This is a genomic window from Cupriavidus sp. 01T418, from assembly GCF_056398885.1.
In genome coordinates this window covers 280,354-335,594 of sequence record NZ_JBFTQG010000001.1, presented here as the reverse complement: position 1 = coordinate 335,594, position 55,241 = coordinate 280,354, and the positions used below count along the sequence as shown (strand labels likewise).

Sequence of the window (55,241 nt, the reverse complement as noted above, 5' to 3'; positions counted from 1 at the left end):
GCGACGCCACCGGTGAAATCCTGCGCTACCGGGTCGAAGGTAACGGCATTGACGTGACCACGCTGAAGACCTACCAGGACTACGACATCTACAAGGAGATCAAGCACGTTTCCGGAGTGGCCGACATCACGGCCTTCGGCGGCAAGGTCAAGCAGTACCAGATCGTGCCGACGCCGGAGAAACTGCAGGCTTACGGGCTCTCGCTCAAGCAGGTGGTCGACGCGGTGTCGAACGCCAACGCCAATGCCGGCGGCGGCCTGATGAAGTCCGGCGAGCAGCAGTTCGTGGTGCGCGGCGTGGGCCTGTTGCAGACGCTCGACGATATCCGCAACGTGACCGTCTCCGTGTCCAACGGCGTGCCGGTCCGGGTGCGCGATATTGCGGAAGTCCGGGTGGGCAACACGCCACGCCTGGGCATGGTGCAGTTCGACCACCATGACGATATCGTCGAGGGCATCGTGCTGATGAAGCGCGACGAGAACGCCACCGAGGTACTGGCGCGGGTGCGCGACAAGATCGCGGACATCAACCAGAACGTGCTGCCGAAGAGCATCCAGGTCAAGACCTTCTACGACCGGCAGAACCTGCTCGACCTCACCATGGGTACCGTCGAGCACGCGCTGTTCGTCGGCATCTCGCTGGTGCTGATCGTGCTGTTCATCTTCCTCGGCAGCTTCCGTGCCGCGGCGGTGGTGGCGGCGGTGATCCCGCTGGCCTTATGCGTGTCCTTCATCAACATGGACCATTTCAAGGTGCCGGCCAACCTGATCTCGCTCGGGGCGATCGACTTCGGGCTGATCGTGGATGCCGCGGTGATCGTGATGGAGAACATCATGCGCCACCTGGAGGAAGGCGAGTCCAATGTCGAGGATGGCATCGTCAAGGCCACCAGCGAAGTGCAGCGCGCGATGATCTTTTCCACCGGCATCATCATCGTGGCCTACTCGCCGCTGTTCTTCATGGGCGGGGTGGAAGGCATCATTTTCCAGCCGATGGCCTTCACCATGGGCTTCGCGTTGCTGGCGTCGATCGTGCTGGCGCTGACCTTCGTGCCGGCGGTGACATCCTTTGTGTTCCGCGGTTCGCTGCGGCCGCACTCGCCGAAGTTCATCGCCGTCATTCTGAGCGCCTACAAGCCGTTGCTGCGCAAGCTGCTGAAGAAGCCCGGCCTGGTGTTCCTGGCTGCCTTTATCGGCCTGGCCGGCACGCTGTACAGTTCGCGCTACCTCGGCACCGAATTCCTGCCCACGCTGGAAGAGAACAACCTGTGGCTGCGCATCACGCTGCCCAACACCGTTGATCTCGACTATTCGGCCTCCATCGCGCGCGACCTGCGCGGCTTCTTCCGCGAGCAGCCCGAGGTAAGGACCGTGTCGGTACAGATCGGGCGCCCCGACGACGGCACCGACTCCACCGGCGTGTTCAACCAGGAATACGCCCTCTACTTCAAGCCCCCGGCCGACTGGCCCAAGGGCACCACCAAGCAGCAGGTGGTGGATCGGCTGTCCAGGCACCTGGATCGCATCCCGGGTATCGAGTACAACTTCTCGCAGTACATCCAGGACAACGTGAACGAGGCGCTGTCCGGGGTCAAGGGTGAGAATTCGGTGAAGATCTACGGCTCCGACCTGGTGACGCTGCAAGACAAGGCCAAGGAAGTCGAGTCCATCCTCAAGAAGGTACCGGGCCTGGCCGACGTGGGCATCTTCAAGGAACTGGGGCAGCCCACGCTGAACATCACCGTGGACCGCGAGAAAAGCGCGCGCTTCGGCATGAACGTCAGCGACATCCAGACCGCGGTGCAGTATGCCGTCGGCGGCGACAACGTCACCAATATCCTGGAGGGCGAGAAGACTTTCGGACTGTCGGTGCGGCTGCACGACCAGGCACGCAACAACCCGGACGTGATCGGCCGCCTGCTGGTAGATACGCCTGACGGCCAGCGCATCCCGCTGTCGATGGTGGCCAAGGTGGAAGCGACGGATGGTCCATTCTTCGTCTACCGCGAAACCGGCAAGCGCTACATCGCCATCAAGTTCGGCGTGCGCGGGCGGGACCTGGGCAGCGCGGTGGCCGAGGCACAGGACAAGGTGAACATGGCCGTGACGCTGCCGGCGGGCTACAGCATCTTCTGGGACGGCCAGTTCAACCAGATGAAGATCGCGCAGAAGAAGCTCGCCGTGATCGTGCCGCTGACCATCCTGGTCATCTTCCTGCTGCTGTATAGCACCTTCGGCAACTTCAAGGATGCGCTGATGGTGGTTCTGAACGTCCCGTTCGCGGCCATCGGTGGCTTGCTGTCACTGCATATCGCGGGCGAGACCTTGTCGATCTCGGCGGGTATCGGCTTCCTGTCGCTGTTCGGCATCGCGATCCAGGACGGGGTGATCCTGATCTCCTACGTCAACCGGCTGGCGCAGTCCGAAGACCTGCATGAAGCCGTGGTCGAGGGCGCCGCGCTGCGGCTACGCCCGGTGGTGATGACGGCCATGCTGGCGGGCCTGGGCCTGCTGCCGGCGGCGCTGTCGCACGGCATCGGCTCGGAAGCGCAACGGCCGCTGGCGCTGGTGATCGTGGGCGGCATGGTGACCACCACGCTGCTGACCTTGCTGGTGCTGCCGGTGGTGTTCTCCTGGGTCAACCGCAATCGCAGGCGCAAGGGCGGCCCCGATGCAGCCTCGCTGACGCCGGCCGAAGGCATCTGAAGCTGAACCAACCAGTGGCCGGTACGCGCGGGTGCGCCGGCCACGCAACAGGAGTCCATCATGAACTTGCGAAAGAAGGCACCGGCGGCGCTGCTGGCCGTCCTGCTTGGCGCCGCTGCCGGGGTCGCCGGCGCCGCGCCGCAAAAGACGTCGGCAGGCAGCAAGCAACAGTCGGCACAGTCCGGCAAGCCGTCAAACCGGAACTCGGTGCTGCCGTCCAGCGTTCGGAAATAGCCGGCTGCCGCGCTTGAGCGCCGATCGTGTAGTTCGCATCGAGCGGCGCTCCGACGGGAATCAGGCCCTGCTTCCCGTCTCTTCCCCCGTCCCTGTTCCCTCGCCCTTCCCGTTCCCCGCCGACTCAAACACTTCGCGCAGCCATTGCACGAAGACGCGCACGCGCGACGACAACTGGCGGTTCTGCGAATACAGCACCGAGACCGGCATCGGCGGCGGCGGCATAGCCGCCAGCACGACCCGCAGGCGACCCTCCTTCAGTTCCGCGGCCACGCGATAACGCGGCACCTGGACCAGCCCCAGCCCGGCCACCGCGGCACCGGCATAGAGGTCGGCGCCGGTGACCGAGACGGTGGCCGCCAGCTGCACCGCCGTCACGCGTGCGTCCACGGTGAACGCCATCGGCACGGCCTTGCCTGTCGCACTGGAGATGTAGTTGACCGCGCGATGTGCCGACAAAGTCTCCAGGTCCTCCGGCTCGCCGTGCTTCGCCAGATAGGCCGGACTCGCCACGGTCACCTGTTCCAGCAGCGCGACGCGCCGGCCCACCATCGAAGAATCCTGCAGGTTCCCCGCACGCAGTACGCAGTCGATCCCTTCCCGCACCAGGTCCACCAGGCGGTCGTCCTCGCCAATGTGGACTTCCAGGCCGGGATACTGCGCCAGGAATCCCGGCAGCGCGGGCACGACGAAATGGCGCGCCAGCGTGCCTTGCAGGTTCACGCGCAAGAGACCCTTGGGCGCGGCATCCCTGAACGAGCCCTCCGCCTCTTCCAGGTCGGCTATCAGGCGCACGCAGCGGCGGTAATGCGCCTCGCCGTCGTGGGTCAGCCGCACCGTGCGTGTGGTGCGCTCCAGCAGCCGCGCGCCAAGCCGCAGCTCCATGCGCTTGATCAGGTTGGTGATGGTGGCGCGCGGGATCCGCAGGTCCTCGGAGGCCTGGGTAAAGCTCTGGCGCTCGGCGATGCGCACGAAGGCCTGCATTTCCTGGAATCGGTCCATGGTAACGCCCGGCGGATTGTTAAAGTGAATGGAGCAATGATAGCAAGTATGGACAAATTATCTTCCCATCGGAATGGTCCACTATTCGTTTCACCAACCCGCCACCTGAAGGAAACGGATCATGAGCAACACCAGCCACCACGCCAACCACGCCAGCCACAACGCCAACCACGGCAAAGTCGCCATCGTGACCGGCGCATCCCGCGGCATTGGCGCCGCCATCGCCCAGCGGCTTGCCCGTGACGGCTTCGCGGTCGCGCTTAACTACGCTGCCGGCGCGGCGCAGGCCGAGGCCCTCGTGGCCGGGCTGAAGGCGGCCGGCGCGTCGGCCATCGCGGTGCAGGCAGATGTGTCCAGGGCCGGCGATGTGCGTCGCCTGTTCGAGATCACCGAGCAGCAGCTGGGCAAGGCCGACGTGCTGGTCAACAACGCCGGCGTGCTCAAGACCGTGCCGCTGGCCGACACCAGCGACGCACTCTACGACCAGACTTTCGACATCAATGTGCGCGGCACCTTCAACAGCCTGCGCGAAGCCGCCGCGCGCCTCAACGACGGCGGGCGCGTCGTCAACTTCTCCAGCACCACGCTGGCGCTGAACATGCCGGGCTACGCCGTCTACAACGCCACCAAGGCCGCCGTCGAAGCATTCACGCATGTGTTCGCCAAGGAATTGCGCGGCCGCAACATCACGGTGAACGCCGTCGCCCCCGGCCCGATTGCCACCTCGCTGTTTCTCGACGGCAAGACCGAAGAGCAGATCCAGACGTTTGCCAGGATGCCCCCGCTGCAACGCCTGGGCCAGACGGAAGACATCGCCTCCGTGGTCGCCTTCCTCGCCGGTCCCGATGCCGGCTGGGTCAACGGCCAGATCCTGCGCGCCAACGGCGGCGTGGCCTGATCGCTTTGCCCGACACAGAGCTACCGATAGCCACCGATCACAACGCAGCAGGGGAAGCATCATGCCAAGCACCAACCGGCAAGTCATTCCCGTCACCGGCGCAGGCATGGGCAAACGCCCTGCCCTCTGCCTACAATGGGAACAACAAGAACAATGACGGCGCCCATCGGGCAATTCATCATGACCTTCCAACTGGCTTCGAAGCATTTGCCCGCGACGGCGACGGGCCAGGCATTGCCCGGCGCGCATGCGTGCGTGCGGGCCGGACTGCTGGCGTGCGGCTTGTTGCTGGTGCCGGTGCCGCCGGCCCGGGCGCAGGCGTCGGTGGCATCGGCGCCGGCCGCATCGACACCGGTTGCAGCCCCGGCCGCCCCCGGCGCCGCCTTCTCCGCCGGTACGCCAGGCGGCCCGCTACCGGCCGGCTGGAAGAACCTGCCGGTCGCGCATGGCAAGGCGCTGACCCGTTACAGCCTGGTGATGGACGACCACGCCACGGTGCTGGAAGCCGATGCCGCAGCCTCGGCCTCGGCGCTGATGCACAAGGGCAATGTCGATCTGGAGGAAACGCCGCAGCTGACCTGGCGCTGGAAGGTCGAGCGGCCTATCGACGACGCCGACAACAGCGTCGCGTCGAAGGAAGATGCGCCGGCGCGCGTGGTATTCCTGTTCGACGGAGATACGAGCAAGCTGTCGCTGGGCGACCGTACCGCCATCAAGCTTGCCAGGACGCTGGCGGGAGAGGATTTGCCCTACGCCACGCTGATGTACATCTGGTCCAATACCGCGCCGGTCGGCACGGTCATCGACAATCCCCACACCTCGCGAATCAGGATGATCGTGGTTTCGGGCGGCGCCGATGGCATAGGCAAGTGGCTGACGCTAAGCCGTAACGTGGAGCAGGACTACGAGCACGCCTTCAACGAGAAGCCGGGCAGGGTTACCGCCTATGGATTGCTCACCGATACGGACAATACCGGCGCAACGGCGCGCGCCTGGTATGGGGATCTTCGGTTCAGGCCGGCGAAGTAGCCGCACGAGGCGCGGTGCGGCAAAGGCGCAGGATCTGCCACGGTCACGCCCTGAAGCCAGGTCAGAACCATGGCATGGATTGCTCGCCTTCCGGGTGCCCCGCCTTATTCCCCCAGGAACCTGCACGCCGCTTCGGCAAACTCCCGAGGCTGCTCCCAGTTGGACAAGTGTGCCCCGTCCAGCTCCACATAGCGCGCTCCGGCGATCCCATCTGCGACCTCTCGGCCTTGTGCCGGCGTGGTGGCCAGGTCGTGCGTGCCTGCGATCACCAGCACCGGGCTGGCGATACGCGATAGCAGCGGACGCAGGTCCGCATCGCGCACGGCGGCGCAATTGGCCGTGTAGCCTTCAGGCGATGCGTCCAGCAGCGTCTGCCGCACCGGGGCGATGCGCTGCGCATCGCCGGCCAGCCAGCCGGCGCTGAACCAGCGCGCCAGCACGGCGTCGACGATGGCCGCCATACCCTGGGCGCGGACCGTCTGGATGCGGGTATCCCAGCCGCTGGCCGGCCCGATCAGGGCCGCGGTGTTGGCCAGCACGAAGCGCTCGAAGCGTTCCGGGTGGCTGGCGGCCAGCCACATGCCGGTCATGCCGCCCATCGACAGCCCGCAAAAGTGCGCGCGCTTGACGCCGGCGTGATCCATGATGGCCAGCACGTCCTGCCCCAGTTCGGCAAACCCGAACGGCTCGGAGGGTGGCGGCAGGCCGGAGCCGCCGTGGCCACGCGTGTCATAGCGCAGCACACGGAAACGGGACAGCAGGCTGTCCATCTGCGGCGCCCACATCCGCAGGTCGGTGCCGAGCGAATTGGACATGACCAGCACGGGCGCGTCCGGCGCTCCCTCGATCTGGTAGTGCAGCGCGATGCCTTGGTTGAATGCGGTAGTCATGACGATCTCAGTCTGCGCGGATGCCGCGTTCGCGGATCAGCTTGCCCCACTTGTCGGTTTCAGCGGCGAGGTGCTTGCCCAGTTGCGCGGGCGTGCTGCCGATCGGCTCGGCGCCGATGCCGGCCAGGCGGGTACGCACCGACGGCTTGGCCAGCGCGTCCACCATGGCCTGGTTCAGGCGCGCGACCACGGCGGGCGGCGTCCTGGCCGGCACGAACGCGGCAAACCACGGCGACAGGTCATAGCCCTTCACGCCGGCTTCGGCCATGGTCGGCACGTTGGGCAGCGCCGACGAGCGCCTGGTGGTGGTCACAGCGATCGGCGTGAGTTTGCCGGCGTCGATATGCGGCTTGGCCGAGGTGATGCTGTCGAACATATAGTCGACCTGGCCGCCCAGCAGGTCCGTCATGGCCGGGCCGCTGCCCTTGTAAGGCACATGCAGCATCTTGACCCCGGTCAGCGAGGTGAACAGCTCACCGGCCAGGTGGATGGAGGTGCCGTTGCCGGCCGAAGCATAGGTGTACTTGTCCGGCGTGGCGCGCGCGGCGGCGATCAGGTCGGGCACCGTGGCGGGCAGCTTCCTGACCTTGTTCGTGACCAGCACATTGGGCACCACCGCGAGCAGCGAGACCGGCGCGAAGTCCTTCACCGGGTCATAGTTCAGCCGGCCGTACAGGGCGGGGTTCACCGCCATGCCGTTGGCCACGATGATCAGCGTGTAGCCATCCGCGGGAGAGCGCGCCACCAGCTCGGCGCCGATATTGCCGCCTGCGCCGGGGCGGTTTTCCACCACGATCGCCTGACCCATCGACTTCGACATTTCCTCGCCCAGCGTGCGGGCGATATTGTCCATCGCGCCACCGGCGGGGAATGGCACGACCCAGCGGATCGGGTGATCGGGGTAGGCGCCGGCATGGGCGGACGGCAGCACGGCCAGGGTGGCCAGCGCGCAGGCGCAGGCGGCCCAGGCGCGCAGGAAAGGCAAGCGCATCAAAATCTCCTCCAGTTGGATTTGGAGTGAAAGCTGGTTTTCGGGTCGCGGCCATCGAAGGCCGCGGCGGTGCTCATGGTTACGGCAGACTGCGGGCTTACTTGATCGACGACGGATGCCTGGCCAGCGGCGTGACATGGATCTCCATGTACGGGAACAGCGGCAGGCCGGAGAGCATCGCGTGCAGATCGTCGTTGGACTCGGCGTCGAAGACGCTGTAGTTGGCGTACTCGCCGACCACACGCCAGAGATGCGGCCATTTGCCCTGGCGCTGCAGATCCTGCGAATACGCCTTCTCGCGCGCCTTGATCTCGTCCGCCTGCGCGGCCGGCATGTCGGCCGGTATCTTTACATCCATTCTCACCAGAAACAGCATCGTTGATTCCTCGGGTCTGCGTTCGTCTGCGTTCGTCTGCGTTTGTTTGTATCGGGCCGGGCGCGCCTCAGGCGGCACGGCGGTAATGCGACAGCTTATCCTCGTCCAGCGTCAGGCCAAGCCCCGGGCCAACCGGCAGGTGCAAGGCAAAGTCGCGGTACTCGGGGCGTGCCGTCACCACATCGTCCTTGAGCAGCAGCGGGCCGAACAGCTCGGTGCCCCAGGCCAGCCGGGGCAACGTGGAAAAGCCGTGGGCAGCGGCGATCGTGCCTACGCTGCCTTCCAGCATGGTGCCGCCATAGAGCGCAATGCCGGCGGCATCGCCCACCGCCGCGGTACGCAGCATCTCGAAGATGCCGCCCGACTTCGAAATCTTCAGCGCGAACACGTCCGCCCCGGCGATACGCGCCAGTTCCATGGCGTCCTCCGGGCCGCACACGGATTCGTCGGCCATCACCGGCACCACGAAGCGTGCCGCCAGCCGTGCCAGCGCGCTGCGCTGCTCGCGCGGCACCGGCTGCTCGACCAGGTCGATGCCGGCGGCTTCCAGCATGGCGATGCCAGTGGCGGCGTCGGCCTCGTTCCAGGCCTGGTTGACGTCCACCGTGACGCAGGCGCGGTCGCCCAGCGCGCGCTTGATGGCGGATACGTGCGCTACGTCGTCACGTACCGAGCGCCGGCCGATCTTGAGCTTGAAGGTGTTGTGGCGGCGCGCCTCGAGCAGCGACTCGGCCTCTTCGATGTCGCGGCCGGTATCGCCGCTGGCCAGCGTCCACAGGCAGGCCAGGTTCGGCCGCACCGCGCCGCCCAGCAGCTCGGACAGCGGCAGGCCCAGGCGCTTGCCCTGCGCGTCGAGCAGCGCGGACTCCAGCGCCGACTTGGCAAAGCGGTTGCCACGGGCCACCGAGGCCAGGCGCTGCATGGCGGCGTGGATATTGCACGCATCCATGCCGGCCAGCGCGGGCGCCAGGTAGGTATCGATGGTCAGCTTGATGCCCTCGGGGCTTTCATCGCCGTAGCTCAGGCCGCCGATGGTGGTGGCTTCGCCGATCCCTTCGATGCCGTCGCTGCAACGCAGCCGCACGATCACCAGGGTCTGGCGCTGCATGGTGGTCATGGCAAGCTGGTGCGCCCGGATGGTGGGCAGGTCGACCAGGATGGCTTCGACGGAGGTGACGGTTGCTTTCATGCTGTTTGCCTACCAAGTATGGAATTCGCTGGGATCCAGTATGTGGCTTGACATTCAGGGTGTCCAAGACCGAGTATGTCCCGATCGATACCTTTAAAGTATGGAGGGGCAGGCCCATGGAGCTTCGCCACCTGCGCTATTTCCAGGCTGTCGCGGCCGAACTCAACTTCACGCGTGCCGCGCAACGCCTGCATATCGCCCAGCCGCCGCTGTCGCGCCAGATCCGCCAGCTGGAGGACGAAATCGGCACGGTGCTGCTGGACCGCTCCGCGCGCACGGTGCGCCTTACCGAGGCGGGCCGCTTCCTGCTGGAGCAGTCGCTGCAGCTGAACCAGCGCATCGATGAGATCGTGGAAGGCACGCGGCGCATCGGCCGCAATGAGAAGCGCTGGTTCGGCATCGGCTTCGTGCCGTCGGTGCTGTACGGCTTCCTGCCGGAGTTGATCCGCCTGGTGCGCGGCTCCGACGCGGCACTGGAGGTCGGCCTGTCCGAGCTGACCACCGTGCAGCAACTGGAAGCGCTCAAGGCCGGCCGCATCGATATCGGCTTTGGCCGCATCGTGCTGGACGACCCGGCCATTACCCGCGCGGTGGTGATGGCCGAAACGCTGGTGGCCGCCGTGCCCTGCGGCCATGCTGCGCTGAAGGCCCCCCCGATGACGCCGGCGCAGCTTGCGGCCCACCCCTTCGTGCTTTATCCGGCGCGGCCCCGCCCGAGCTACGCCGACCACGTGCTGGCGCTGTTCCGCACCCAGGGCCTGCAACTGCGCGTGGCCCAGGAAGCCAACGAGCTGCAGACCGCCATCGGCCTGGTGGCCGCCGGACTGGGGATCTGCCTGGTGCCGGCATCGGTGCAGCGCCTGCACCGCGACGACGTGGCCTACGTGCCGATTGACGCACCCGGCTTTACCTCCCCGGTGATCATGAGCTATCGCAGCGACGATCAATCGGCGCTGCTGGCCGAAGTGGTCAACCGCGTGGACGAGCTGGCGCGCAGGCCGCCACACGACTGATCCGCCCCCCGCGGGGAGCACAATGGTGCAGCGTTTCCAGCCGCGGCCGGCAGGATCCGACGAGAGCGCCGGATCCTGCTAACCTGCGGTCAACGGCGTTGCGCCGAATCCCCCCAACATCGCTACGGAACCGGAGCCAGACCATGTTGCAACTCCAAGACCCCACGCTGCTGCGCCAGCAGTGCTTTGTCGACGGCCGCTGGATCGATGCGCAGCGTCATATCGATGTGACCAATCCCGCCACCGGCGAGCGCGTGGGCCAGGTGCCCCTGCTCGGTGCGGAAGAAACCCGCCAGGCCATCGAGGCCGCCAACCGCGCCCTGCCCGCCTGGCGCGCGCGTACCGCCAGGGAGCGCTCCGCGCTGCTGCGCAAATGGTTCGAGCTGCTGCTGGCCAACCAGGACGACCTGGCCCGCATCATGACCGCGGAGCAAGGCAAGCCCTTTGCCGAAGCGCGCGGCGAGATCGGCTATGCGGCCTCTTTCATCGAGTGGTTCGCCGAGGAAGGCAAGCGCGTGTATGGCCAGACCATTCCGGCGCCGGTGAGCAGCCAGCGCATCGTCGTCACCAAGGAACCGGTGGGCGTGTGCGCGGCGATTACGCCGTGGAATTTCCCGGCGGCCATGATCACCCGCAAGGCCGGCCCGGCACTGGCGGCCGGCTGCACCATGGTGGTCAAGCCCGCTTCGCAAACCCCGCTGACCGCGCTGGCAATGGTGGTGTTGGCGGAGCGCGCCGGCATCCCCGCAGGCGTGCTGTCGGTGGTCACCGGCTCGGCCTCCGCCATCGGCGGTGAACTCAGCAGCAATCCGCTGGTGCGCAAGCTCACCTTCACCGGCTCCACCGAAGTCGGCCGCACGCTGATGGCGCAGACAGCATCCACGATCAAGAAGGTGTCGATGGAACTGGGCGGCAACGCGCCCTTTATCGTGTTCGAGGATGCCGACCTGGATGCCGCGGTGGAAGGCGCCATCGTGTCGAAGTACCGCAACGCGGGCCAGACCTGCGTTTGCGCCAACCGCCTGTATGTGCACAGCAAGGTCTATGACGCCTTCGCCGGGAAGCTGGTCGAGGCAGTGCGCGCGCTGAAGGTGGGCGACGGCATGGACGACGGCGTGCGCATCGGACCGCTGATCGACGACAAGGCCGTGATCAAGGTCGAGGAACATATCACCGACGCGATCTCCAAGGGCGCCCGCGTGCTGCAGGGCGGCAAGCGCCATGCGCTCGGCCAGTCGTTCTTCGAGCCGACCGTGCTGGCCGATGTGAAGCCCAACATGCTGGTGGCGCGTGAAGAGACCTTCGGCCCGCTGGCGCCACTGTTCCGCTTCGAGACCGAGGACGAAGTGGTGGCCATGGCCAACGACACGGAGTTCGGCCTGGCGAGCTATTTCTACGCACGCGACCTCGGCCGTGTGTGGCGCGTTTCCGAGCGGCTGGAGTACGGCATGGTGGGCGTCAACACCGGCCTGATCTCCAATGAGGTCGCGCCATTCGGCGGCGTCAAGCAGTCGGGCGTGGGCCGCGAAGGATCGCACTACGGGATCGAGGACTACCTGGTCATCAAGTACACCTGCATGGCTGGCATCTGAGCCATTGCCGTGAAGGAACGGAGCGCATCCGTGCCGCCGCTTTCCTTTGGTTCATCGTCGATCTGCAAAGAGGACGACGGTCGGCGATCGTCTCTTCATCGGCGAGAGGGCGTGTAGCCATAGCGGACGTATTACACCGCCCGTGGCTGCCCCATGCGATATGATCATTGCGGAATCCGCCAGGACAGCGGCAGAGTCTGTGGGAAACGGTGCGCTCCTTGCGCGCCTTGGCTTGCCTCGGGCGTATGCCGCTCACCTGGCCTGCCGAGGTCAGTTGCGACGGGGAGGATCCCCTTGGATTACCTAATCGTCTTGCCGCCGTCACTAGAGAACCGGGTATGCGCATTCCTCCGCTGAAATCGATCATCGCGTTCGAGAGCATTGCGAGAACGAAGAGCGTAAGCCGTGCATCCGAGGAACTGGGCCTGACCGCCTCGGCGGTGAGCCATCAGATTGCCAACCTCGAGTCCATCATTGGGCAGCCACTCTTTTTCCGGCAGGGGCGGGGGCTGGCCCTCACGCCAGTCGGGGAGCAATACTTGCGCGACGTAACAGGATCGCTTGCGGAGCTGAATCGCGCGACCGAACGTGCATCGAGCCAGGCTGAAGTCGACATCCTCAGGGTGCATTCGAGCCCAAGCTTCGGCCTGATGTGGCTGTTGCCGAGGCTGAAATCGTTCCAGGCCGACAATGGCGACATTCAGTTGAACGTAGCCTGCTCCTATGAGGACATCTCTTTCACCAGCGGCTATTACGACATCGATATCCGGTACGGCTACGCGCACTGGCGCGATCTGCAGGTCAAGACAGTGCGCAATGAGTTCATTGCTCCGCTGGCATCGCCTGAGTATCTTGCCAGACACCCTATCCGCACTCCGGCAGACCTGCTAGGCCAGCGCCTGGTCTTCTCCGAGACACCTCTCGTCCAGTGGCAACAGTGGTTTGCCAGGTTTGGCGTCTCAGGCGAGCACCAGGCGTTCGACTTCTCCTTTGACCGCTCATACATGTCGCTGGAGACCGCGGCCCTTGGCATCGGCGTGGCTCTGGAAAGCATGCTGCTGGCGTCGATCCATATCAGCAAGGGGACGCTGGTACCAGTCTTTGACCCGACATTTGCAGTGGAGGTGGGCGCGCACCACATCGTCTGCCCATCGCAGAACGCGGACTTGCCCCGGGTACAGCGGTTTCTCGACTGGATGGATCGGGAACTGAAGTAGGTCCGAGCATCATGCCGCACACGGCTTGTGCGCCGCAGCATTCCCTTGCCGCCCCCCGTCCGCACTGTCATCTGAAAATATCTCAGCAATAGCTGAGACGGACTGCGTTGATCGGATCCAGGCCAGGCACCACACTCGAACCATCATCTCAACAGTCAGGAGACAGACATGATGCTCGAGAACAAGGTAGTCATCGTAACCGGTGCGGCATCCCCCCGCGGCATCGGCAAGGCAACTGCAATCGCGCTGGCCGCGCAGGGCGCCAAAGTCGTGATTCTGGATCTGCGCCTGGAAGACGCGGAGCGGGCAGCGCGGGATCTTGGCGAAGGCCACCTCGGCGTCGCCTGCGATGTCACCGACCTGGCGGCCTGCCAGTCGGCCGCGCGCGCCGCCCTGGAGCAATATGGCCGGATCGATGGCCTGATCAACAACGCCGGCATCACGCAGCCCCTGCGCACCCTGGACATCCTGCCCGGCAACTTCGATGCCGTCATTGACGTGAACCTGCGCGGCACCCTCTACATGTCGCAGGCCGTCCTCCCGCCCATGAAGGAGCAGAAGCACGGCAGCATCGTCTGCATGTCGTCGGTGTCCGCGCAACGCGGCGGCGGCATCTTCGGCGGTCCGCACTACAGCGCGGCGAAAGCAGGCGTACTCGGCCTTGCGCGCGCCATGGCCCGGGAATTCGGCGGCGACAACATCCGCGTCAACTCCATCACGCCGGGCCTGATCCAGACCGACATCACCGGCGACAAGCTGACGCCGGACATGCGGGCCGACATCATCAAGGGGATTCCGCTCGGCCGCCTGGGCAATGCCGCCGACGTGGCCAATGCCTGCCTGTTCCTGGTCAGCGACTTGTCCGCCTACCTGACCGGCATCACTCTCGACGTCAATGGCGGGATGCTGATTCACTGATCGTCCCTCGACTGCCGCCTTCACCTGGCGGAACAATCAGCGCACTCGGGCTAACCCGGGGCGCTTGGCAGGAGACAACATGAAGACCAAATACGCTTCGCCCGTCGCGGGCGATGTGATGGCGCACACGGATGCCGCCACCTTCGAATCAAAAACCTATGCAAAAGTGGTGCGGCGCCTGATCCCGTTTCTGATGCTCTGCTACCTTGGCGCTTATCTGGACCGGGTCAATGTGGGGTTCGCCAAGTTGCAGATGCTCAATGATCTGCGCTTCAGCGAAACCATCTATGGCCTCGGCGCCGGCATCTTCTTTCTTGGATATTTCCTCTTCGAAGTCCCGAGCAACATGATTCTGCACAAGGTGGGTGCGCGCAACTGGCTCGCGCGCATCATGCTGACGTGGGCCGTCATCTCGGCGAGCTTCGTGTTTGTCAGCTCTCCCACCACCTTTTACGTGTTGCGCTTCCTGTTGGGCGTCGCGGAGGCCGGATTTGCGCCTGGGGTCATTCTGTACATGACCTATTGGTTTCCGTCGGAACGACGAGCCAAGGCGCTATCCCTGTTTTTCATGGCGATACCGCTGGCGGGCATCGTGGGCGGGCCGCTGTCCGGCTACATCATGCACGCGTTCCACGGTGTGATGGATCTGGCCGGGTGGAAGTGGCTGTTCGTGCTGGAAGCGCTGCCCTCGCTCGTTCTCGGCATCGCCATCCTGCTCTACCTGGACAACGGCATCCAGAGCGCGAAGTGGCTCACCGAAGCGGAGAAAGCGCTGCTTTCACGCAACGTCGCCGGCGACAACGCCCAGAAGGTCTCGCACGTGTCGATTCGGGGGTTCATCGCCGATCGCCGGCTCTGGCTGATGGCATCCATCTACTTCTGCGTCGTGCTCGGACAGTATGGCTTGACGTTCTGGTTGCCGACCATCGTCAGGAAGGCCGGCGTCGCGGATCCCTTGTGGGTGGGCATCCTTACCGCCTTGCCATACCTGTGCGCGATTATTGCGCTGCCGTTGGTCGGCATGAGCGCGGACCGGCGTCGCGAGCGGCGCCTGCACCTGGCGATCCCGATGCTGGTGGCGGCGGCCGGCTTTGCGACCCTTCCTCTGCTTGGCAGCGTCGCTGCTTCGATCGTCTGCCTGAGCGTCGCGGCAGCGGGCATCCTGACGTCCTCGTCGCAGTTCTGGGCATTGCCCACCGCTTTGCTGGGTGGCATGTCGGCAGCGGCCGGGATCGCCGCCGTCAACTGCTTCGCCAACCTTGCCGGCTTCTTTTCCCCGGCCATCGTCGGCTGGCTCAACGATCTGACCGGAAAATCGACGGCCGGCCTGATCTTTATCTCTGGCGCCATCGTGCTGGGCGCACTGCTGGTCTTCCTTGTGCCAGCGAAGACTGTCAACCGTTGAGCTTCTCCATCCCCTTGACCATCAGATATACGCAGGAGACGAATATGAATTCATCCTCATCCGAAGCGCCCGTGGCACTGCCAGAGCGCGCCTATCGAATCCGCAGGAATGCCCTGTTGATGGGTGAAGTGCAGGGCCAGGGCTATATCGGCCAAGCACTCGACATCGCAGACGTCCTTGCCGTCGCCTACTTCGGTGCCATGCGCTACCGCCCGGAAGACCCCGAATGGGAGCGCCGTGACCGCTTCCTCCTGTCCAACGGGCACTATGCGATCGCGCTGTATGCCGCCTTGTTCGAAGCAGGCATTCTCCCGCCAGAAGAGCTGGAGACGTATGGCAGCGACGATAGCCGCCTGCCGATGTCAGGCATGGCAAGCTACACGCCAGGCATGGAGATGTCTGGTGGGTCTCTGGGGCAGGGCCTGACGATAGCCGTTGGCCGTTGCCTTGGCCTCAAGCGCAAGGGCTCCGATGCCTTTGTCTATACGCTGTTCTCCGATGGCGAACTGGATGAAGGCGCGATCTGGGAAGGCATCATGTCGGCGAGCCACTGGAAGCTGGACAACCTGATCGCAATTGTCGATGTCAACAACCAGCAGGCCGACGGGCCCTCGACGCAGATCATGGCATTCGAGCCGCTGGTGGAGAAGTTGGAGGCGTTTGGCTGGTTTACGCAGCGCGTCGATGGCAACGATATCGAGGCGGTAGCAGCGGCGTTCGATGCGGCGCGATCGCATCCGGGCGCCCAGCCTCGCATGATCGTTTGCGATACGCGCATGGGCTGCGGTGTTCCTTTCCTGGAGCAACGCGAGAAGAATCACTTTATCCGCGTCGACGCCCACGAGTGGCAGCTCGCGCTGGAAGCACTGGAAGCTGGGAGACAAGCATGAGCAACGCAACCTTGAACAAGCCGCGCCTGAAGACATCCGCAATGATCGCGTCGATTGCCGGAGAGGGGCAGGCGACCCGCCCTGCCCCGTTCGGACATGCGCTGGTGGAACTCGCCCGCAACAAGCCCGATGTGATCGCTATGACGGCCGACCTCGGCAAATACACCGACCTGCATCTCTTCGCCAAGGCGTTCCCGGAACGCTACTACCAGATGGGCATGGCCGAGCAGTTGCTGATGGGCGCCGCCGCGGGCCTTGCGCACGAAGGCGCACAGCCCTTCGTCACCACGTACGCGGTTTTTGCCACGCGCCGCGCCTATGACTTCATGCACCAGGCAATCGCCGAAGACAATCTGGATGTGAAGATCGTCTGTGCGCTTCCCGGCCTCACGACAGGCTATGGACCAAGCCATCAGGCCGCCGAGGATCTGGCCTTGATGCGCGCGATGCCGAACATGACCGTCATCGATCCATGCGATGCGCTGGACACCGAGCAAATGGTGCCCGCCATCGCGGCACATCGCGGTCCTGTCTATGCGCGGCTACTGCGTGGCAACGTCCCGGTCGTGCTCGATGAATATGACTATCGCTTTGAACTTGGCAAGGCAAAATTGCTGCGCGACGGCGCAGAGGTGCTCGTGATTTCCTCGGGCATCATGACAATGCGCGCGCTCGAAGTGGCCAAGGCCCTGCAGGCGGATCGCATCGGCACGGCTGTGCTGCACGTGCCGACGATCAAGCCGCTTGACACCGAAACTATCGTGCGCGAGGCAAGACGCTCCGGCCGGCTCATCGTCGTCGCCGAGAACCATACGGTAATCGGGGGGCTTGGCGAAGGCGTGGCGACTGCGCTGATGCGCGCGGGCGTGAGCGCGCCGTTCCAGCAGGTTGGCCTTCCGGACGCGTTCCTCGACGCTGGCGCACTGCCTACGTTGCACGATCGCTACGGCATCTCGGCCAACGTCATGGCGGCAACCATCAAGGGCTGGCTGGGCTGACGAGAGACGAAAGGCCGCAGGCATGCAGGCGCTGTTCGGCGGCGGTGGGGAGGCGGGTGACCCAATGCGCGCCAGGATCGCCGGACTTGGCGAACAACTGCAAAATGTCACAAACGCAGGCCGCTAGGGCTAACCGTTACCGAGCTGCCGAGCCGGCGGATCAGGAGTCCGCCGCCAATGACGGCGAGAATGACCGGTCATCGGCGATCAACGAGCGGCCGGAACTGGCAGCGGATTCAACCGGTAAAGGATTTCGACCCGCCGCTACCCGTTCGTCTCTTGTCGACCCCTATGCTCAGGTCACAACTATGCGCAGATGCTCGGTTACTTACAGCGCTGTTCCGAGCATGGCAAGGCTCTGGCAAGGTGAGCGAGCGAGGATCTGGACATAGTTCTAATCTGCGGATGCAGTGGTGGTCCCACTTTGGGAGATCACCATGGACATCGTTCGTCGCTCCAACCACACCGACATGCACCGTTTCGCCGATGGGCCGATCGGAGCATACGTTGATGCTTTCAAGCAGTACCTGAGCCAACGCCGGTACGCTGCAAAGACGGTCGCTACCTACCTGCGCTGCATCACGCACTTCGCGCAATGGGCGGACTCCGGGCGCTATCGGCGGCGCCGAATCGATGAAGGGTTGATTGCAGAGTTCCTCCACGAGCATTTCCAATGCAAGTGCCCTGGCGCGTTACACGATCGGCGTGACCATAGAGCGGCTCTGGGACACTTGCTCGTGGTCCTGCGCGCTCAGGGCGTCATTGCGGTGCCAGCGGTCGGCGCAACACCAGTAGACGAGGAACTGCGCCGCTACGGCGAGTATATGGAGCATGTGCGGGGTCTGGCGCCGAAGACACGGAGCATCGCACTGCGCATCGTCGGGCGGTTGCTGACGGCCCGCTTCGGCGTGGACGCAGTCGACCTCGCCGCGATCAAGCCCGAGCATGTTCGGCGTTTCTTCGCCGGCCAAGCGAAGCTCTACACCAAGCCGGTGAACGCCGGGGTGGTCGTAGCATCATTGCGCGGCTACTTCCGCTACCGTGCCTCGCTCGGCGATCTCGTCCACGGACTCATTGGCGCGGTGTCCTATCCTGCCAACTGGTCCCTGTCCTCGCTACCCAAGACGCTGACGGCGGAAGAAGTCGACAGGCTGATCGGATCGCTCGGCCAACGGGGCCGCTCAATGCGGCGAGCCGACGCCATCGTGCGCTGTGCGCTCGACCTCGGGTTGCGCAGCGGCGAGATTGCTCGTCTCGGCCTGGATGACATCGACTGGCAAGCCGGCACGCTCGTCCTGCGCCACACCAAGGGCCGTCGCGAGGACGTGCTACCGCTACCCGCCACTACCGGCGAAGCTATCGCGGCCTACCTCGCGCAGGAGCGTCCCAAGACTTCCAATCGAGCCGTTTTTGTCCGTCATGTCGCGCCCCGCGACCAGCCCGCCGGTGCCGATCTCGTCCGTAAGACGATCCGCCAAGCCTTCGCGCGCGCCGGCCTTCCCTACACGCGCTCGCACCTGCTGCGCCACACGATGGCCAACAGGTTGCTGGCCGGCGGTTCCTCGCTGAAGGAAGTAGCCGACGTCCTGCGTCACCGCTCGCTGAACACGACCCTGATCTACGCCAAGCTCGACGGCCGCAAGTTGGTCGAGGTCGCGTTACCGTGGCCGGGGAGTGCATCATGAGCGCGTCAACTTCCATACAAGCACGCGTTGAACAGTTTCTGATCGAGCGTCGCCGACTGGGGTTCTCCACCCGCAATGATGGCTATGTCCTGCGCAGCTTCGCGCGTCATGTCCACGCTACCGGTCATCGCGGCGCCTTGACTGTGGAACTCATGGCCGCCTGGGCCCGAAGCGACCGCCACGACAGCAATGACTCGCGGACCTGGGCGCGGCGGCTGAAGAAGCTGCGCACGTTCCTTCGCTGGCTGCAGCAGTTCGAGCCTCGCACCGAGGTGCCCGACGATACGATCTTCGGGCGATTGCCCGAGCGGCAGGCGCCACACATCTTCAGCGAGGAGGAGATCGTCGACTTACTCGCTTGTGCACGCCGTCTCGGGCCCGCGCCGGGGCTACGAGGCGCCGTCTACGAGACGCTATTCGGACTGATCGCCGCCACGGGGCTGCGGATCGGCGAGGCGCTGTCGCTGCGCAACGGCGACATTAATCTCAAGAATGGGATGCTGACCATCCGCCGGACCAAGTTCGGCAAGTCGCGCCAGGTCCCCATGCACCCGAGCACCGTCGATGCCTTGCGCCGGTATCGACGGCTGCGCGACTTGGTCGAGGGTTCGCCAGCGGAGGATGGCCCGTTCTTCGTTGGCACCCGCGGTCGACGACGAGGGCTGCCACTCAGCGACCGTCAGGTGCATCGCGTCTTCCGCGACCTGCAACAGCGGTTGGGCTGCGGCAACCGCGGAGCACACCACGCCCCACGCATCCATGACCTGCGGCACACCTTTGTCGTGCGCCGCATCGTGCAGTGGCAGGCCCAGGGCGTGGACATCGATCAGGCCATGCTGTCACTGTCGACCTACGTCGGGCATACGATGGTGACCAACACCTACTGGTACCTGTCTGCGGTGCCCGAGTTGATGGCGCTGGCTGCCGGACGTTTCGAGTCGTTCGCGACCAAGAGTGAGGTGCAAGATGCGTGAGACCCTTGCCTCGAAGTCGCCTTCGTTCGCTGCGCTTGTCCAGCAGTTCTTCACCGAATACCTGGTCGCGCAGCGGGCGGTCAGTCCGCGTACGGTGGCTTGTTACCGGGATGCCTTGCTGCTGTTTCTGGACTTCGCCTGTCGCCAGCTCGGCAAGGCGCCGACCACGATGCGGCTGGCCGACCTCCAACCCGATCTGATTCTGGCCTTCCTTGATCATCTGGAACAGGATCGGAAGAACTCAGTTCGCAGCCGCAACTTGCGGCTCACCGCGCTGCGCGCGTTCCTGAAGTTCGCCGGCCGCCGTGACGTAGCTTCGTTGCACGATGTCGAACGCGCACTGGCGGTACCGATGAAGCGCTTCGAGCGGCCGATGCTGAACTACCTTACGCGGGCAGAGATGGTGGCCGTCCTCGGCCAGCCGGGAGAGAGCTGGTCCTCGCAGCGCGATTACCTGCTGCTGACGATGCTCTACAACACGGGGGCGCGTGTCTCCGAGATCATCGGCGTGCGCGTCGTCGATGTGGTCCTCGACGGCGCAGCTTGCGTGCACCTGCATGGAAAAGGGCGCAAGCTGCGATCGATCCCCCTGTGGGACGCCACCGTCGCCGGGATCCGCAGTTGGTTGCGATTGAATCCAACGCTGCGCGGCGAAGCCGCCTTGCTTCCCAACCGAGATGGGAAAGCGATGTCGCGATCCAACGTCGCGCAACGTCTGGATCTTGCCGTGAGCCGCGCAGGCGTGGAGCAACCCGGCCTCCTCAAGAAGCGCGTATCACCACACATCCTGAGGCATACGACCGCAATGCACCTGTTGCAGGCGGGTGTTCCGTTCAACGTGATCGCCTTGTGGCTCGGTCACGAGAGTCCGATCACGACACACCGCTACGTCGAAGCTGACCTCGCGATGAAGGAGAAAGCCCTCGGTCGACTGGAAGCGCCTGACGCCAGGATTCGCCGGTATCAGGCACCGGACTCGTTGATTCGATTCTTGCGGACGCTGTAACTATGCGTAGGCTTCGCCAGCCCCGATCGCACCACTCAAGGGGCTGGCTGCGACCACGATGACCATCTGCGCATAGTTGTGACCTGAGCATAGAGCAGAGGGTTTTTTGGTTAGCGGTCGCGGCCGCGTGCATATGAACAGCACCTGGGAGAGCAGCCCGCGACCGGTAACCAAAAAACCGTTTGTGCTAAACCGCTCCACGGGCGGTAGCGTCTATGGGCATTGAATGGTCGCCGCGATGATCGGGCGCACTCCACACGCGTAAGCCGACCACGGGACGACGGTGAAGTGACGATGGCGATCGTGCGATGGCGGTGCGAGCGTCGACATGGCGCGATGCATTGGGCAGCCTCCGGATCATTTGCCCGAGGAAAGGACTGGATGGCGCAGGCCCGGACGCGTTGCCAGCAGGAATGAATGGCAACGTGGTCGAGGGTAACACCAACGGATCAGTGAGCATGGTGGCTGCGGGGCGGTGCACGCGGAAGTGCACCCGGCAGGAACGTTTCGATGCATACCATGTGGCCCTTGGCGCAGACGGGGCAATCGCGCAACGACCTGCCAGTGAGTCGCTGGTAACGGTCACGGTAGTCGTCCATGAGGCTGGAAGTTTCCTGCACAGGGGCAACGACGCCGAGCAGCCGGCGGCAGGTGGCAAGCTTGGCTGCGCGGTGGCGATTGGCCAGCCACCCGTAACTGCGAATGTGCTTGAAGCCGTTGGGCAGCACGTGCAGCAGGAAGCGACGGATGAATTCGTCGGCGGCAAGCGTCATCGTGCTGCTCCTGGCGCGATGCCGGTAGTCCTTCCACTGGAACATCACCGAGTCGCCATCAAAGCTGACCAGCCGGTGGTTTGAGATCGCGACGCGATGGGTGTAGCGGCCCAGATAGTCGAGCACGTGTTGGGCACCACCGAAGGGCGGCTTCGCATAGACGACCCATTCGGCCTGTGCCGTCGGTGCAAGCCACGCGGCAAAGGCCTGAGCGTCAGCGAGGGGTTCGAGCTGGCTGTAGAAGTGCAGCGCCCCCTTGGCAAAGGCGCGGCGCAGCTCGTCGAGAAACAGCCGCCGGAACAGGCGTGAGAGCACCCGCACGGGCAGGAAGAAGCCGGGACGGCAGGCAATCCAGCGCTCGCCATCGGGCGCGAGGCCGCCGCCCGGCACGACGCAGTGCACGTGCGGATGATGCTGCAGGTTCTGCCCCCAGGTATGTAGGACCGAGATGAAGCCGATTTCGGCGCCCAGATGTTTGGGATCGGCGGCGATCGTGCGCAGCGTCTCAGCGCTGGTGCGGAACAGGATGTCATAGAGAAGCTTCCTGTTCTGATGCGCGAGCGCGGCGATGGGCTCGGGGATTGTGAACACGACGTGGAAGTACTCGACCTCGGAAAGCAGTTCGGCCTGCCGGCGTTCGAGCCATTGCGCGCGGGCGAGCGACTGACACTTGGGACAATGGCGATTGCGACACGAGTCGTAGGCGATGCGCTGATGGCCACAGGTATCGCACTGCTCGACATGGCCGCCCAGCACGGCGGTGCGGCACAGTTCGATGGCGCTCATGGCGCGCCGCTGCGCACGACTGAGTGCGTCGACATGAGTCTGCCGATATTGCGGGCCGTAGCGGCGGAAGATGTCCGCCACTTCGAGCGTCGGTCTCATCGCCGCGTTCAGAAGTATACGGGCGGTGTGGGCTCAGGCGGGATCGGTTCGGGGTGCGGTAGCAGGTCGAAGGGACTGGTGGTGGCGCACACGGAGCTGGTCGCCAGCTTCAGGTAGCGTGCCGTGGTCGACAAGCTACGATGGCCCATCAGCAACTGGATCCTGCGGACGTCGGTACCGCTTTCCAGCAGGTGGGTCGCGAAGGCGTGCCGCAGCGAATGCGGTGTAACGGGTTTCGTGATCCCGCTGCGCTGGTGCGCGAGCTGGCATGCGAGCCCTACTGCGGACCGGGTGATGGGGCGCCCGGGCATCTCACCAGGAAACAGCCACTCGCGGGGGTGAGCCTCGTGCCAGTACAGTCGCAGGACCTCGAGCAGCCGCGGGGAAAGCATCACGTAGCGGTCCTTCCTGGATTTACCCTGGTGCACGCGGATCACCATGCGCTGGCTGTCGATATCGGTGACCTTCAGATGGACGACTTCTGACACGCGCAGGCCAGCCGCATACGCGGTCATCAGCATGGTGCGCTGCTTGAGACTGGGGACTGACTCGAAGAAACGGGTGATTTCCTCGGCGCTCAGGATGACCGGCAGCTTCACGGGTCGCTTTGGCAGTGGGAAGTCCTCGTCGCTCCATTCCCGCCTGAGCGTGATGCGGTACAGGAAGCGCAGTGCGCCGACAGCCAGTTGCACGCTGCTCGGGGCGAGCCTGCGTTCGTTGGTCAGGTAGATTTGCCAGGCCCGGATCTCTTCGGGTCCGAGCACTTCGGGTGAGCGCCGGAAGTGCCGGGCGAAACTGGAAACCTGCCGCAGATAGGCCTTCTGCGTGTTGTCTGCGAGGTTGCGGATCTGCATGTCATTTAGCATGCGTTGGCGGAGCGGGGTCATGACGGACCTCCTGGGAACAGTGAATGGAATGCCCGGTCGGGCAACTTCCATCCTGCTCCTGGCCGCGTGGTCACCACCTCGCGGTGACGCGGTACCAGGCAACTGTTCTCACAGAACGCTAGGCACAAACGCTCGCTTCCCTCCCACTACCGCGTCAGCGGTTTAGTACAGGGGTCGCTATGTAAACCTCTGCATAGCGACCCACTCCAGTCGTTCGCCCAAGTGTGAACGCCACGGCAGCTTCCAGGCTATAACAGACATTCACACGATCATCTCTGCCTGCGCGTGCTCGACACAGAGCAGACCGTCGCACCGCAGCCGGAATATCCATCGAACCATTATGTCCGTAAGCAGATGTTCGACGCTGTCAGGCCGTACCCGGCTCAATGTGCACGTTCACGTGCTCGCGCCGGCCAGCGGCATAACCGAGCCAGGCTGACATCGCGCAGATGGCTATGCACAGAAAGGCCAGACTGTGAAGGGAACCGGTTGTGTGCATCAAGGATCCGGCGATGAATGGGCCGCTGGCCGCAATCAGATAGCCGACCCCTTGAACCATGCTGGAGAGCTGCGCGGCCACATGCGAATCATACGAGCGTAACCCTATGACGGTGAGGGCGAGCGTAAAGGCGCTACCCTGCGCGAGGCCGAGCAGCAGTGTCCAGCCCCACATCGTCGATAGAGGCGCGAAGAAACAACCCATGAGGCTCACGGCGACTAGCACCAATGCGATGACGTTCACCGCGCGTTGATCCGGAAGGCGCGCAATCAGGAAGGGCAGCAGTAAAGACGCTGCGGCCTGAGCAACCACACTAAGCGACAGCATCATTCCTGCATCGACTGCGCTCATTCCACGCATGCGCAAAACAGTTGCCAGCCAGCCGAACACGATATACGCAAGCGACGATTGCGAGCCCATGAACAGTGTGACCTGCCATGCGAGCGGGTCTCGCCATAAACCGCGAACGACCCGCGTGCCCCTTCCTGCCTGAGTTTCCATCGCAGGCAATTGCCCAAACCACATGAGCATGGCCAGTGCGGCGGGCAGTGCCCAGAGCGCCAATGCCCACGCCCATGCATTGCCACCGGCGTCACCGACGAGGCGTCCTAGAGCATTGGCGACTGGCGCAGTCGCTCCGGCAGCCGCGGCCGCGCCCACGGCCATAGAGGCGCTGTACAGTCCCGTCATGAGAGCAACGTGATGCGGGAAATCACGCTTCACAACGCCGGGCAGTAGTACATTCATCAAGCCAATCGAAAAGCAGGCGACGACTTGTCCGACATACAACATCTGCCACGAAGGTACAGCACGCAAGGCGATGCCGGCGGTGACCAGCACCAGCAGCGCGAGCAATGCACGTTCACTGCCCATGCGTCGGGCGAGCATCGGTGCAAGCGGCCCGAACAAGCCAAAGCATAGCGACGGAAGCGTAGTCAGCATGCTCGCGCCGGCGGGTGTCAGGTGCGTCGCTCGAACCGCTTCGAGGAGGATTGGGCCGACGCTCGTAATGGGCGTTCGCAGCGAAAATGCAACTAGTACGAGGCTCACAGCCAATGCGAGGTTGTGAGTGCGGGAATGACGTGGTTCTGTCACTGCGGGACCTTCAGATGGAAAAGGTCAGCAACTGCTTATGGCCGGACGCACGGGTGGAGTGCACGTACATTTACCGAAGCCTCTGACTTGATCGTGATGTCGAAATCGTCATGTATAGGCTCTCCTGCCCTGACTCTGCGCGCTGCGGGCAAATGCGTGCCCACCTCGTTACACGACGATTGTCGACGCCTACGCGGAACCACTGTTGGTCCTTTGATCACGGAAGCCTTCTCGGCCAAGAACATTCTTCCCGTGACCGCATGCGGCATTCAAGCTCCGCGAGGTCTCGCGAACCCGCAAGGTACTCATCATCGCGGCGCTGTGCTGCCCGATCAAGCCAACGGCCGATCTCTACAAAAAGAAAGGAAAACATAATAGTCTCCAAAAAGTTGCTCGCAAGTGACTCAGTTGTACAGACGCGATATCTAGTGTAGAAAACCCGACGCGCCATCCCACAGCAGCTTGATGGCTGTGACAACCAGCAAACCGTAACAGGCTCTGTACATCTGACGTTGGTCCAGCTTGTCATGCAGGCGCCAACCAAGCCAGACACCGGCAGGAATTGCTGGAAGGCAGATTGCCATCAACGTCCAGACGGCACCCGTCGGCCTTGCCAGAGCCAGCCATGGCAACGCCTTACAGATATTGCCTACCGTGAAAAACATGCTGGTCGTCCCGGCATACATCTGCTTGCCGAGGCCGAGTGGCAGCAAGTACATCGCCAGCGGCGGCCCCCCGGAGTGCGCGACCATGGTGGTAATGCCCGAAGTCATGCCGGCTGTGACGGCTTTGCGCGAGGAGCGCGGACGCACCACGACTTCTCCACCGCGCTTGATCCACAGACCGACGAAAGCCAGTGTCACGATGGCCATCACGACGGCTATTGCGCGATGGTCCAACTCCCGGAACAGCAGATAGCCAAGCCCAATGCCAACCACCAGTCCGGGCACCAGCAACACGAGGTCAGGCTTAGACCAGGTCGATGGCTTCCAGTAGCGCAGGCTAAACAGATCCATTGCAATGAACAGGGGCGCAAGCAAGCCGCCCGCCGTCACGGGATCCATGACGAGCGACAGCAGCGGAATGCCGACGATGGCGAAGCCGCCACCGAAGGCTCCCTTCATGAAGCAGATCAGGAAAACACCAGCGAATGTGATGAGGATAACAGCGGCATTCAGTTCCATGTCGCCCCCCAACCTTCACCCCAATAACGGGAAAACTGTTCATTGAGATTGGCCTCACAAACAGGGGCAAGTGCGGTGGCTTGAGTCAGATACATACGCATTTCCAGTTTTCGGTGAACTTGGCGTCCCGCCCCGCGCACGAACAGCATGCCGAGGGCTTGATCCGGCCACACAAGTGCGGCCTTCTGCCCAAGATCGATGGTCTAAGGCTGAATGGATAATGCATCGTAATCTTGGGTTTCAGTACAATCAAATTATTGTCATAGATACATCTAGCGGCACCTTGAGCGTGACGTCGCCAACTGGGCTTGCGCCCTTTCGGGTACCCGCCGGACCGGGCAAGAGCCACTCGGACTGCTGGCCGCAACGTGTGCACGACGGCTAAATTTCACTGAGATCGTGGAGCTTCGAGAGTCCGGGTGCGAAGGGAAATCTCTTCGTCCAACGAGTATTGGCAAGTGTTGGGCGACGTGACCTGACGGGAAGCGTTTGTGTCATGAACGATGTTTGGAAGATAATCTATACATTCGAACGATTGTCATGGAATCGCCATGCCTCGACTCCGTTACAAGGAAGTCGTTGACCAGTTCGCAGCCGACATCCAAGAAGGTCGACTGCGTCCTGGAACGCGACTGCCTACCCACCGCGATCTCGCCGCAAGTCAAGGGTTGTCGCTCGCCACTGCCACGCGCGTCTATGCCGAGCTTCATGCAATGGGATTGGTAAGCGGTGAAACCGGCCGGGGCACGTTTGTAAAGGAAGTGCTTCCGCGTGGCCATGGCGTCGATCTCCAGACCTGGAACGACGCCGCGATCGACCTGAACTTCAACAATCCTTCCATGCCGGGTCAGGGCGAGCTCCTGAGAACGGCACTTCGAGAGTTGGCGGGGTCGGGCAACCTGGAAGCATTGCTTCGGTACCATCCCCATGGCGGGCGGCCGCACGAGCGGGAGACAATGGCCCGCCATCTGGCCAGTCGCGGTTTGTCAGCCTCGCCCGAGAACACTGTGCTGGTGAGCGGTGGGCAGCATGGGCTGACTGCGACAGCCATAGCATTGCTTGAACCCGGCGATGTCGTCGCCGTGGACGCGCTGACGTACCCCGGTTTCAAGCTGACCGCCGAGGCTTTCCGGCTCGAACTCGTTACGATTCCGTGTGCTGCAGACGGACCCGATCTGGATGCTTTGGCGGAATTGTGTCGGCGAAGACGGGTCCGCGCGATGTACACGATGCCGACACTGCATAATCCGTTGGGCTGGGTAGTCAGCGCCCGTCGGAGGCGTGATCTGGTGTCTATTGCTCGACAACATGGACTGATTCTGATCGAGGATGCAGCTTATGCCTTTCTGGAGAAGCGTCCGCCACCGCCACTAGCGATGCTTGCACCTGAACTGACGGTGTACGTGTCCAGCTTGTCGAAGAGCATCGCAACAGGGCTTCGCGTCGGCATGGTCAGCGCACCGCGCGATTGGGTCGGCAAACTGGAGCGCACGATCCGGGCGACCGTTTGGAACACGCCCACAACCATGACGGCGATTGCCTGCAGCTGGATTGAGGATGGCACGGTTGCGAGGCTGGAAGCGGAGAAACGGCGTGACGCTGCCCTGCGCCAGGCCGTTGTGAGCGAAGTCCTTGGTCATCTGGAGTTGGTCCGCCACCCCTCTTCGTACTTCGTCTGGCTCCCACTGCCACAAGAAGTCCGCGCGGATGCTGTTACGAAGGCGCTGCTGCGCGAGCGAATCTCTGTGTCGACAGCCCATCCCTTCGCTACGTCTAAGCACGTTCCACACGCCGTTCGACTGGCACTTGGCTCTGTTGATCTCGAAACGCTACGACAGTCTCTCCAGAAAGTAGCCAAAGTGGTGGAAGACCACGTTGATCTTTAGTATGTTTTTGTCCTGGCATCCGTCAATCAGTTGCGCCTCAACGTCCGTCGCGGACAGACGCGTTCGCGCGATCGATGCGGGGAAGCCGTGGTGGCGACCGCCCCATGCGCGACATCAGAGGTGCTTCCTGAACCAGTCGACGGCCTCGCGAGAAGCGCTCGGAAGTTCGGCCAGATACGGGTCGAAGTGCCCTCCCTTGAGCATGACCAGCCGCTTCGGCTCCAGTGCCTGCTCGTATGCCTTGAGCGCCAGGTCGGTAACGGCGATGTGGTCATGCTGCGCCACCAGCATCAGCAGCGGAGTCGGCGATACACGCGGGATGTACTCGCCTGGTGAATACATGCGCGCCCAGCGCGTCGAGCGCAGCGTGAGCCTGTTTTCCCAGACTCCCTCCGGCACGGGCTGAAAGTAAAAGCTCACCGCATCCGCAGCCTTGTAAGCGGCCGGCACGGCAGGATCGCCGCTGACGATCTGCTGCATCGCTGGCGGTTCGCCATTGAGTTGCGCGCGCTCATCAGCCGCGAACCTCGCCTCGAGGTCAGCAACGCCCTCCGGTGGAATCCGTCGCAGACCGCCAGCGTAACCGTCGACGGTGGGCGCTTGCGCGACAACCGCCTTCAGACGCCGGTCAGTCGCACCAAGCACGAAGGCATGCCCACCCGCGAAGCTCGTGCCCCAAATGCCGACACGGTTCTCGTCCACTTCCGGCCGCGCCTGCAGGTACGAGATGGCGCGGCGCCAGTCAGTGATCTGTTGCCACGGATTGATGTCTTGCCGTGGCTCACCGCCGCTTTCGCCAAAGTTGCGGTGGTCGTGCAGCAGCACGGCAAAGCCGGCTTCAGCGAATGCTTCGGCAAACGGCTCGATGCCATGGTATTTCGTTCCCGCGAAGCCGTGCGCCATGGTGATGGCGGGCAGCAGCGCGTCGTGATGTTCTGGCAAGAACAGCCATGCCGACAGGTCGATTCCACCATCGACGGGGATACTTACGTGTTGCTTCTGGTACATCAATGCACTCCTTTCTGGTTATCAATCGTCGAGGTCGCCAAGTAGCTGGCTCAGGTCCAGTTCCGCTTCGCGCGTCTGGAAGCCGCGCGCCATGGCAGATGCCATCCGGCGTTGCGCGGGTTGCGACCGCACGTTTTCTCCGAACAGATTTGAATCGCGCCGAAACTCGTCGATGGGCGCCAATGCGATGGCATTGACGCGCTCCTTAACGATCGCGTGTCCGGCCGCTGGGAAACGGGAGATTCGCTGCGCGAGCGTTGCAACGAAGTCGCCGAGCGACCCGGCGGGCAATGCCCGGTTGATCCATCCGTACCGCTCCGCGATGTCCGCATCATAGTCATGTGCACTCAGCATCACTTCGAGCGCACGGCCGCGGCCCATCAGGCGAGTAAGGAACTGGGCCGCGCCACCGCCGGGTATGAGTCCGAAGGCGGGTTCCATCTGGCTGAACACCGCTGATTCCAGCGCGGCAAAGCGCATATCGCAGGCGAGCACGAATTCGCTGCCGGCACCGCGCACACGCCCTTCGATCTGCGCGATCGAGACAAGCCGGCTTGCGCTCAAATGACGGAACAGCAGCGCGATCGAGGGTTCGCCGGTCAGCTTTGCAGCTTCGTCGCGATACTCCTTTACCTTTGTCACATCCACGTGCGAGATGAAATAGTCGGGATCGGCACTGCTGAAGACGAGCACCTTGATGTCATCGTCGGCTTCAGCGTCCTTGATCAGCGTGACGAGGTCGCGCACGAGTTCGGGGCCGAGCAGATTCATGGGTGGCGCGAATATGTTCACGAACAGAATTGCTCCGTCGCGGTTCACTTTGAGCGTTTCAAATGTCATGGCTGGTTCCCGATGGGAAAATCGGTATTGGTTGGTGGTACACGAGGCCGAGCGCCTGGGACAGTGGCGCACAGGATGCGCAAGCGCGGCCGGATCGATACAGAATCTAGGCCGTTCCCGGTCCTTCGAGTAGCCGGTAGAATTGGGAACTGACCTCTCATTGGTGGAAGGCAATGGATCGGTTTGAGGCAATGGGCATCTTGCTGGCGGCGATAGACACGGGAAGCCTGTCCGCCGCCAGTCGAAAACTTCGTATTCCTCTGGCAACCGTGAGCCGACGCGTTTCCGAGCTGGAGGCACACCTGAATGTGCAATTGGTCGTGCGCGGCACCCGCGCGCTGACCCTGACGGAAGCTGGGCGCGGCTACGTGGCGTCATGCCGGCGTGTTCTGGAGGAGGTCGCGGAAATCGAACGCACGACTTCCGGCGAATATCAGGCGCCGCAGGGAGAACTGGTGATCAGCGTGCCGCCCGTGATGGGGCGCATCCACGTCATGCCGGTGATAGTCGAATTTCTAGCCGCGTTTCCGCAAATCCGCATGCGCGTGCAACTGACGGACCGGCTCGTCAATCTGCTGGATGAGCGTGTGGATCTCGTGCTGCGGCTTGGGGAACAACCGAGCAGCAGCCTGATTTCAACGCGTGTCGGCCTGCATCGGCAAGTGCTGTGCGCAAGCCCTGCTTACCTGAAAAAGCATGGGACACCGCGCAAGCCCGAGGATCTTCTCTCGCACGACTGCGTGTCATTCGAAGGGTATGCGGTGGGCAGCAACTGGGAATTTCACTCCAGAGGCCGGACATTGAAGATCGAGGTGCCGTCCCGGCTGGTGGTGAGTTCAGTGGAGGCTGCCGTCGTTGCCGCGGCGGAGGGTGCGGGCATTGCGCGGGTCGTGTCGTACCAGATTGAAGAGCCCGTGCAATCCGGTCGTCTTGTGAAGCTCCTGGAAGCCTTCGAGCCACAGCCGGCGCCTGTCAACCTCATGTACGCGGCCCAACGCCAGATACCACTCAAGCTGCGGGCACTTATCGACTTCCTGGTGCCGAAGCTGAGGGAAAGGCTCGGTTACGCGAATGCCGCAGGTCCGCGGCCGGCCCGCCCGGCCCGCAAGCGGCCGACATCGTCTTAGAAACCTGAGCGTTCCCACTAGCCGGTGGCCCACTCTGCGAGTTGCATGGTGGCGCCCCGTTAGTGACACATGCATAGGAATGAAAATCTGGGCTCGACATCCTCTATCCCGATCTGACTCACTGGTTCGGAGTTTTCGAGCCGCCAGGCGACCACAGTCCTCTTGCGGCCGTTCGACACTTGTCGACGATTGTCCGCAACTGGCCGACGCCAGTCCGACGGCCCGCAATGGCCGAACGATAGTCGAACGCCGACGGGCGACGCCAGCCGCGGCGATGCGCTTTTCCAACGGGTGCTTCGCCCTCGTGCAGTGCCCCACAAGAAAGTAACCGACACGGACGAAGCACTCGTCCCGCCACCTCAGCAATTCCCGAATTGGCACAGGTAGAACGCATGTGCGTAAAAGCACCAGTGCACCTGATGCCCATCGCTCAGGTCGGCATTTGCCTTCCAGAAAAGAAAGGGAAGTTCCCAATTCGACCGGCTACTGGAACGACGAGGAAAGGCTTAGATTCTGTGCCGTACCGCGAAAAATTTCCAATGCGTCGGCACGATCGGACCGAAGCGTCACGCCGGTCAATTCGCGAATTCGTGCGCGACGAATGCCAGCGCATCGGATTGGCGACCACGCAGACGCCTCTACGCAAGAACACTCCATTCATCAGGCAGAGCGCAGATGACCAGCCATTCTTCGAAACGTAGTCGTGCCGGTGTCGATCACATTTTTGCCGATTGGAGGCGAAGTCTGCTCCGACCTGGTTTGGGTGGAGGCCCGCTCGCATGATCCCTCTGTCCGCTACCCGGATACTGTCGATGCTGCCCAAATGGCGAGCGAAGCAACAGTGGCTTTTCTCGGTCAAGGTATTCGGCGCCGCGATGCTTTCGCTCTATATTGCGCTCGCGCTTGGCCTGGACCACCCCTATTGGGCTATGGCGACGGTCTATCTGGTTTCGAATCCGCTGGACGGTGCAACACGCTCGAAGAGCGCCTATCGCATCGGCGGCACGGTGCTAGGCGCGGCCGCAGCACTCGTGCTGGTGCCGCCGTTGGTCAATGAGCCGTTAGCCCTGATGGCCGCCATCTCGTTCTGGACGGCCGCGCTGCTGTACCTGTCCCAGATGGAGCGCGGGCCGCGAAGCTATACGTTCCTGCTGGCAGCGTTCACGCTGCCGATCGTCGCCTTACCAACAGTCACTGATCCGACTACCGTATTCGACGTGGCGCTGGTACGGGTCGAAGAAACTGTAATCGGCATCGCCTGCGCCAGCGTGATTGCCACTCTGATGTTTCCGACTCGCGTCGCGACCGTGTTGCGTGCGCAATCGCAAACGTGGCTTGCCGATGCGGCGCTGTGGGTCACCGACATGCTTTCGGGAGATCCGCGAAACGTCGTGCGCCATGACAGCCGCAACCGGCTAGCGGCCAATATCACCGCAATCGGCCATCTTGTCGATCACCTCTCTTATGAGGCTGATAGTCCAGCAGCAGTAGCAGGCGCGCGTGCGCTTCACGAGCGGATGACCATGCTGCTTCCTGTGTTGTCGGCGCTCGCGCAGGTGGTGCATGCCCTGCGTGACCATAGCGCCGGGGTGCCACCGGCTCTGGTTGCGCGACTGGCTGCGTTGGGCGCGTGGGTGCGCGCAGAGGCAGACGTGACGCGCCCCGATTCCGGCGGTGCGCAAGGTGACGTGTCGGCCGGTCATGCAAGCGCACCAGGCTGGCACGCCGGCCTGGTGACAGCGGCAGAGCGGCATCTCGACACGCTCGCTGATCTGTGGGAAGACTGTCTGGTTTTGCAGCGGAGCATTGGCAACGACACGCCTGCGGTATCGATTCCAGTGCTCCGCTATCAAGGTGAACCGGCCCCGCGCGCCTACCACCACGATCATCTGCTGTTGCTATTCCAGGCGGCATCGGCGGGACTCGCCATATTTTGCGTCGGTGAATTCTGGATCGTCTCGGGTTGGGAAAACGGAGCTGGCCCCGTCGGGCTGGCGGCGTCGACGATCAGCCTGCTGAACGGTGTCGACCAGCCGCGCAAGGTGGCATGGCGCTTCGTGACCTGGAGTGCCGTCTGCCTGCTGGTGGTCTGGTTCTACCTGTTCGTGGTTTTGCCCCTGGCCCATGATTTCGAAGCGCTGGTGGCTTTGCTGGCGATACCGTACATCGTCATCGGCGCGCTGATAGTGCGCCCTGGTTTTAATCTGTACGCGGTGCTGTTGTCGGTGAACGCGGTCACATTCGCGAATGTGCAGACGCTCTATGACGCACCCTTCGACGATCTCTTCAACAGCAGCCTGGCGATCTTTGCGGGGATGTCATTCGCGCCGCTCTGGTACATGCTCACGCGGCCGTTTGGTCAGCAGCTGGCAGCCGACCGGTTGCTCCGCGCGAACTGGCGCGACATCGCGCATGGCGCGGATCACGGCGGCTGGGTTGCGTCTCCACTGCTTCGCGCCCGCATGCTTGACCGGCTTGCGCGGTTGATACCCATGCAAACGATCGCGGGGGAAGCCTCTTCGCACGACAAATTCGTGGGACTTCAGGTGGGCTTCGACACGCTGGCGTTGCAACGCGACACGGAGGACATGGCGCCGTCGACGCAGCGTGCCGTGGTCCGCGTGCTGCGTGCGCTCGCAATTTACTCAAGTCGCCGAGGCCGTCGAAGGCGCCCGGCCGAAGTCCCCGTGGCGCTCGCAGCCCGCATCGATGCCGCCTGCCACGCCGTCGCCCTTCAGGCAACATCCAATGCGCGCTCGGCATTGACCGCGCTGGTTGGGCTGCGTCTGACGCTATTTCCGGGTAACCAGCCTGCCCTTGGAACGGACGATGACGATGCCAAGTGAGATCGACGTCTACGGTGTGTTCGTCCCGAGCCTGCTCGTGCTGATGCTGTTGGCGTTCGGACTGACCTCGGTTCTGCGTGGACTGTTGGCACGTGCCGGTTTCTATCGACGAGTCTGGCATCGGTCACTGTTCAATGCCTCCATCTACATCATCATGCTTGGCGCCTTGCTGGCGCTTGCACAAAGAATGCCATCATGAAGCGTATCGTTTTTCACCTCGGTCCCGTCTTGCTCACATTGGTGGCCGTCAGCGTTTCGGCCTTTGTTGGGTTGCATTTGTGGAACTACTATACGACGGCGCCGTGGACCCGCGATGGCCACGTGCGGGCCGACATTGTCCAGGTCGCGCCCGACGTATCGGGATTGGTGACCGAGGTGTATGTGAAGGACAACGCGCAGGTGCATCGCGGGCAGGTGCTGTTTGTGATCGATCCACAGCGATACGACCTTGCGTTGCAACAGGCCGAGGCAACCGCAGCCAGCTATCGTGCTGCACTGGCCGAGGCGCGCCGCGAAGCCGCACGCAATCGCTCGCTAGTCGATGTGGTGGCGCGCGAGACAGTTGAGGCAACGCAGGCGCGCGTCGAACAAGGCGAGGCTGCTCTTGCGCAGGCTGAAGCCGCCGTCGGCGTGGCGCGCCTCAATATCGAGCGCTCGCGTGTCGTGAGTCCCATCAATGGTTTCGTCAATGACCGTATGCCACGGCCAGGCGACTACGCCAACGCCGGCAAGCCCGCGCTTTCCGCGGTGGACAGCGACTCCCTGTACGTCGAGGGCTATTTCGAGGAAACCAAGCTGCCCCGGATCCGTATCGGCGACCCCGTCGATGTGCGCATCATGGGCGAGCACACTGTGCTGCACGGTCACGTCGAGAGTATTGCGGCTGGCATCGAGGACCGCAACCGCAGCGCCGGATCGAATCTGCTACCCAACGTGAACCCGACTTTCAACTGGGTGCGCCTGGCGCAGCGTGTGCCAGTCCGCGTTATGCTTGAGAACGTGCCTGCCGAAGTACAACTGGTATCGGGACGTACCGCCACCGTCGGTGTGCGTGGAGAACGTGCGTCCGGAACGCCCGCAAGCCGGGAGACGCGGCAATGAACATTCGCATCTGGCTTGCGCGTGCCGCTGGCGCGCTCATGATCGCGCTATTGTCCAGCTGCATGACCGTCGGCCCGGACTATCACGTGCCTGAGAACGCCGTGGTTCAATCGCCGATGATCAAGGAACCATTGCAAGGTTCCGACGATCCCGCGATCTCGCTGGCGCCGTTACCGGATGACTGGTGGCGGCTGTACGACGATCCGAAGCTTAATGGACTGGTGCAGGAGGCTCTGCGTGCCAATACCGACCTGCGAGTAGCCACCGCCAACCTTCGGCGCTCGCTCGCGAACTTCCAGGAGGTGCAGGCGGAGCACCTGGTTCAGGGCAATATCACGGCTGGAACCAGCCGCGAGCAGTATTCGGGCGAGGCTTTTCTGACTAAACAACAGCCCCCTGTCATCAATGTTGGCAGCTATGGCATCTCGGTGTCGTATCTGATCGACATCTTCGGCAAACTGGAACGCGCAGACGAGGCGTCGCTTGCCGCCGCGCAGGCCAGCCAGGCCGCGCTCGACTCGGCCCGCGTGATGGTAGTGTCGCAGACGGTTCTTGCCTATGTGCAGGGTTGCGCGGCCACCCATGAACTTGAAGTTGCACAGCGCCAGCTCGCGCTTCAGGAAAGCGCTGTCACATTGACACGCAAACTGGTGGATGCAGGTCGCAACCAGCCGGCGGACGTCCCGCAGGCACGATCGCAAGCGGAAAGCCTGCGCGCGAGCTTGCCGCGATTTCGCGCCGAACAGGCGGCAGCTGCCTATCGACTGTCAGTCATGCTAGGTCAGCCGCCGGGCGCGCCGTCATTGCCGCAAGCAGAGTGTCGCGAGGAACCGCGGCTGAGACAGCCTCTTCCAGTCGGCGACGGCGCCGCGCTGCTCAAACGACGGCCAGATGTCCGGCAGGCCGAGCGCGAACTGGCGTCCTCTACCGCGAAGATCGGTGTTGCGACGGCCGATCTCTATCCTTCGATCAGCCTCGGCGCTACAGGCGGTGTAGCGGGCGCCCTGTCGGATCTCGGCATGGGCGACACGCGTCACTGGAGTTTCGGCTCGCTGGTGACGTGGAATTTCCCGACCAATGGCGCGCGGGCGCGTGTCCGCGGCGCGGAAGCGGGCGCCGATGCATCTCTGGCACACTTTGATGGCGTCGTACTGAAGGCGCTGGAGGAGGCGCAGAGCGCGCTGGCTCGCTATACCAACGAACTTAGCCGCAATGGCTCGCTGCGTGAGGCACGCGACCAGGCCAGCGTGGTTGCTCATGAACAGCGCCGCCTGTACCAAGGTGGTCGCGTGCCTTATCTTTTGAGTCTGGACGCCGACCGCACGCTGGCCAACGCCGAGGCGACACTTGCCGAATCAGACGCGCAAATCGCGTACTACCAGGTGAGCGTGTTCCAGTCGCTGGGCGGTGGTTGGCAGCAAGATCATTCTCCGCTGTCACACGCTGACTGCGAGTCCGCGGACGCCTCATTCTTGCCGCAGACGCGCAACGTCACTGGCAGGAGGTCAACGGCCGCTTCTGGCTGCGAAAGTGCCACCCGAATGACCGCGTGGCGGTGATGGCGAACGACCGCTCGTGGCCGATCTCGGTCGCCTGGCTCCTCCCCGTAACATACCGCAGTCCGGCCGCCCTCCCTGACAGCCACACGGCTTTCCCATCCCGCAAAATCGGCGATGAACCTTTCCTTTGCGCTACCCCGAATCCCGCAATGCACATCGCGCCTTCTTGCCTTTGACTTTAAGCAGTATCAGTATCAGATCGCTCCATCGCGCCGCAACGCGACAATCACCTCGGCATCCACGCCCCAATCCCGCAGCACCGCGTCGCTATGCGCACCAGGTTCGGCCGGCGGCTGCGGCACGGCCGCCGGCGTACGGCTGAAGCGCGGCGCCGGGGCCGGCTGCATCACGCCGTCGATTTCCAGGAACGTCTCGCGGGCGCGGTTGTGCGGATGCTGCGGCGCCTCGTCCCAGTCCAGGATCGGGGCGAAGCACGCGTCGCTGCCTTCCAGCAGCTCGCACCATTCGGCACGCGTGCGCGTGAGGAACAAAGCGGTCATGCGCGCCTTGAGCTCGGGCCAGTGGAGCTTGTCGAGCTGCTTGTCGAACAGCGGATCGTCCAGCCCGCAGCGCTCGCGCAGCAGTGCGTAGAACTGCGGTTCGATAGCGCCCACCGCCACGTACTTGCCGTCGGCGCAGGCATAGGTGTCGTAGAAATGCGCGGCGCCGTCGAGCAGGTTGTCGCCGCGCTGGTTGTTCCAGCGCCCGGCCGCCTTGAAGCCGTACATCATGGCGGACAGCACCGCGGTGCCGTCGGTCATGGCCGCGTCCACCACCTGCCCCATGCCCGAATTGCGTGCCTCGTTGACCGCGCACATCACGCCGAACGCCAGCAGCATGCCGCCGCCGCCGAAGTCGCCGACGTAGTTGAGCGGCACCACGGGCGGCTGCCCCGCCCGGCCGATGGCATGCAGCGCGCCGCCGATGGCGATGTAGTTGATGTCGTGGCCCGCAGCCTGCGACAGCGGCCCGTGCTGGCCCCAGCCGGTCATGCGGCCATACACCAGCGCCGGATTACGCGCCAGGCAAACGTCCGGGCCCAGCCCCAGGCGCTCCATCACACCGGGGCGAAAGCCTTCGATCAGCACGTCCGCCCTGGCGATCAGGTCCAGCACGACCGCGGCCGCGCCGGGCTTGCGCAGGTCGATGGCCAGGGAGCGCCTGCCGCGCGCCAGCACGTCGCAGCGCGCCTTGCCCGCGCCGGTGGCCGGCGCCTCGCCGGGCCCGGCCGGACGGGGGCGGTCGATGCGGATCACCTCGGCGCCCTGGTCGGCCAGCATCATCGCGCAGAACGGCGCCGGGCCGATCCCAACCATTTCCACCACTTTCAATCCCGCCAACGGTCCCGCCATGTCCTGTCTCCGTTTGTTTGCCCGGCCCGGGGCGTCCCCGGAGCGTCTAGCCGGACAGTTTGACACGCTTGTCCCAGCGGGGAATCGTCAATACCGACGAATCCACGTCAAGGCGGGATTGCGTCAAGCGCCCCGCGGAGCGCTTCAGCGGTCCGGCCGGCCAGGTCCTCCAGCACCGGCTGCCCGCTCTGCGCCAGCGCCTGGGCCACGCTGACCACCTTGTCCGCACGGTAATGGCGTCCGCTGCCGATGGCGGCCTCGAAGTCATTGGCGCGCCGGTTGATCTCTTCCGGATCGGCGCTGACCAGCAGGACGGCGTGGGCCAGCACGACATGCAGGGTCGCATCCTCGGCACCCGCCACGCGGCGCCAGTACTGCGCGGTGCCGGCAATCTTGCGGGCGGACTCCGGTGGGCCCCAGGCCAGGTTGAAGCGGCCATCGCAGAACGAGCCGTCCACGGCTTGCCAGTGCGTGCGCAGCCCCAGCGTCTCCAATGCGCCAGCCAGCACCTCGCACAGATGCAGGTAGACCGCCTCGGCGCAGGTGCCAGCGCCGCCGCGCACGGGGTAGGCCAGGCTCAGGTTGAGGATGCCGGGGCCCTGCGGCACCAGCCCGCCGCCGGACAGTCGCAGCCAGACCGGGCAGCCGCGCGCGGCGAAGTCGCGGCGCGCCGTGTCCAGTTTCGCATGGCGCAGGTAGCTGCGCGGCACCACCAGCGAGACGGGTGCCTGCCACAGGTGCGCCAGCCAGCGGCCGGCGCCGGCCTGTTCGAGCAGCGCCTGCTCGGCATGCAGCGGGTCCGGGTCGGTGGGATCGGGATCGAGGAATTCAAATCGCATGGGATGACCGGTAAGCGCGCAAGCCGGGCCGCGACGCAAGCGTCAGCGCGATACCGCGGCCAATGCCGCGGGCACCGCCGGTGATTACGGCGACTTGTCCCCTTAGCGGTTCGGTCATGGGTGATCTCCTTTGCGTGTTCTGGTGTTGATTTTTCAGGTTCATCGGACTTCAGTGTGGGTCGATGCATCGCTGGGGCCAAATCCAGCACACGCGAAAGTCCGAAGCACCATTTTTCAAGGTGCGCACTGCGCAGATACTGCCCGAGTCCCGCACGGGACTCGGATAGGTCATCCGTCGATATGCCGCTTTAGCAGCGCGTTGACTTCGTTGGCCTTCTCCATCTGGCTCATATGTCCCGCATCGTCGAACACCTTCACGGTGGCACCCGCGGGCGCATTCTCCGCATGCGCTGCGGGAATGATCTGATCCTTCGCGCCCCACATCACCAGCACCGGTTTGCCGCAGCCGCCCAGCTTGCGGCCCGGCTGCTCGGTCTGCCGGCCGCCGCCGAACAGACTCGCGCCCAGGCTCCCCAGCACTTCCGTCACGCCATCGAGCCGCTTGTACCTGAGCAGGTCATCCAGCATCTGCCGGCTGACCAGCCTCGCATCGGCGAACAGCAGTTCCACCACCGGCTTGAGATCGCGCCGCGACTGCGCGTTGACGAAGCCTTCGGTGTAGCCGTTGTTGACCTCGTCACCCAGGCCGGCCGGCGATACCAGCGCCACCGAGCGCACCCGCTGCGGCGCGTCCACCGCTAGCTGCGCGGCTATGCCGCCGCCCATCGAGTGGCCGACGAGGTGGGCCTGGGCGATATCCAGCGCGTCCATGAAGCGCGCGACGAATCCGGCCAGCGCTGCCAGCGTGGTGCCCGGCAACTTCGGCGTGGACTGGCCATGCCCCGGCAGGTCAAGTGCGACCACGATGTGCGTTTCCGCCAGCGCGTCGAGGTTGAATAGCCAGTTGTCGAGATCACCGCCAAACCCGTGGATGAAGAGCACCGTCTGCGCGCCCTCGCCTCGCTTCGCATAGCGCACGCGGATGCCGTCGACATCGATAAAGTGGCAGGCGGAAGCGGCCGCGTCTTCGTCGTCCTCATCGGCCGCGGGAGTCTCGTAGGCAGCCACGTAGGCGTCGATTTCCGCGTCGCTGACCTCCGGCGGCGCCAGCACGCCAAGCAGCGCCTTGACCGGCAGGACGTCGCCCACCGCCGCCACCTTGCGCCGCAGGGTGCCGGCGTCCGGCGCTTCGACCGCGTTGGCGATCTTGTCGGTCTCCACGTCGAGGATCGGCATGCCGACCGAGATCTGCGTGCCTTCCTCGACCAGCCAGTCGTTGATCGTGCCTTCTTTCATCGACAGGCCCCATTTGGGCATGACGATCGGAGTGATCTCGGCCATCAGCGTTTCCCTCCTTTCACGGTCTTGCGCGCGGCATCGGCAATCTGCGCCGCGCTGGGGATGTACAGGTCTTCCAGCGCTGGCGAAAACGGCACCGGCGTGTGCGGCGGGCAGACCATCTCGATGCCGGCCTTTAGCGCGCCGAACGCACGCTGCGCGACCTGCGCCGAAATGTCGGTGGCGATATTACAGCGCGGGCTGGCCTCATCCACCACCACCAGGCGGCCTGTCTTTTCCACCGACTCAAGAACGGTGTCGATATCCAGCGGCGAAAGCGTGCGCAGGTCCACGATTTCCGCTTCGATGCCTTCCTTGGCCAGCGTGGCTGCCGCCTCCAGAGCGCGATGCACCATCAGGCCGTAGGTGACGATGGAGACGTCCTTGCCGTCGCGCACGATATTGGCTTCGCCGAAGGGGATAGCGTACGAGTTCTCCGGCACCTCGCCTTCGAAGCCGTAGAGGTTCTTGTGCTCGCAGAAGATCACTGGATCGTTGTCGCGGATGGCCTGGATCAGCAGGCCCTTGGTGTCATACGGCGTGCTTGGGCACACCACCTTGAGGCCGGGGATATGCGTGAACAGCGGCGTGAGCATCTGGCTGTGCTGGGCCGCCGCGCGAAAGCCCGCGCCCACCATGGCGCGGATCACCACCGGCGTCTCGGCCTTGCCGCCGAACATGTAGCGGAACTTGGCGGCCTGGTTGAAGATCTGGTCGAAGCAAACGCCCATGAAGTCGATGAACATCAGCTCGGCAATCGGCCGCATGCCGCAGGCGGCGGCGCCGATGGCCGCGCCCACGTAGGCGGACTCGGACAGCGGCGTGTCCAGCAAGCGGTCGCCGTGCTTGGCGTATAAGCCCTTGGTCACGCCGAGCACGCCGCCCCAGGCGTCTTTCTCGCCGTCCGCGCCAGCGCCGCCGACAATATCCTCGCCGAGCATGATCACGCTCGGGTCACGGGTCATTTCCTGGTCGATCGCTTCGTTGATCGCCAGCTTCATGCTTAATCTACGGGACATGATTTGGTCTCCTGATCGTGGATCGTGCTTGCTGTCGTTATGTCTCGGGATGGCTGAGGTCGCGCGCTCAGTAGCTGACGTACACGTCGGTCAGCAGATCGGCGGGCGTCGGGAACGGCGCCGCCTTGGCCTGCTGCACCGCGTCCTCGATCAGCGCGGCAACCTGCTCGTCGATGGCCTTGAGTTCATCCGCCGCGATCACGCCAGCCTGGGTCACGGTGGCGGAGAATTTCTTCAGGCAGTCCTTGTTGGCGCGGATGTCGTCGAGCTCGCCCGAGGCGCGATAGGTTTGCGCATCACCTTCGAAGTGGCCGTAGAAGCGCACCATCTTGCATTCCAGCAGGGCGGGGCCGCCGCCTTCGCGGGCACGCTTGATGACTTCGCCGGCGGCCTCGTGCACCGCGAAGAAATCGGTGCCGTCCACCGTCACGCCCGGAATGCCGAAGCCGGCGGCGCGGTCCACGTAGCTGTCCACTGCCGTGCCGTAATCGCGCCCGGTGGATTCCGCGTAACCGTTGTTCTCGATCACGAAGATCACCGGCAGGTTCCACACCGCGGCCAGGTTCAGGCTCTCCAGGAAGGTGCCCTGGTTGGACGCGCCATCGCCGGCGAAGGTGATGCCGATCTCGCCCTTGCCGCGGAACTTGGCGGCCAGCGCGGCGCCGCAGATCAGCGGCGCGCCCGCGCCCAGAATGCCGTTGGCGCCCATCATGCCCTTGGACAGGTCGGCGATATGCATGGAGCCGCCCTTGCCGTTGCAGGAGCCGCCCTTGCGCCCGTAGATCTCCTTCATCATCGCCACCGGATCGACGCCCTTGGCAATGCAATGGCCGTGGCCGCGATGCGTGCTGGCGATACGGTCGCCATCGCCCAGGTGGTGCAGGATGCCGACCCCGGCGGCTTCCTCGCCGGCGTAGAGGTGGACGAAGCCGGGAATGTCGCCGCGCCCGAAGTCCACGTGCAGGCGCTCTTCGAAATCGCGGATGGTACGCATCCTGCGATAAACGGCGAGCAGTTCCTGCTTGTTTAGGGGCAGCGTGTTCTTGGGACCGGGTGCATTGGCTGTCATGTCTGTCTCCTTCAAGGTTTTGTGGTGGCGGTTAGAAGCTCGGTGAGTGGCTGGGGTGGGGGATGCTGCTGTTGCTGTTGCTGTTGCCGGTGCGGCGGCGGTTGTTGCTGCGGTGTCGGTGCACACCCGCCGCGCATCAGCCCGGCGGCCGCGGCATAGCGCATGCAGGCCGCCACGTCGATGCTCAGGAAAGCGCGCTCGCGCAGCGTCACGGTAACTTCGTCCTGCGGGCCGAACACCAGCTCGCGCTCGCCATCGAGCGCGACGATGCCGGCGCGCTGGCGCACGCGGTGCGGCACGCCGTCGGTCAGGCGCTCCCAGCCCGCGATGGGCACGGCGCGCAGCAGGCCCGGCGCAATCGGCGCGCGCAGCGCGAAACGGCCCTCGCCAGGCGCGGCGAGCTCGATCGCCAGGCCGCCCGGCTCGTGCCGGCCCACGGGTTCCAGCAGTCCACCGATGGCGGACAAGCCAATCGCCTGTGGATCGGCAAAGGATACGTAGACTGCGCCCAGCGTCTCGGTCTTCCACAAGGCGCGCGCGCCGATGAAGTGCTCGTGGGAGATCACCGCGTCGACCAGCGCGATGTCGTGGCGAGCGCCGCCCTCGCCGGCAATCGCGATGTCCAGCCGCTTGTTGCCGGCCAGCGCATGCGCGGCGGGGATGCGGCCGCTGGCGAACAGGCCGGTGGCCAGGCCCGTGATGGTGGGCTCGCGCATTTCGGGGTAAGCGTTGTTGGTGCCGGTGGAGAGGCCGGCAATCGGCACGGTGCCGCATTCGCGCACCACCGCGCGGTGGGTGCCGTCGCCGCCGAGCACGATGATGGCGGCCACGCCCGCCTCGCGCATCCTGCGCGCGGCCAGGAAGGTATCATCGACGCGCGCAGTGACCGGCATGTCGAGGTATTCCACTTCGGGCAGCGCGGCGTCCGGCCCCTGGCGGCGCGACAGGTGGCGCGCCAGCAGCACGCGCATGCCTTCGCGGTCCGGCATCATCAGCACGCGGCCGACCCCGCAAGCCGAAAGCGCGGCCAGCAGACGCAGCACGCTATTGACGCGATCGGCCAGTTGCAACGTGTTGGCGTTGGCGATCACGCGGCGGATATCACGCGCGGAAATCGGATTGGCGATGATGCCGACCAGCGGCCGTGCAGCCAGCGCTTGCTCACCCATGCCTGTCTCCTGTCGTCCTGTTTTTTTCCAGGCTCCGACACGCATATCGCAACGGGCGTGCCACCCAGCGAAAGCGGGTTTCAGCGGCGAAAACTCGGGATTACCCCGAGGAAAACAAGGCCGCGCGAGGGCGTTGCGGGGTGTACGCAGGCTTGGGCGTGACAGGTGTCACAGCATCAGTTGTCCAGGCGGTGAACAGGTGTAGCGCGCGGCGATGGCACACCGCGCCGCCAAGCTCAGTGGTGTCCCGCGTCGCGTTGGTTGGGTGACTCGATACCGTAGCGCGCCATGCGGCGGTACAGCGTCATCCGGCTGACGCCGATCTGCCGCGCCACCGCGCTCAGGTTCCAGCCCGCCGCCCGCAGGTATTGCATCAGCAGCATGCCTTCGGGCGGCAACAGGTGGCTGTCGAAGGCGGGAACCGGTAGTGCCGCCGCAGGCACGGCTTCGGCCGGCGCCATGCTCGCGGAAGCGGGCAGCAGCCCTTGCTGCAGCGGCATCTCGCCGATGCCCTCGGGCAGGTCCTCCACCTCGATATGGCCGTCGTCGCAGACCGCCCGCGCGTATTCGAGCGCGTTGCGCAACTCGCGCAGGTTGCCGGGCCAGCGATGCGCGTGCAGGCGCGCGCGCGCCGCGGGCGACAGGCTGACCTCGGCTTGTTTCTCGCCAGTGCCCAGCATCTTGCCGATCAGCCAGTCCAGGTCCGTGCGTTCGCGCAGTGGCGGCAGCATCAGCCGCGCGCCGTTGAGCCGGTAGTACAGGTCCTCGCGGAAGCGTCCGCTGCTGACCAGTTGGTCAAGTGGATGATGGGTAGCGGAGATCACGCGCAGGTTGACCGGCACCGGACGCGCAGCGCCAATCGCCAGTACTTCGCCTTCGGCCAGCACGCGCAGCAGGCGCGACTGCAGCTCGCGCGGCATATCGCCAATCTCGTCGAGGAAGAGCGTGCCGCCGTCGGCTTCCTGGATCAGGCCACGTTTGGGCCGCGGGCCAGCGCCGGAAAAGCTGTTGGGCAGGTGGCCGAACAGCTCGCTCTCGATCAGGGATTCCGGAATCGCCGCGCAGTTCACTGCGACAAAAGGCCCATGGCGGCGCGAGCTGGCGTGGTGCAAGGCCTTGGCGAGATATTCCTTGCCGCTGCCGGTCTCGCCATGGATCAGCAGGTTGATGGGCGAATCCACCAGCCTGGCGGCGCGCAGCAACTGTTGCTGCAGTGCCGCATCGCCGCCGCAGAGCGCGGCCAGCGGCGCCTGCAGCGGCGTGCTCCGCTCGCCGGTCTCGCGAGCGCGCTGCCAGCGCAAGGCTGGCGGCAGCACGCTCAAGTAGAGCCGGGCGCCGCTGCGGGCCAGCGCCAGTGCGCGCTGTTCGCTCGGGCGCGAATGCACGAAGCGGCCGAGCTCGTCGAGCCGCGCCTCGAACAGCGACTCGAACGGCATGCCCAGCACCGGCGCGCCGCCGGGCGCGGTGCCCAGCTCGGCTTCCAGCATCTGCTGGGCCCGGCGGTTATGGCCGACGACGCGGCCGCCGGCATCGAGCGCCAGCAGGTAATCGGGGTTGACGTCGACAAACTCCGGCGCGGCATTGAGCTTGAGGATCCAGTCCTCCCGGTGGCTGCGCAGGAAGCTGGCATTCTCGATATGGCTGGCGTAGATGCGCACCATCTGCAGCGCCAGGCCCTGGCTGTCCTTGGCCTGCGGCGAGGTCAGCGCGGAGATGTCGGGGATAGCGCAGAGGCTGCCGTGCGAATCGAACAGCGGCGCCGCGGTGCAGGTCAGCGGGATATGCGTGGCATCGAAATGGTCGGCCTGGTGCACGGTCAGCGCCTGGCCGGTGGCCAGCGCCGTGCCCACGGCGCAGGTGCCGGCGCCGGACTCGCTCCACTGCGCGCCCAGGTACAGCCCGGCGCGGCGCAGGGAAGCATCAGCGTTGGCGTCGCCCAGATAGTCCACCGTCACGCCTTGGGCATCGGTCAGCAGCACCACATAGCCCATGCCGGCCACCTGGCTGTAGAGCGTCTGCAGGCCGTGGCGCGCGATCCGCGCGAAATCGTCGATGCGTTGCTGGTGCTCGCGCAGCCGGGTCTGCGGCAGGATGCAGGCCTGCTGCATGCGCGCCGGGTCGAGCCCGTGCTGGTGCACGCAGCGCCGCCACGAATTCTGGATGATGGCTTCGGGCGCGCACAGCATCGGCGCGCCGGCCCGGGTGGTGAGCTGGACTACCGTGTCGATGTGCTCGCGTTGCCGCAGGTCCATCGTCGTCTCCTTGTCGTCTCCTGGCGGATCGCCGGGCCGGCGCCGGTGCGCGGACGGGTCCGCCATGTCCCGGTTCTGGCTTGCCTCTGTCTGGGCCGCGGGGTTGCGGCGTGGGCGACCGGGAGTCCTAATGTATCCGACAAGGAGCAGCTTGGGCAAACTCCTTCATGCCATGTGCAGCGGGCGCGCAGTGGCCGCACCTGCCACCGATGTGCACCGGCGGACGCATCCGGCACCACCGTGCGTGCCGGGCGGCGTCGCCAGACTCAGTCGCACATCCGATCCGCCAGCTCCGTCAGGCTGCTCACCACCACATCCCAGTCCGACTCGGCCGCCAAGTCCTTCGACTGGTTCGGTCCATATTCCGCGGGCCGGTTGACATAGGCGGTACGCATGCCATGCGAGCGCCCATGCCGCAGGTCGTTGTTGTGCGCCGCGACCAGCATCAGCTCGTGTGGCTGCAGGTCGAGGAAGGCAATCACGCCCCGATAGATCTCCGCCTCCGGCTTGAAGTGGCGCACGATGTCCGCGCTGAACACCGCATCCCACGGCAGGCAGGCATGCCTGGCGATATCGATCAGGCAGGGGACGCTGCCGTTGGAGAAGGTGGAGATAATGTAGCGCTGCTTCAGCCGCGCAAGCCCGGGCGCGCTATCCGGCCAGCCCGCGAGCCGGTGCCAGGCGCGGTTCAGATAGTCCTTCTCCGCCTCGCCCAGGTCTTCAATGCCGAACTGGTCGAGCAGCGCATCGAGCCGCTCGCGATGCAGCACGTCGATATTGGCCCACGGCCGCTCGCCCTTGCGCACGCGCTCCATGCCGGGCACGTAGCCGGCGCGCCAGGCGTCGGCGAAGGCGACCCAATCGGCATCGATGCCCTTCTTCCGCCCGAATGCGGTCAGGTCGGCAATCACGCTGGTGCGCCAGTCCACCACCGTGCCGAATACGTCGAACACCAGGGCCTTGACCGCGCTCAGGTCCGGCGCCTCGACGCCGGCGCCGCTGCCATGGTGCTTCCTGTTTTCACGCATCCCTTTTCTCCTCCATCCAGGGGCGGGCCGCGCTGCGTTTGGTGATGCTCAAGGTCATGCGTTGTGCTCCGCGGGTTGCATGGAACCGCACTTGGCATACCAGCCGCGTCTTGCGTGCCGGTTGCCGGCGGCGTTGGGGCCACGCGCAAGCAGGCGCGGCGAAACGCACATTGTAGGCAGGCTTCGCAAAGCTTGCCGGCAAGATCGTGGGCGATTTGGGATGACGAGGTTCGCGCCGGCCCCAACGTCCACAAAAAGAAAAAAAGCCCGCGCCGAATCGGCAGCGGGCTTCTTCCCATGCGGACAGCCTCGTTCAAATCACGATCTTCGCCACCGGCTCCGCCGCCCGCATGGCCTGCGCGGCAATCTCGAACGACCGCAGGCGCGCCTCGAAGTCATGGATCTGCGCCGTGAGCATCAGTTCATCCGGCTGCAGGTCTTCGATAAAGTTGCGCAGGCCATTGCGCACGCCTTCAGGATCCCCCACTACCGAGCAGGCCAGCGAGCGCCGGATATGCGTGGCTTCGGTCTCCGTCCACAGCAGCTCGATATTGTCCACCGGGGGGCGGATCGGGCCGGGACTGCCGCGCACGAGCGCCAGGAACTGCTGCTGCAGCGATGTGAACAGCCGCCTCGCCTGCGCATCCGAATCCGCCGCGAACACATTGAGGCCCAGCATCACGTGCGGCCTGGACAGTTGCGCCGATGGCTGGAAGGTCTGGCGATACAGGTCGACCGCCTGGCGCATGAAGCCCGGCGCGAAATGCGAGGCAAAGGCAAAGGGCAGGCCCATCGCCGCCGACAGCTGCGCGCTGAACAGGCTGGACCCGAGCAGCCACAGCGGCACCTTCAGGCCCGCGCCGGGCACCGCGCGCAGCCGCTGGCCGGGGCGCGGATCGTCGAAGTACGCCTGCAACTCCTCCACATCCTGCGGGAAGGCATCGGCGGTATCCTGCGTGGCGCTGCGGCGCAGCGCGCGGGCGGTGGACGCGTCGGTGCCGGGCGCGCGGCCCAGGCCAAGGTCGATGCGGCCAGGGAACAGCGATGCCAGCGTGCCGAACTGCTCGGCCACCACCAGCGGCGAATGGTTGGGCAACATGACGCCGCCCGAGCCCACGCGGATGGTGGAAGTGCCGTTGGCCACATAGCCCATCAGCACCGCCGTGGCGGCACTGGCAATGCCCGGCATATTGTGATGCTCCGCCAGCCAGAAGCGGCGGTAGCCCAGGCGCTCGGCGTGCTGCGCAAGCGCGAGCGAATTGCGCATGGCCTGGCCGGCGTCGCCGCCCTCCACGATAGGCGACAGGTCAAGCAGGGAATAAGGGATCATGGCGAACGCCAGCAGGCGCGGCAATTTATTGAATGATCACTATACTAATCACCACTGGCGTCCCTGGCAACGGAAAATTATAATGACCACTATGAAAAAGAGTGATTCCGGTGCAGGCCGCGGGCGGCCCAGGCAATTCGATCGCGACGCGGCGCTGGGCCAGGCCCTGGTGCTGTTCTGGCGCCATGGCTATGGCCCCACCTCGATCGCCGCGCTCACCGACGCGATGGCGATCACCGCGCCCAGCCTGTATGCCGCCTTCGGCAGCAAGGAGCAACTGTTCTACGAGGCCGTGGACCGTTACGCGGACACGCACGGCGCCCTGCTCTACGCGCCGCTGCAAGGCGCGGGCAGCGCACGTGAAGCGGTGCAAGGGCTGCTGGCCGGCGCCGCTGCGCTGTTCAGCGCCGAGGGCAACCCGGCCGGCTGCTTCCTGATGACCGGCACCAGTTGCCCGGCCGACTGCACCTATATCGAAGACACGCTGCGCGAACGCCGCAAGGACAAGGAACTGGCCTTGCAGGCCTGCATCGAGCAGGGCATCGCGCACGGCGAACTGCCGCGCGGCACCGACGCGGCCGCGCTGGCCAGGTTCTACAACACGGTGATGCAGGGCATGTCGATGCAGGCGCGCGACGGTGCGTCGCGCGATGCGCTGGAGGCAGTGGCGGCGGCCGCGATGCTGGCATGGCCCGCGGCGCCGGCAAAGGCAGCGAAAGCGGCGAAGACCGCGAAGCCGCGCGAAGCACAGACCGCTTAGGGATGGTGTTCAGGCCTGCTCATGGATATCAAGCCTTGTCCGGGTTTTGAACAAAATCCCTGGAAGCTCAGACAAACGGATTTCTCAGTGTCAGGCTGTCCTCGATGATCAGCCCATGATGCATGTCTTCGGTGTAGAGCGCCTGGCAGCCCTCGATCGAAGCGGCGGCTACAATGCAGGCGTCGTAGAACGACAGGCCGTGCCGCTCAGCCACTCGTCGGGCCAGGTCGTGCACCTCGCTCGTCAGCGGTATCACGTGGCACAGGCTCTTCACCGCATCCAGGAACTGCCCCACCTCGCTCCAGTCCATCCGCAGCTTGCGCACGCAGACGTTCGTCACTTCGTTCAGCACCTGCACGCTGATGGTGGGCTTGCTGCGCATCAGCGCTTCCGAGCGATCCGCCTTCGCGGCATCGTCCGACAGCAGATAGAGCACCACGTTGCTGTCGATGAAAATCTTGGGCCGACGCGCGTTACCCTCGCTCATTCGCGTCATCCCGGCTGAATTTGAAATCGGCAGGCAACTTGCCGCGAAAGCGCCGCAGCCGCTTGAGCAGTTCGTCCGCCCCAGGTTTCTTGCGGATCGCAAACGTGCGCGGCTGGTCGACCACGATCTCGATATCGTCGCCTTCACGAAGCTCCAGCGCCTCGACAACACTCACCGGCAGACGCACGGCGAGGCTGTTACCCCACTTGGCTACTTGCATGGACATCTCCCTTTGGATATACATTGCAATTGTATATCCGGGGGTGACGAAAGCACCATGGCTCTGCAGCCTAGGATTGCATGTTAATTGTTATGCGTGCACTATCATAACAATTAACATGTGCAACGGGAGACCTCTCATGGACACCCTGACCCTCGAACAGTTGCGAGCTGCCACGGACGCAGGCGGCGTCGCCGGCGTCACCCTCAAGGCCCTGGGCGGCGAATTCATTGTCCAGATCGCCACCCGCAAAGGCGGGGAAGTCGTACTCGCGAAGGCGCGTGGCAGTGAGCCGCGACGCTTCGGCAATCCCCTCCAGGCGCTCACGCTGCTGCGTGGGCTTGGCCTGGTTGTTGGTTCCTTCAATGTCGAGCAGTGGAACCCGGACGAGAAGGCCAGCGGCAGAACCCGGCCAGACCGCGCCGAGGCGCTGAGGCGCACGCACGAAGCCGCCGAGCATGACCGGTGGTTCCGCGAGCAGGTGCAGCAAGGCCTGGCCGAGGCTGACGACCCGAATACGGTATGGGTGCAGCACGAAGTCGTCAAGGATGATATGCAGCGTCAACGCGAAGCCCTGAAGGCCCGAATTGCAGGCAAGGTCAAGTGATGGAGTTGGTATGGACGCCACGTGCTCGCCGCGCTCGCCAGGCTGCCATCGACTACATCGCGCAGGATAATCCAGTCGCCGCGCTGGGCCAGCTCGACGAGATCGAGCGGCAGACCGATATGCTGGTCCTGCATCCCGAAATGGGGCGACCAGGGCGCGTCGACGGTACGCGCGAGTTGGTCATCAGCCGCACGCCGTTCATCGTGGTCTACCGGCTGAAGCACCGCGCGAGACGCATTGAACTGATCCGGTTCCTGCATGGGGCGCAGCAGTGGCCGAAAACGGAAGATACCGAGAGTGAATGATGGTCATCCGCTGCGGGACCGGTGCTGCGCGTGTGCGGCCCGCTCTGCCTTCACCTTCCCAGCGCATCAGCCCGCCGGCTCCGGCCGGCGCCACAACCACGCCAGCACGCAGGCCATGCAGGCGATCGCCGCGTAGGCCAGCCACGGGCGATTCATGCCGAACAGCAGCACGCCGCTGCAAATGCTCATCGCCACGGTGGCGCTCCATTTGGCCCGGCGGCTGACCATGCGGCCGTGGTGCCAGTTGTAGAGCATGGGGCCGAACACGCGGTGGCCGAGCAGCCAGGCATGCAGCCGCGGCGAGCCCTTGGCTGCGGCCCAGGCGGACAGCAGCACGAACTCCGTGCTGGGCAGGCCAGGCAAGAACAGCCCGAGAATGGCAACGCCCAGGCTGAGCAGCGCCAGCGCGGTCAGCAGCAGCCGTGCCGTGCGGGTGCGCGCCAGCCGCAGCGGCGTATCGCCCTCGCGCAATCCGGCCGGCCTGGACGGCGGTACGTCTTCGCGCGCGCAGGCTGCGTTGGCATCATCCACGATGGCTCACCGCGGATGGGAATGGCGTTGCGGCAGCGTGCCGAAGCGATCGAAGACATCATGCTGCGCCGCGGTCTCGCGCTCGAGGCGCTGCGACAACGCGGTGGCACCGGGGACGATGGCAACAGCAGCAGCAGCGGCGGCAGTCATTATCGGTTTCTCTCGGTTGCCGCAAGGTGCGGGAGTCTCATTGTCTGCGCCGCCGCGACGGACGACAAGGGCCGACCCTGACACGATGCAACACATTCTATTCCTAAACATTTTATTTTTCCATATACTATAAATATTGAAATTGAGAGCACACGATGCGCGAAACCCATCCCGCCATTGACCTTGGCGCCATGCAGGCCGCTGCGGCACAAGCCTGCGCGCTGCTCAAGGTGCTGGCAAACCAGGACCGGCTGCTGCTGATGTGCCAGTTGTCCCAGGGCCAGCTATGCGTGAGCGACCTGGAGGCGCAACTCGGTATTCGGCAGCCAACGCTCTCCCAGCAGCTTGGCGTGCTGCGCGAGAGCGGTCTGGTAACAACGCGCCGCGAGGGCAAGAGCATCTTCTATTCCATTGCGAGCCAGGAGGCGCTTGCCGTCATGGCCGTGCTGCATGCGCAGTTTTGTGCCGACAAGGAGGGGACATGTTGATTGACTTGGGTAACTTCACACCTGGCTTGTCGCTGGCGGGGGGACTCATCATCGGCGCGGCGGCTGCCGCTCTTGTTCTGTTCAACGGCCGCATAGCAGGCATCAGCGGCATCCTCGGGGGGCTGCTCGGCTTGCCGCGCAATGACATGGCGTGGCGCGCGGCCTTCCTCGTCGGGCTGGTCGGGGCTCCCGTCCTCGCCAGTCTGCTCGGCAAGCCGGCGACTCCCGACATTCAGGCCGGTTGGAGCGAAATCGTGGCCGCCGGCTTCCTGGTCGGCCTCGGTACCCGCTACGCAAGCGGCTGCACGAGCGGCCACGGCGTCTGCGGCATCTCGCGCGGGTCCTTCCGCTCGTTGGTCGCGACCCTGACCTTCATGGCGGCGGGCTTTCTGACCGTCTTCGTACATCGACACATGATTGGAGGCTGACATGACCGCAGTCGCCGCATTGCTGGCCGGCCTGATTTTCGGCATCGGCCTGATGGTTTCCGGCATGGCCAACCCGGCAAAGGTGCTGGGCTTCCTCGACCTGGCGGGCCGCTGGGACCCGTCCCTGGCCTTTGTGATGGCCGGTGCGATCATTGTCGGCTCGCTCGCCTTCTTCATAGCCAAACGCCGCACGCGCTCGTTCCTGGGATTGCCCATCCAGTTGCCTGCCAGCACCTGGATAACGCCGAGGCTTGTCTTGGGCAGCGCTGCATTCGGCATCGGCTGGGGCCTGGCAGGCTTCTGCCCGGGACCCGCGCTGGTTGCAATGGGTGCGGGCTATCCAAAGGCCGCGGGTTTTGTCGCCGCCATGGTGGCCGGCATGATCGTCTTCGAGGTGGTCGAGCGGATGAAATCGGGCATGCAACGGGCTTGAGCCCCGGCGCACGGCGCGGCGTCGCAGCGCGCAAGACCGCTGCGCAAAAACCCGCCGCTGCCGCTTACGATTTCACCGAACAGGTCGGGCACCTGCTGCGCGAACTGGTAGCGGTCTCGCACGACACCAACGACCGCCGCCAGCGTGCCGGGCGCGCCTAGTACAACCATAGGGCGCGCGCCGCCGCGTCGCCGTCCGCCCCGCCGCCGAACACGCGCTGGCCGATGGCGAAGCCCAGCTCGCGGTAGCTCTCCCACTGTGCTTCATCGAAAAACTGGTCGCTGGTCGGCTCCTGCGCAAACGCGGGATGGCCGGCGCCATACTGCCGCACGTCGACCGGCGCCGAGCCGATCAGGCAGGGCTTGAGCAAGACGATGCGCGATACGGGCCGGCGCGTGGCGGCAGGTTCGCCGGCGCGGAAGACGTTCAACAGGATCGCGCACTTCCCACTGGACGCCGGGCGCGCCGCCGGCAGGAAATCCGCTGGCGTGCCGAACACGCTGCCGAGCACATCGTCGCGGGCAGCCGCGGTGTCCACTGCAATCTCCAGCCCCATGTCGATGCGCGCCAGCCGGATCAGGTTGGCCAGATCGCCAAACCGATATTCGGGATCCGCCCCGCAATCGCACAGCACGATCAGCGTCACCCCGCGCTCGGGACGTAGCAGCTCGTACACCGCCGTGTTCTCGAAATGGCCGCCGTCCGACAGATACTGCCAGCCGCGCCGCGTGCCGTGAAATCGCGCGCTCAGCTCGCAGGCCAGGTAGTACTGGGTGGGGAACAGCGTGATAAATCCGCCCAGCCAGGGCGACCCGGCGCGGTCCGCCTGCACGCGGTCGCGGTCGGCGCCGCCGGCACGCGGTGCGCTGCCGGCATCGAGCGGATACGACGGCCACCAGGTGCCCAGGCGCAGGTTGGCCAGGCCCAGCAACAACGAAGTACCCAGCGTGGTGGAGCGGCCCAGCCCGGTTGAGATCGCCGCGCCGGAGGTGGCGATCCAGTCGCCAAGCGTGCGCGACTGCGACAGCTCGCTGCCGCCCGCCTTGTGCGTCTCAGGGTAAAACAGCTGCCCGTCCACCGTGAAGCGCACGAAGGAATCGGCGGGCACGGCGCGGGCGGTCGTGGGCGGCAGCTTGTAGGGCCCCGGCGCGATGCACAGCGGCTTGCCCTTGCGGTCGCGCTGCACCAGTTGCTCGGCGGGGTCCACGGTGAGGTTGAGCGTCACGTTGATCAGGTGCAGCGGCGCCAGCATGGCGGGGTCGTAATAGGTATTCAGGCTGAGCGCATCGCCGGCCTCGGGCTCAGCCACGCTGAGCTTGGCGCGCTGGATGGCGTGCTGCCGCGCCGGCGCCGCGGCGCTGCCAGGCGCGAAGCGCTGTCCGTTGGATGCGCCAAGGTAAGCGCGGGTCAGGCGGGCCGAGTAGAACTGCTGCAGCGTCGAGAGATTCAGGAAACCGGCAAAACGTCCGGCAATCAGCGTGAGCCCGAGCGCCAGCGCGCTCAGCGCGCACAGCACCGGCGCGGTGTAGGCCGTGCCGAACACCAGCCAGTCGACCGGTTCGCGCCCGTTCCAACGGACCCACAGTACCAGCCAGGACCACAGCACGAAGACCAGCAGTGCCACCAGCGCGGCGGCAATGCCAGCCAGCAACGACACCGGCAGCCGCGACAGCCAGGTAACGCCCTTGCCATCGCTGCCCTTGCCGTCGAGCAGGCCGGCGCCATAGCGGACCAGCCAGACTACGCCTCCCAGCGCCCCCGCCGGGCCGAGCGCGCTCCAGGGATGGCCGGTGGCCTGTGTGTAGAGATAGAAGGTACGCGCCACCGTATCCGCCGCACCCAGCGCCGCGAGCCAGAGCACCACGGCAATGGCATGGCTCAGCACGCGCGTGGCGCGCACGCGATAGGCCTGCACGGTGGCAGGCTGGCTCCGGCACAGGCCAAAGCAGCATGCCACGCCCAGCAGGGTCAGCACCGCCATCGCCAGCAACAGGCAGGACACCATCAGTCCCGGCCCGAGGTTGTGCAGCCAGGCGGCCAGGCCCAGCATCGCCACGCCGGCCAGCGCGGCAAGGCGGGTGGCGAGACTGCCGAAGCGCAACGCCGGCGGTCCGTCGCCGGCGGGCGGGTAGACCAGCCAGTAAGCGAGGCCGGGCGGCACCGCGCACAGCAGCAGCGCGGCCAGCGGCAGCCACAGCAATTCGCTCCACCAGATCGCCAGGCCACCCTCGTTGAACACCTGCCGCGCATCGTGCAGCAGGTCCATCTCATGCCGGCCCAGGTCGAGCCACGTGCCCACGGCGAGATGCCGGGCCAGCGCCAGCAAGGCCAGCAGCAATAGCAGCGCGCTGCCGATCACGTATTGCATGGCGAACCAGTTGCGCACCATCAGCGAGGCCGCGTAGAGCGCATCGCCGGCACCGGTCGGCGTCAGGTAGCGGCCATTCTCGCGCAGCCAGGCCACGGCGGCGCGGCCGGGATCGGCAGCGTAGGACACCGAGGAGTGGATGCGCCCGGGCGGCTCCTGCTGCAGCGTGCGATAGGCCAGCGCGGCCGCCTCGGGCGGCGTCGTTCCCGGCATCAGGCGGCCCGGCACGAACAGGCTGCAGAAGAAGGCGCCGAGATAGCCGCCGCCGCTGACGGTGGACAGGTAATCGAACTGGCCAAGCAATGC

At 64.8% G+C, this 55,241-nt stretch carries 52 protein-coding genes and 1 pseudogene (2 of these 53 only partly in view); 27 read left to right on the top strand and 26 right to left on the bottom strand.

Annotation, left to right across the window (positions count from 1 at the left end; all coding sequences use genetic code 11):
• Positions 1-2,705, top strand: partial view of an efflux RND transporter permease subunit gene (locus AC1DQ3_RS01540; protein WP_477118401.1) — the 3' portion only. The gene continues 391 nt to the left of window position 1, outside the view; 2,705 of the gene's 3,096 nt are visible here — the last part of the coding sequence; its start codon lies beyond the left edge, outside the window; it ends in the stop codon at positions 2,703-2,705.
• Between the two features lie 60 nt (positions 2,706-2,765).
• Entirely contained in the window at positions 2,766-2,939 is a 174-nt protein-coding gene (locus AC1DQ3_RS01535) for a hypothetical protein (RefSeq protein WP_477118400.1), read from the top strand.
• A gap of 60 nt (positions 2,940-2,999) precedes the next feature.
• Here AC1DQ3_RS01535 and AC1DQ3_RS01530 read toward each other — a convergent pair whose 3' ends face one another.
• Entirely contained in the window at positions 3,000-3,941 is a 942-nt protein-coding gene (locus AC1DQ3_RS01530; protein ID WP_477118399.1) for a LysR family transcriptional regulator, read from the bottom strand.
• Positions 3,942-4,062: 121 nt separating this feature from the next.
• Between AC1DQ3_RS01530 and AC1DQ3_RS01525 the strand changes: the two genes are divergently transcribed.
• Positions 4,063-4,839, top strand: a complete 777-nt coding sequence (locus AC1DQ3_RS01525) for an SDR family oxidoreductase (protein ID WP_477118398.1) — start codon at positions 4,063-4,065, stop codon at positions 4,837-4,839.
• A 180-nt stretch (positions 4,840-5,019) separates the two neighbouring features.
• Positions 5,020-5,868: a DUF3047 domain-containing protein gene (locus AC1DQ3_RS01520; RefSeq protein WP_477118397.1), complete on the top strand. Its 849-nt coding sequence runs from the start codon at positions 5,020-5,022 to the stop codon at positions 5,866-5,868.
• 104 nt (positions 5,869-5,972) lie between these two features.
• On the opposite strand, the gene pcaD is transcribed toward AC1DQ3_RS01520, so the two are convergent.
• From pcaD to AC1DQ3_RS01500, 4 genes are all read right to left on the bottom strand, one after another.
• Positions 5,973-6,758 (bottom strand): 3-oxoadipate enol-lactonase, encoded by a 786-nt coding sequence (gene pcaD, locus AC1DQ3_RS01515; RefSeq protein WP_477118396.1) that lies wholly within the window; start codon positions 6,756-6,758, stop codon positions 5,973-5,975.
• Positions 6,759-6,765: 7 nt separating this feature from the next.
• Complete coding sequence (locus AC1DQ3_RS01510) at positions 6,766-7,749, bottom strand: tripartite tricarboxylate transporter substrate binding protein (RefSeq protein ID WP_477118395.1); 984 nt, start codon at positions 7,747-7,749, stop codon at positions 6,766-6,768.
• 97 nt (positions 7,750-7,846) lie between these two features.
• Positions 7,847-8,125: a muconolactone Delta-isomerase gene (gene catC / locus AC1DQ3_RS01505; RefSeq protein ID WP_477118394.1), complete on the bottom strand. Its 279-nt coding sequence runs from the start codon at positions 8,123-8,125 to the stop codon at positions 7,847-7,849.
• Positions 8,126-8,192: 67 nt separating this feature from the next.
• Positions 8,193-9,314, bottom strand: a complete 1,122-nt coding sequence (locus AC1DQ3_RS01500; protein ID WP_477118393.1) for a muconate/chloromuconate family cycloisomerase — start codon at positions 9,312-9,314, stop codon at positions 8,193-8,195.
• Between the two features lie 116 nt (positions 9,315-9,430).
• Between AC1DQ3_RS01500 and AC1DQ3_RS01495 the strand changes: the two genes are divergently transcribed.
• The 10 genes from AC1DQ3_RS01495 (at position 9,431) to AC1DQ3_RS01450 (ending at position 21,012) form a co-directional block, all read left to right on the top strand.
• Complete coding sequence (locus tag AC1DQ3_RS01495) at positions 9,431-10,327, top strand: LysR family transcriptional regulator (protein ID WP_477118392.1); 897 nt, start codon at positions 9,431-9,433, stop codon at positions 10,325-10,327.
• A 143-nt stretch (positions 10,328-10,470) separates the two neighbouring features.
• On the top strand, positions 10,471-11,919 hold the full coding sequence (gabD, locus tag AC1DQ3_RS01490) for an NADP-dependent succinate-semialdehyde dehydrogenase (protein WP_477118391.1): 1,449 nt from the start codon (positions 10,471-10,473) through the stop codon (positions 11,917-11,919).
• A 338-nt stretch (positions 11,920-12,257) separates the two neighbouring features.
• Complete coding sequence (locus AC1DQ3_RS01485; RefSeq protein ID WP_477118390.1) at positions 12,258-13,136, top strand: LysR substrate-binding domain-containing protein; 879 nt, start codon at positions 12,258-12,260, stop codon at positions 13,134-13,136.
• A 168-nt stretch (positions 13,137-13,304) separates the two neighbouring features.
• Complete coding sequence (locus tag AC1DQ3_RS01480; RefSeq protein WP_477118389.1) at positions 13,305-14,054, top strand: SDR family NAD(P)-dependent oxidoreductase; 750 nt, start codon at positions 13,305-13,307, stop codon at positions 14,052-14,054.
• Positions 14,055-14,133: 79 nt separating this feature from the next.
• Complete coding sequence (locus AC1DQ3_RS01475) at positions 14,134-15,459, top strand: MFS transporter (protein WP_477118388.1); 1,326 nt, start codon at positions 14,134-14,136, stop codon at positions 15,457-15,459.
• Between the two features lie 44 nt (positions 15,460-15,503).
• Positions 15,504-16,349 (top strand): transketolase, encoded by an 846-nt coding sequence (locus tag AC1DQ3_RS01470; protein ID WP_477118387.1) that lies wholly within the window; start codon positions 15,504-15,506, stop codon positions 16,347-16,349.
• Complete coding sequence (locus AC1DQ3_RS01465; protein ID WP_477118386.1) at positions 16,346-17,347, top strand: transketolase family protein; 1,002 nt, start codon at positions 16,346-16,348, stop codon at positions 17,345-17,347. Before AC1DQ3_RS01470 ends, AC1DQ3_RS01465 begins: the two co-directional genes overlap by 4 nt.
• Positions 17,348-17,784: 437 nt before the next feature.
• Complete coding sequence (locus tag AC1DQ3_RS01460; RefSeq protein WP_477118385.1) at positions 17,785-19,032, top strand: tyrosine-type recombinase/integrase; 1,248 nt, start codon at positions 17,785-17,787, stop codon at positions 19,030-19,032.
• A complete protein-coding gene (locus AC1DQ3_RS01455; RefSeq protein ID WP_477118384.1) occupies positions 19,029-20,006 on the top strand; it encodes a tyrosine-type recombinase/integrase in 978 nt (325 codons plus the stop codon). Before AC1DQ3_RS01460 ends, AC1DQ3_RS01455 begins: the two co-directional genes overlap by 4 nt.
• Positions 19,999-21,012, top strand: coding sequence for a tyrosine-type recombinase/integrase (locus tag AC1DQ3_RS01450; RefSeq protein ID WP_477118383.1), 1,014 nt, complete (start codon positions 19,999-20,001; stop codon positions 21,010-21,012). Before AC1DQ3_RS01455 ends, AC1DQ3_RS01450 begins: the two co-directional genes overlap by 8 nt.
• 449 nt (positions 21,013-21,461) lie before the next feature.
• Here the strand turns inward: AC1DQ3_RS01450 and AC1DQ3_RS01445 are convergent, their stop codons facing one another.
• The 4 genes from AC1DQ3_RS01445 to AC1DQ3_RS01430 all read right to left on the bottom strand — a co-directional run bounded on the left by AC1DQ3_RS01445 (position 21,462) and on the right by AC1DQ3_RS01430 (position 26,335).
• Positions 21,462-22,670 carry an IS91 family transposase gene (locus tag AC1DQ3_RS01445; protein WP_477118382.1) on the bottom strand — a complete coding sequence of 403 codons (1,209 nt, stop codon included), beginning with the start codon at positions 22,668-22,670 and terminating at the stop codon, positions 21,462-21,464.
• An 8-nt stretch (positions 22,671-22,678) separates the two neighbouring features.
• Positions 22,679-23,557 carry a tyrosine-type recombinase/integrase gene (locus AC1DQ3_RS01440; protein ID WP_477118381.1) on the bottom strand — a complete coding sequence of 293 codons (879 nt, stop codon included), beginning with the start codon at positions 23,555-23,557 and terminating at the stop codon, positions 22,679-22,681.
• A 367-nt stretch (positions 23,558-23,924) separates the two neighbouring features.
• Positions 23,925-25,106 (bottom strand): MFS transporter, encoded by a 1,182-nt coding sequence (locus AC1DQ3_RS01435; RefSeq protein ID WP_477118501.1) that lies wholly within the window; start codon positions 25,104-25,106, stop codon positions 23,925-23,927.
• Positions 25,107-25,576: 470 nt separating this feature from the next.
• Positions 25,577-26,335 (bottom strand): sulfite exporter TauE/SafE family protein, encoded by a 759-nt coding sequence (locus tag AC1DQ3_RS01430; RefSeq protein ID WP_477118380.1) that lies wholly within the window; start codon positions 26,333-26,335, stop codon positions 25,577-25,579.
• Positions 26,336-26,886: 551 nt separating this feature from the next.
• Here AC1DQ3_RS01430 and AC1DQ3_RS01425 point away from each other — a divergent pair.
• A complete protein-coding gene (locus tag AC1DQ3_RS01425) occupies positions 26,887-28,221 on the top strand; it encodes an aminotransferase-like domain-containing protein (RefSeq protein ID WP_477118379.1) in 1,335 nt (444 codons plus the stop codon).
• 114 nt (positions 28,222-28,335) lie between these two features.
• Here the strand turns inward: AC1DQ3_RS01425 and AC1DQ3_RS01420 are convergent, their stop codons facing one another.
• Together AC1DQ3_RS01420 and AC1DQ3_RS01415 are read right to left on the bottom strand one after the other, a co-directional pair.
• Complete coding sequence (locus AC1DQ3_RS01420; RefSeq protein WP_477118378.1) at positions 28,336-29,229, bottom strand: alpha/beta hydrolase; 894 nt, start codon at positions 29,227-29,229, stop codon at positions 28,336-28,338.
• Positions 29,230-29,250: 21 nt separating this feature from the next.
• Positions 29,251-30,069, bottom strand: coding sequence for an enoyl-CoA hydratase/isomerase family protein (locus tag AC1DQ3_RS01415; protein WP_477118377.1), 819 nt, complete (start codon positions 30,067-30,069; stop codon positions 29,251-29,253).
• A gap of 191 nt (positions 30,070-30,260) precedes the next feature.
• Here AC1DQ3_RS01415 and AC1DQ3_RS01410 point away from each other — a divergent pair, with 191 nt between their 5' ends.
• From AC1DQ3_RS01410 to AC1DQ3_RS01390, 5 genes are all read left to right on the top strand, one after another.
• Complete coding sequence (locus tag AC1DQ3_RS01410; RefSeq protein WP_477118376.1) at positions 30,261-31,196, top strand: LysR family transcriptional regulator; 936 nt, start codon at positions 30,261-30,263, stop codon at positions 31,194-31,196.
• A gap of 779 nt (positions 31,197-31,975) precedes the next feature.
• Complete coding sequence (locus tag AC1DQ3_RS01405) at positions 31,976-34,042, top strand: FUSC family protein (protein ID WP_477118375.1); 2,067 nt, start codon at positions 31,976-31,978, stop codon at positions 34,040-34,042.
• Positions 34,032-34,241, top strand: coding sequence for a DUF1656 domain-containing protein (locus AC1DQ3_RS01400; protein ID WP_477118500.1), 210 nt, complete (start codon positions 34,032-34,034; stop codon positions 34,239-34,241). The genes AC1DQ3_RS01405 and AC1DQ3_RS01400 overlap by 11 nt, the downstream gene beginning before the upstream one ends.
• Positions 34,238-35,143 (top strand): efflux RND transporter periplasmic adaptor subunit, encoded by a 906-nt coding sequence (locus AC1DQ3_RS01395; protein WP_477118374.1) that lies wholly within the window; start codon positions 34,238-34,240, stop codon positions 35,141-35,143. Before AC1DQ3_RS01400 ends, AC1DQ3_RS01395 begins: the two co-directional genes overlap by 4 nt.
• Positions 35,140-36,702, top strand: coding sequence for an efflux transporter outer membrane subunit (locus AC1DQ3_RS01390; RefSeq protein ID WP_477118373.1), 1,563 nt, complete (start codon positions 35,140-35,142; stop codon positions 36,700-36,702). Before AC1DQ3_RS01395 ends, AC1DQ3_RS01390 begins: the two co-directional genes overlap by 4 nt.
• A gap of 194 nt (positions 36,703-36,896) precedes the next feature.
• On the opposite strand, the gene AC1DQ3_RS01385 is transcribed toward AC1DQ3_RS01390, so the two are convergent.
• The 10 genes and pseudogenes from AC1DQ3_RS01385 to AC1DQ3_RS01340 all read right to left on the bottom strand — a co-directional run bounded on the left by AC1DQ3_RS01385 (position 36,897) and on the right by AC1DQ3_RS01340 (position 48,158).
• Positions 36,897-38,054, bottom strand: coding sequence for a CaiB/BaiF CoA transferase family protein (locus AC1DQ3_RS01385; protein ID WP_477118372.1), 1,158 nt, complete (start codon positions 38,052-38,054; stop codon positions 36,897-36,899).
• 107 nt (positions 38,055-38,161) lie between these two features.
• On the bottom strand, positions 38,162-38,893 hold the full coding sequence (locus AC1DQ3_RS01380; RefSeq protein WP_477118371.1) for a lipoyl protein ligase domain-containing protein: 732 nt from the start codon (positions 38,891-38,893) through the stop codon (positions 38,162-38,164).
• Between the two features lie 34 nt (positions 38,894-38,927).
• Positions 38,928-39,011, bottom strand: a pseudogene (locus AC1DQ3_RS01375) (SDR family NAD(P)-dependent oxidoreductase); the annotation flags it as partial.
• Between the two features lie 170 nt (positions 39,012-39,181).
• Entirely contained in the window at positions 39,182-40,294 is a 1,113-nt protein-coding gene (locus AC1DQ3_RS01370) for an acetoin dehydrogenase dihydrolipoyllysine-residue acetyltransferase subunit (protein WP_477118370.1), read from the bottom strand.
• Positions 40,294-41,310: an alpha-ketoacid dehydrogenase subunit beta gene (locus AC1DQ3_RS01365; RefSeq protein ID WP_477118369.1), complete on the bottom strand. Its 1,017-nt coding sequence runs from the start codon at positions 41,308-41,310 to the stop codon at positions 40,294-40,296. Before AC1DQ3_RS01365 ends, AC1DQ3_RS01370 begins: the two co-directional genes overlap by 1 nt.
• A gap of 67 nt (positions 41,311-41,377) precedes the next feature.
• Positions 41,378-42,379 carry a thiamine pyrophosphate-dependent dehydrogenase E1 component subunit alpha gene (locus AC1DQ3_RS01360; RefSeq protein WP_477118368.1) on the bottom strand — a complete coding sequence of 334 codons (1,002 nt, stop codon included), beginning with the start codon at positions 42,377-42,379 and terminating at the stop codon, positions 41,378-41,380.
• Positions 42,380-42,390: 11 nt separating this feature from the next.
• A complete protein-coding gene (locus AC1DQ3_RS01355) occupies positions 42,391-43,548 on the bottom strand; it encodes an ATP-NAD kinase family protein (RefSeq protein ID WP_477118367.1) in 1,158 nt (385 codons plus the stop codon).
• 236 nt (positions 43,549-43,784) lie between these two features.
• Positions 43,785-45,800, bottom strand: coding sequence for a sigma-54-dependent Fis family transcriptional regulator (locus AC1DQ3_RS01350; protein ID WP_477118366.1), 2,016 nt, complete (start codon positions 45,798-45,800; stop codon positions 43,785-43,787).
• Positions 45,801-46,066: 266 nt separating this feature from the next.
• Entirely contained in the window at positions 46,067-46,828 is a 762-nt protein-coding gene (locus AC1DQ3_RS01345; RefSeq protein WP_477118365.1) for a haloacid dehalogenase type II, read from the bottom strand.
• A 313-nt stretch (positions 46,829-47,141) separates the two neighbouring features.
• Positions 47,142-48,158: an LLM class flavin-dependent oxidoreductase gene (locus AC1DQ3_RS01340; protein WP_477118364.1), complete on the bottom strand. Its 1,017-nt coding sequence runs from the start codon at positions 48,156-48,158 to the stop codon at positions 47,142-47,144.
• Between the two features lie 82 nt (positions 48,159-48,240).
• Between AC1DQ3_RS01340 and AC1DQ3_RS01335 the strand changes: the two genes are divergently transcribed.
• Positions 48,241-48,918, top strand: coding sequence for a TetR/AcrR family transcriptional regulator (locus AC1DQ3_RS01335; protein ID WP_477118363.1), 678 nt, complete (start codon positions 48,241-48,243; stop codon positions 48,916-48,918).
• A gap of 67 nt (positions 48,919-48,985) precedes the next feature.
• On the opposite strand, the gene AC1DQ3_RS01330 is transcribed toward AC1DQ3_RS01335, so the two are convergent.
• Positions 48,986-49,405, bottom strand: coding sequence for a PIN domain-containing protein (locus AC1DQ3_RS01330; RefSeq protein ID WP_477118362.1), 420 nt, complete (start codon positions 49,403-49,405; stop codon positions 48,986-48,988).
• Positions 49,392-49,625: an AbrB/MazE/SpoVT family DNA-binding domain-containing protein gene (locus AC1DQ3_RS01325; RefSeq protein WP_477118361.1), complete on the bottom strand. Its 234-nt coding sequence runs from the start codon at positions 49,623-49,625 to the stop codon at positions 49,392-49,394. Before AC1DQ3_RS01325 ends, AC1DQ3_RS01330 begins: the two co-directional genes overlap by 14 nt.
• 139 nt (positions 49,626-49,764) lie before the next feature.
• On the opposite strand from AC1DQ3_RS01325, the gene AC1DQ3_RS01320 reads away from it, so the two are divergent.
• Together AC1DQ3_RS01320 and AC1DQ3_RS01315 are read left to right on the top strand one after the other, a co-directional pair.
• Positions 49,765-50,232, top strand: coding sequence for a hypothetical protein (locus AC1DQ3_RS01320; protein WP_477118360.1), 468 nt, complete (start codon positions 49,765-49,767; stop codon positions 50,230-50,232).
• On the top strand, positions 50,232-50,537 hold the full coding sequence (locus tag AC1DQ3_RS01315; RefSeq protein ID WP_477118499.1) for a type II toxin-antitoxin system RelE/ParE family toxin: 306 nt from the start codon (positions 50,232-50,234) through the stop codon (positions 50,535-50,537). The genes AC1DQ3_RS01320 and AC1DQ3_RS01315 overlap by 1 nt, the downstream gene beginning before the upstream one ends.
• A 66-nt stretch (positions 50,538-50,603) precedes the next feature.
• On the opposite strand, the gene AC1DQ3_RS01310 is transcribed toward AC1DQ3_RS01315, so the two are convergent.
• Together AC1DQ3_RS01310 and AC1DQ3_RS01305 are read right to left on the bottom strand one after the other, a co-directional pair.
• The gene (locus AC1DQ3_RS01310; protein WP_477118359.1) at positions 50,604-51,068 is read right to left on the bottom strand and encodes a YbaN family protein; all 465 of its coding nucleotides are present in this window, start codon (positions 51,066-51,068) and stop codon (positions 50,604-50,606) included.
• Positions 51,069-51,074: 6 nt separating this feature from the next.
• A complete protein-coding gene (locus tag AC1DQ3_RS01305) occupies positions 51,075-51,218 on the bottom strand; it encodes a hypothetical protein (protein ID WP_477118358.1) in 144 nt (47 codons plus the stop codon).
• Positions 51,219-51,373: 155 nt separating this feature from the next.
• Here AC1DQ3_RS01305 and AC1DQ3_RS01300 point away from each other — a divergent pair, with 155 nt between their 5' ends.
• From AC1DQ3_RS01300 to AC1DQ3_RS01285, 4 genes are read left to right on the top strand one after another with little or no spacing between them, the layout of a single operon-like run.
• Positions 51,374-51,706 carry a metalloregulator ArsR/SmtB family transcription factor gene (locus AC1DQ3_RS01300; protein ID WP_477118357.1) on the top strand — a complete coding sequence of 111 codons (333 nt, stop codon included), beginning with the start codon at positions 51,374-51,376 and terminating at the stop codon, positions 51,704-51,706.
• On the top strand, positions 51,700-52,134 hold the full coding sequence (locus AC1DQ3_RS01295) for a YeeE/YedE family protein (protein WP_477118356.1): 435 nt from the start codon (positions 51,700-51,702) through the stop codon (positions 52,132-52,134). Before AC1DQ3_RS01300 ends, AC1DQ3_RS01295 begins: the two co-directional genes overlap by 7 nt.
• Position 52,135: 1 nt before the next feature.
• Positions 52,136-52,567, top strand: a complete 432-nt coding sequence (locus AC1DQ3_RS01290; protein ID WP_477118355.1) for a DUF6691 family protein — start codon at positions 52,136-52,138, stop codon at positions 52,565-52,567.
• Positions 52,564-52,728, top strand: coding sequence for a hypothetical protein (locus AC1DQ3_RS01285; protein ID WP_477118354.1), 165 nt, complete (start codon positions 52,564-52,566; stop codon positions 52,726-52,728). The genes AC1DQ3_RS01290 and AC1DQ3_RS01285 overlap by 4 nt, the downstream gene beginning before the upstream one ends.
• Here AC1DQ3_RS01285 and AC1DQ3_RS01280 read toward each other — a convergent pair.
• Positions 52,725-55,241, bottom strand: partial view of a hypothetical protein gene (locus tag AC1DQ3_RS01280; protein ID WP_477118353.1) — the 3' portion only. The gene runs 315 nt beyond the window's last position; 2,517 of the gene's 2,832 nt are visible here — the last part of the coding sequence; its start codon lies beyond the right edge, outside the window; the stop codon is at positions 52,725-52,727. The genes AC1DQ3_RS01285 and AC1DQ3_RS01280 overlap by 4 nt on opposite strands.

What these genes read in the sequence shown, in the direction of transcription:
- AC1DQ3_RS01350 (WP_477118366.1), bottom strand. Translation starts at nt 45,800, where the DNA reads ATGGACCTGCGGCAACGCGAGCACATCGACACGGTAGTCCAGCTCACC.
- AC1DQ3_RS01315 (WP_477118499.1), top strand. Translation starts at nt 50,232, where the DNA reads ATGGAGTTGGTATGGACGCCACGTGCTCGCCGCGCTCGCCAGGCTGCC.
- AC1DQ3_RS01520 (WP_477118397.1), top strand. Translation starts at nt 5,020, where the DNA reads ATGACCTTCCAACTGGCTTCGAAGCATTTGCCCGCGACGGCGACGGGC.
- catC (WP_477118394.1), bottom strand. Translation starts at nt 8,125, where the DNA reads ATGCTGTTTCTGGTGAGAATGGATGTAAAGATACCGGCCGACATGCCG.
- AC1DQ3_RS01525 (WP_477118398.1), top strand. Translation starts at nt 4,063, where the DNA reads ATGAGCAACACCAGCCACCACGCCAACCACGCCAGCCACAACGCCAAC.
- AC1DQ3_RS01290 (WP_477118355.1), top strand. Translation starts at nt 52,136, where the DNA reads ATGACCGCAGTCGCCGCATTGCTGGCCGGCCTGATTTTCGGCATCGGC.
- AC1DQ3_RS01405 (WP_477118375.1), top strand. Translation starts at nt 31,976, where the DNA reads ATGATCCCTCTGTCCGCTACCCGGATACTGTCGATGCTGCCCAAATGG.
- AC1DQ3_RS01355 (WP_477118367.1), bottom strand. Translation starts at nt 43,548, where the DNA reads ATGGGTGAGCAAGCGCTGGCTGCACGGCCGCTGGTCGGCATCATCGCC.
- AC1DQ3_RS01500 (WP_477118393.1), bottom strand. Translation starts at nt 9,314, where the DNA reads ATGAAAGCAACCGTCACCTCCGTCGAAGCCATCCTGGTCGACCTGCCC.
- AC1DQ3_RS01415 (WP_477118377.1), bottom strand. Translation starts at nt 30,069, where the DNA reads ATGACATTTGAAACGCTCAAAGTGAACCGCGACGGAGCAATTCTGTTC.
- AC1DQ3_RS01390 (WP_477118373.1), top strand. Translation starts at nt 35,140, where the DNA reads ATGAACATTCGCATCTGGCTTGCGCGTGCCGCTGGCGCGCTCATGATC.
- AC1DQ3_RS01295 (WP_477118356.1), top strand. Translation starts at nt 51,700, where the DNA reads ATGTTGATTGACTTGGGTAACTTCACACCTGGCTTGTCGCTGGCGGGG.
- AC1DQ3_RS01325 (WP_477118361.1), bottom strand. Translation starts at nt 49,625, where the DNA reads ATGCAAGTAGCCAAGTGGGGTAACAGCCTCGCCGTGCGTCTGCCGGTG.
- AC1DQ3_RS01335 (WP_477118363.1), top strand. Translation starts at nt 48,241, where the DNA reads ATGACCACTATGAAAAAGAGTGATTCCGGTGCAGGCCGCGGGCGGCCC.
- AC1DQ3_RS01345 (WP_477118365.1), bottom strand. Translation starts at nt 46,828, where the DNA reads ATGCGTGAAAACAGGAAGCACCATGGCAGCGGCGCCGGCGTCGAGGCG.
- AC1DQ3_RS01305 (WP_477118358.1), bottom strand. Translation starts at nt 51,218, where the DNA reads ATGACTGCCGCCGCTGCTGCTGCTGTTGCCATCGTCCCCGGTGCCACC.
- AC1DQ3_RS01470 (WP_477118387.1), top strand. Translation starts at nt 15,504, where the DNA reads ATGAATTCATCCTCATCCGAAGCGCCCGTGGCACTGCCAGAGCGCGCC.
- AC1DQ3_RS01420 (WP_477118378.1), bottom strand. Translation starts at nt 29,229, where the DNA reads ATGTACCAGAAGCAACACGTAAGTATCCCCGTCGATGGTGGAATCGAC.
- AC1DQ3_RS01475 (WP_477118388.1), top strand. Translation starts at nt 14,134, where the DNA reads ATGAAGACCAAATACGCTTCGCCCGTCGCGGGCGATGTGATGGCGCAC.
- AC1DQ3_RS01360 (WP_477118368.1), bottom strand. Translation starts at nt 42,379, where the DNA reads ATGACAGCCAATGCACCCGGTCCCAAGAACACGCTGCCCCTAAACAAG.
- AC1DQ3_RS01365 (WP_477118369.1), bottom strand. Translation starts at nt 41,310, where the DNA reads ATGTCCCGTAGATTAAGCATGAAGCTGGCGATCAACGAAGCGATCGAC.
- AC1DQ3_RS01430 (WP_477118380.1), bottom strand. Translation starts at nt 26,335, where the DNA reads ATGGAACTGAATGCCGCTGTTATCCTCATCACATTCGCTGGTGTTTTC.
- AC1DQ3_RS01395 (WP_477118374.1), top strand. Translation starts at nt 34,238, where the DNA reads ATGAAGCGTATCGTTTTTCACCTCGGTCCCGTCTTGCTCACATTGGTG.
- pcaD (WP_477118396.1), bottom strand. Translation starts at nt 6,758, where the DNA reads ATGACTACCGCATTCAACCAAGGCATCGCGCTGCACTACCAGATCGAG.
- AC1DQ3_RS01340 (WP_477118364.1), bottom strand. Translation starts at nt 48,158, where the DNA reads ATGATCCCTTATTCCCTGCTTGACCTGTCGCCTATCGTGGAGGGCGGC.
- AC1DQ3_RS01480 (WP_477118389.1), top strand. Translation starts at nt 13,305, where the DNA reads ATGATGCTCGAGAACAAGGTAGTCATCGTAACCGGTGCGGCATCCCCC.
- AC1DQ3_RS01510 (WP_477118395.1), bottom strand. Translation starts at nt 7,749, where the DNA reads ATGCGCTTGCCTTTCCTGCGCGCCTGGGCCGCCTGCGCCTGCGCGCTG.
- AC1DQ3_RS01440 (WP_477118381.1), bottom strand. Translation starts at nt 23,557, where the DNA reads ATGACCCCGCTCCGCCAACGCATGCTAAATGACATGCAGATCCGCAAC.
- AC1DQ3_RS01370 (WP_477118370.1), bottom strand. Translation starts at nt 40,294, where the DNA reads ATGGCCGAGATCACTCCGATCGTCATGCCCAAATGGGGCCTGTCGATG.
- AC1DQ3_RS01425 (WP_477118379.1), top strand. Translation starts at nt 26,887, where the DNA reads ATGCCTCGACTCCGTTACAAGGAAGTCGTTGACCAGTTCGCAGCCGAC.
- AC1DQ3_RS01380 (WP_477118371.1), bottom strand. Translation starts at nt 38,893, where the DNA reads ATGCGATTTGAATTCCTCGATCCCGATCCCACCGACCCGGACCCGCTG.
- AC1DQ3_RS01455 (WP_477118384.1), top strand. Translation starts at nt 19,029, where the DNA reads ATGAGCGCGTCAACTTCCATACAAGCACGCGTTGAACAGTTTCTGATC.
- AC1DQ3_RS01535 (WP_477118400.1), top strand. Translation starts at nt 2,766, where the DNA reads ATGAACTTGCGAAAGAAGGCACCGGCGGCGCTGCTGGCCGTCCTGCTT.
- AC1DQ3_RS01400 (WP_477118500.1), top strand. Translation starts at nt 34,032, where the DNA reads ATGCCAAGTGAGATCGACGTCTACGGTGTGTTCGTCCCGAGCCTGCTC.
- AC1DQ3_RS01330 (WP_477118362.1), bottom strand. Translation starts at nt 49,405, where the DNA reads ATGAGCGAGGGTAACGCGCGTCGGCCCAAGATTTTCATCGACAGCAAC.
- AC1DQ3_RS01445 (WP_477118382.1), bottom strand. Translation starts at nt 22,670, where the DNA reads ATGAGACCGACGCTCGAAGTGGCGGACATCTTCCGCCGCTACGGCCCG.
- AC1DQ3_RS01300 (WP_477118357.1), top strand. Translation starts at nt 51,374, where the DNA reads ATGCGCGAAACCCATCCCGCCATTGACCTTGGCGCCATGCAGGCCGCT.
- AC1DQ3_RS01460 (WP_477118385.1), top strand. Translation starts at nt 17,785, where the DNA reads ATGGACATCGTTCGTCGCTCCAACCACACCGACATGCACCGTTTCGCC.
- AC1DQ3_RS01530 (WP_477118399.1), bottom strand. Translation starts at nt 3,941, where the DNA reads ATGGACCGATTCCAGGAAATGCAGGCCTTCGTGCGCATCGCCGAGCGC.
- AC1DQ3_RS01495 (WP_477118392.1), top strand. Translation starts at nt 9,431, where the DNA reads ATGGAGCTTCGCCACCTGCGCTATTTCCAGGCTGTCGCGGCCGAACTC.
- AC1DQ3_RS01385 (WP_477118372.1), bottom strand. Translation starts at nt 38,054, where the DNA reads ATGGCGGGACCGTTGGCGGGATTGAAAGTGGTGGAAATGGTTGGGATC.
- AC1DQ3_RS01410 (WP_477118376.1), top strand. Translation starts at nt 30,261, where the DNA reads ATGGGCATCTTGCTGGCGGCGATAGACACGGGAAGCCTGTCCGCCGCC.
- gabD (WP_477118391.1), top strand. Translation starts at nt 10,471, where the DNA reads ATGTTGCAACTCCAAGACCCCACGCTGCTGCGCCAGCAGTGCTTTGTC.
- AC1DQ3_RS01320 (WP_477118360.1), top strand. Translation starts at nt 49,765, where the DNA reads ATGGACACCCTGACCCTCGAACAGTTGCGAGCTGCCACGGACGCAGGC.
- AC1DQ3_RS01485 (WP_477118390.1), top strand. Translation starts at nt 12,258, where the DNA reads ATGCGCATTCCTCCGCTGAAATCGATCATCGCGTTCGAGAGCATTGCG.
- AC1DQ3_RS01465 (WP_477118386.1), top strand. Translation starts at nt 16,346, where the DNA reads ATGAGCAACGCAACCTTGAACAAGCCGCGCCTGAAGACATCCGCAATG.
- AC1DQ3_RS01450 (WP_477118383.1), top strand. Translation starts at nt 19,999, where the DNA reads ATGCGTGAGACCCTTGCCTCGAAGTCGCCTTCGTTCGCTGCGCTTGTC.